At 71.1% G+C, this 41,044-nt stretch carries 40 protein-coding genes and 3 pseudogenes; 20 read left to right on the forward strand and 23 right to left on the reverse strand.

Annotated features, from left to right (window positions below; all coding sequences use genetic code 11):
- Positions 1-212: 212 nt before the first annotated feature.
- Positions 213-617: a DUF5997 family protein gene (locus tag ACFC1R_RS32210; protein WP_375944712.1), complete on the reverse strand. Its 405-nt coding sequence runs from the start codon at positions 615-617 to the stop codon at positions 213-215.
- 58 nt (positions 618-675) lie between these two features.
- On the opposite strand from ACFC1R_RS32210, the gene ACFC1R_RS32215 reads away from it, so the two are divergent.
- The 4 genes from ACFC1R_RS32215 to pth all read left to right on the forward strand — a co-directional run bounded on the left by ACFC1R_RS32215 (position 676) and on the right by pth (position 3,831).
- On the forward strand, positions 676-1,461 hold the full coding sequence (locus ACFC1R_RS32215; RefSeq protein WP_375944714.1) for a LysR substrate-binding domain-containing protein: 786 nt from the start codon (positions 676-678) through the stop codon (positions 1,459-1,461).
- Positions 1,462-2,231: 770 nt separating this feature from the next.
- A complete protein-coding gene (locus tag ACFC1R_RS32220) occupies positions 2,232-2,678 on the forward strand; it encodes a type II toxin-antitoxin system PemK/MazF family toxin (RefSeq protein ID WP_375944716.1) in 447 nt (148 codons plus the stop codon).
- Between the two features lie 51 nt (positions 2,679-2,729).
- The gene (locus ACFC1R_RS32225) at positions 2,730-3,005 is read left to right on the forward strand and encodes a DUF664 domain-containing protein (protein WP_375944786.1); all 276 of its coding nucleotides are present in this window, start codon (positions 2,730-2,732) and stop codon (positions 3,003-3,005) included.
- Positions 3,006-3,246: 241 nt separating this feature from the next.
- Positions 3,247-3,831, forward strand: a complete 585-nt coding sequence (pth, locus tag ACFC1R_RS32230; protein ID WP_375944718.1) for an aminoacyl-tRNA hydrolase — start codon at positions 3,247-3,249, stop codon at positions 3,829-3,831.
- Positions 3,832-4,039: 208 nt separating this feature from the next.
- Here pth and ACFC1R_RS32235 read toward each other — a convergent pair whose 3' ends face one another.
- The 8 genes and pseudogenes from ACFC1R_RS32235 to ACFC1R_RS32270 all read right to left on the reverse strand — a co-directional run bounded on the left by ACFC1R_RS32235 (position 4,040) and on the right by ACFC1R_RS32270 (position 10,336).
- Entirely contained in the window at positions 4,040-4,567 is a 528-nt protein-coding gene (locus ACFC1R_RS32235) for a peptidylprolyl isomerase (RefSeq protein ID WP_375944720.1), read from the reverse strand.
- A 539-nt stretch (positions 4,568-5,106) separates the two neighbouring features.
- Positions 5,107-5,712: a disulfide bond formation protein DsbA gene (locus ACFC1R_RS32240; protein WP_375944722.1), complete on the reverse strand. Its 606-nt coding sequence runs from the start codon at positions 5,710-5,712 to the stop codon at positions 5,107-5,109.
- Between the two features lie 145 nt (positions 5,713-5,857).
- Complete coding sequence (locus tag ACFC1R_RS32245) at positions 5,858-6,220, reverse strand: NUDIX hydrolase (RefSeq protein ID WP_375944724.1); 363 nt, start codon at positions 6,218-6,220, stop codon at positions 5,858-5,860.
- Between the two features lie 77 nt (positions 6,221-6,297).
- Positions 6,298-7,542 (reverse strand): GNAT family N-acetyltransferase, encoded by a 1,245-nt coding sequence (locus ACFC1R_RS32250; RefSeq protein ID WP_375944726.1) that lies wholly within the window; start codon positions 7,540-7,542, stop codon positions 6,298-6,300.
- Between the two features lie 302 nt (positions 7,543-7,844).
- A pseudogene (locus ACFC1R_RS32255) lies at positions 7,845-7,970 on the reverse strand (transposase domain-containing protein); the annotation flags it as partial.
- Between the two features lie 143 nt (positions 7,971-8,113).
- Complete coding sequence (locus ACFC1R_RS32260) at positions 8,114-9,118, reverse strand: phosphotransferase family protein (protein WP_375944728.1); 1,005 nt, start codon at positions 9,116-9,118, stop codon at positions 8,114-8,116.
- 187 nt (positions 9,119-9,305) lie between these two features.
- Positions 9,306-9,524: pseudogene (locus ACFC1R_RS32265) on the reverse strand (transposase); the annotation flags it as partial.
- Positions 9,525-9,586: 62 nt separating this feature from the next.
- Positions 9,587-10,336: a DUF998 domain-containing protein gene (locus tag ACFC1R_RS32270; protein ID WP_375944730.1), complete on the reverse strand. Its 750-nt coding sequence runs from the start codon at positions 10,334-10,336 to the stop codon at positions 9,587-9,589.
- Positions 10,337-10,884: 548 nt separating this feature from the next.
- Between ACFC1R_RS32270 and ACFC1R_RS32275 the strand changes: the two genes are divergently transcribed.
- The 4 genes from ACFC1R_RS32275 (at position 10,885) to ACFC1R_RS32290 (ending at position 13,217) form a co-directional block, all read left to right on the forward strand.
- Positions 10,885-11,232, forward strand: a complete 348-nt coding sequence (locus ACFC1R_RS32275; RefSeq protein ID WP_375944732.1) for a YidH family protein — start codon at positions 10,885-10,887, stop codon at positions 11,230-11,232.
- 141 nt (positions 11,233-11,373) lie between these two features.
- Positions 11,374-11,994, forward strand: coding sequence for a DinB family protein (locus ACFC1R_RS32280; RefSeq protein WP_375944734.1), 621 nt, complete (start codon positions 11,374-11,376; stop codon positions 11,992-11,994).
- A gap of 63 nt (positions 11,995-12,057) precedes the next feature.
- Positions 12,058-12,354 carry a hypothetical protein gene (locus ACFC1R_RS32285; RefSeq protein WP_375944736.1) on the forward strand — a complete coding sequence of 99 codons (297 nt, stop codon included), beginning with the start codon at positions 12,058-12,060 and terminating at the stop codon, positions 12,352-12,354.
- 119 nt (positions 12,355-12,473) lie between these two features.
- Complete coding sequence (locus ACFC1R_RS32290; RefSeq protein ID WP_375944738.1) at positions 12,474-13,217, forward strand: MBL fold metallo-hydrolase; 744 nt, start codon at positions 12,474-12,476, stop codon at positions 13,215-13,217.
- Positions 13,218-13,467: 250 nt separating this feature from the next.
- Here ACFC1R_RS32290 and ACFC1R_RS32295 read toward each other — a convergent pair whose 3' ends face one another.
- Positions 13,468-14,184, reverse strand: coding sequence for a hypothetical protein (locus tag ACFC1R_RS32295; RefSeq protein WP_375944740.1), 717 nt, complete (start codon positions 14,182-14,184; stop codon positions 13,468-13,470).
- A 270-nt stretch (positions 14,185-14,454) separates the two neighbouring features.
- On the reverse strand, positions 14,455-15,486 hold the full coding sequence (locus ACFC1R_RS32300; RefSeq protein WP_375944742.1) for a polysaccharide deacetylase family protein: 1,032 nt from the start codon (positions 15,484-15,486) through the stop codon (positions 14,455-14,457).
- Between the two features lie 488 nt (positions 15,487-15,974).
- Between ACFC1R_RS32300 and ACFC1R_RS32305 the strand changes: the two genes are divergently transcribed.
- The 3 genes from ACFC1R_RS32305 to ACFC1R_RS32315 all read left to right on the forward strand — a co-directional run bounded on the left by ACFC1R_RS32305 (position 15,975) and on the right by ACFC1R_RS32315 (position 19,206).
- Positions 15,975-17,489, forward strand: coding sequence for a putative glycoside hydrolase (locus ACFC1R_RS32305; protein ID WP_375944744.1), 1,515 nt, complete (start codon positions 15,975-15,977; stop codon positions 17,487-17,489).
- A 202-nt stretch (positions 17,490-17,691) separates the two neighbouring features.
- Positions 17,692-18,048, forward strand: coding sequence for a YciI family protein (locus ACFC1R_RS32310; RefSeq protein ID WP_375944746.1), 357 nt, complete (start codon positions 17,692-17,694; stop codon positions 18,046-18,048).
- 480 nt (positions 18,049-18,528) lie between these two features.
- Positions 18,529-19,206 (forward strand): GAP family protein, encoded by a 678-nt coding sequence (locus ACFC1R_RS32315; RefSeq protein ID WP_375944748.1) that lies wholly within the window; start codon positions 18,529-18,531, stop codon positions 19,204-19,206.
- Between the two features lie 86 nt (positions 19,207-19,292).
- Here the strand turns inward: ACFC1R_RS32315 and ACFC1R_RS32320 are convergent, their stop codons facing one another.
- From ACFC1R_RS32320 to ACFC1R_RS32330, 3 genes are all read right to left on the reverse strand, one after another.
- A complete protein-coding gene (locus ACFC1R_RS32320) occupies positions 19,293-19,613 on the reverse strand; it encodes a hypothetical protein (protein ID WP_375944750.1) in 321 nt (106 codons plus the stop codon).
- A gap of 864 nt (positions 19,614-20,477) precedes the next feature.
- The gene (locus tag ACFC1R_RS32325) at positions 20,478-20,939 is read right to left on the reverse strand and encodes an NUDIX domain-containing protein (RefSeq protein ID WP_375944788.1); all 462 of its coding nucleotides are present in this window, start codon (positions 20,937-20,939) and stop codon (positions 20,478-20,480) included.
- A gap of 146 nt (positions 20,940-21,085) precedes the next feature.
- On the reverse strand, positions 21,086-21,304 hold the full coding sequence (locus ACFC1R_RS32330; protein WP_375944751.1) for a hypothetical protein: 219 nt from the start codon (positions 21,302-21,304) through the stop codon (positions 21,086-21,088).
- Between the two features lie 389 nt (positions 21,305-21,693).
- Between ACFC1R_RS32330 and ACFC1R_RS32335 the strand changes: the two genes are divergently transcribed.
- Both ACFC1R_RS32335 and ACFC1R_RS32340 read left to right on the forward strand, forming a co-directional pair.
- Positions 21,694-22,521, forward strand: a complete 828-nt coding sequence (locus ACFC1R_RS32335) for a Scr1 family TA system antitoxin-like transcriptional regulator (protein ID WP_375944753.1) — start codon at positions 21,694-21,696, stop codon at positions 22,519-22,521.
- Positions 22,518-22,712: a DUF397 domain-containing protein gene (locus ACFC1R_RS32340; protein WP_375944755.1), complete on the forward strand. Its 195-nt coding sequence runs from the start codon at positions 22,518-22,520 to the stop codon at positions 22,710-22,712. The genes ACFC1R_RS32335 and ACFC1R_RS32340 overlap by 4 nt, the downstream gene beginning before the upstream one ends.
- 530 nt (positions 22,713-23,242) lie before the next feature.
- On the opposite strand, the gene tgmC is transcribed toward ACFC1R_RS32340, so the two are convergent.
- The 5 genes from tgmC to ACFC1R_RS32365 all read right to left on the reverse strand — a co-directional run bounded on the left by tgmC (position 23,243) and on the right by ACFC1R_RS32365 (position 26,247).
- Complete coding sequence (tgmC, locus tag ACFC1R_RS32345; protein WP_375944757.1) at positions 23,243-24,382, reverse strand: ATP-grasp peptide maturase system methyltransferase; 1,140 nt, start codon at positions 24,380-24,382, stop codon at positions 23,243-23,245.
- Positions 24,375-25,343 (reverse strand): ATP-grasp ribosomal peptide maturase, encoded by a 969-nt coding sequence (gene tgmB, locus ACFC1R_RS32350; RefSeq protein ID WP_375944759.1) that lies wholly within the window; start codon positions 25,341-25,343, stop codon positions 24,375-24,377. The genes tgmC and tgmB overlap by 8 nt, the downstream gene beginning before the upstream one ends.
- Before the next feature lies 1 nt (position 25,344).
- Positions 25,345-25,629, reverse strand: coding sequence for a putative ATP-grasp-modified RiPP (tgmA, locus tag ACFC1R_RS32355; RefSeq protein ID WP_375944761.1), 285 nt, complete (start codon positions 25,627-25,629; stop codon positions 25,345-25,347).
- A 208-nt stretch (positions 25,630-25,837) separates the two neighbouring features.
- Complete coding sequence (locus tag ACFC1R_RS32360) at positions 25,838-26,056, reverse strand: hypothetical protein (RefSeq protein ID WP_375944763.1); 219 nt, start codon at positions 26,054-26,056, stop codon at positions 25,838-25,840.
- A 2-nt stretch (positions 26,057-26,058) separates the two neighbouring features.
- Positions 26,059-26,247, reverse strand: a complete 189-nt coding sequence (locus tag ACFC1R_RS32365; RefSeq protein ID WP_375944765.1) for a hypothetical protein — start codon at positions 26,245-26,247, stop codon at positions 26,059-26,061.
- 624 nt (positions 26,248-26,871) lie between these two features.
- On the opposite strand from ACFC1R_RS32365, the gene ACFC1R_RS32370 reads away from it, so the two are divergent.
- Positions 26,872-27,711, forward strand: coding sequence for a Scr1 family TA system antitoxin-like transcriptional regulator (locus ACFC1R_RS32370; RefSeq protein ID WP_375944767.1), 840 nt, complete (start codon positions 26,872-26,874; stop codon positions 27,709-27,711).
- Positions 27,701-27,907, forward strand: coding sequence for a DUF397 domain-containing protein (locus tag ACFC1R_RS32375; RefSeq protein ID WP_375944769.1), 207 nt, complete (start codon positions 27,701-27,703; stop codon positions 27,905-27,907). The genes ACFC1R_RS32370 and ACFC1R_RS32375 overlap by 11 nt, the downstream gene beginning before the upstream one ends.
- Before the next feature lie 299 nt (positions 27,908-28,206).
- On the opposite strand, the gene ACFC1R_RS32380 is transcribed toward ACFC1R_RS32375, so the two are convergent.
- Entirely contained in the window at positions 28,207-28,965 is a 759-nt protein-coding gene (locus ACFC1R_RS32380) for a YoaK family protein (RefSeq protein WP_375944770.1), read from the reverse strand.
- 347 nt (positions 28,966-29,312) lie between these two features.
- Here ACFC1R_RS32380 and ACFC1R_RS32385 point away from each other — a divergent pair, with 347 nt between their 5' ends.
- A complete protein-coding gene (locus tag ACFC1R_RS32385) occupies positions 29,313-30,584 on the forward strand; it encodes a serine hydrolase domain-containing protein (protein ID WP_375944772.1) in 1,272 nt (423 codons plus the stop codon).
- Positions 30,585-30,777: 193 nt separating this feature from the next.
- On the opposite strand, the gene ACFC1R_RS32390 is transcribed toward ACFC1R_RS32385, so the two are convergent.
- Complete coding sequence (locus ACFC1R_RS32390) at positions 30,778-31,962, reverse strand: MFS transporter (protein ID WP_375944774.1); 1,185 nt, start codon at positions 31,960-31,962, stop codon at positions 30,778-30,780.
- A gap of 48 nt (positions 31,963-32,010) precedes the next feature.
- On the opposite strand from ACFC1R_RS32390, the gene ACFC1R_RS32395 reads away from it, so the two are divergent.
- Together ACFC1R_RS32395 and ACFC1R_RS32400 are read left to right on the forward strand one after the other, a co-directional pair.
- Positions 32,011-33,423 carry a PLP-dependent aminotransferase family protein gene (locus ACFC1R_RS32395; RefSeq protein ID WP_375944776.1) on the forward strand — a complete coding sequence of 471 codons (1,413 nt, stop codon included), beginning with the start codon at positions 32,011-32,013 and terminating at the stop codon, positions 33,421-33,423.
- A 432-nt stretch (positions 33,424-33,855) separates the two neighbouring features.
- Positions 33,856-34,905: a PP2C family protein-serine/threonine phosphatase gene (locus ACFC1R_RS32400; protein ID WP_375944778.1), complete on the forward strand. Its 1,050-nt coding sequence runs from the start codon at positions 33,856-33,858 to the stop codon at positions 34,903-34,905.
- Positions 34,906-35,352: 447 nt separating this feature from the next.
- Here ACFC1R_RS32400 and ACFC1R_RS32405 read toward each other — a convergent pair whose 3' ends face one another.
- Together ACFC1R_RS32405 and ACFC1R_RS32410 are read right to left on the reverse strand one after the other, a co-directional pair.
- The gene (locus ACFC1R_RS32405) at positions 35,353-35,484 is read right to left on the reverse strand and encodes a hypothetical protein (RefSeq protein WP_375944780.1); all 132 of its coding nucleotides are present in this window, start codon (positions 35,482-35,484) and stop codon (positions 35,353-35,355) included.
- 635 nt (positions 35,485-36,119) lie between these two features.
- Positions 36,120-38,069 carry a glycoside hydrolase family 5 protein gene (locus ACFC1R_RS32410; protein WP_375944782.1) on the reverse strand — a complete coding sequence of 650 codons (1,950 nt, stop codon included), beginning with the start codon at positions 38,067-38,069 and terminating at the stop codon, positions 36,120-36,122.
- Positions 38,070-38,313: 244 nt separating this feature from the next.
- Between ACFC1R_RS32410 and ACFC1R_RS32415 the strand changes: the two genes are divergently transcribed.
- Positions 38,314-38,634 (forward strand): hypothetical protein, encoded by a 321-nt coding sequence (locus ACFC1R_RS32415; protein WP_375944784.1) that lies wholly within the window; start codon positions 38,314-38,316, stop codon positions 38,632-38,634.
- A 979-nt stretch (positions 38,635-39,613) separates the two neighbouring features.
- Positions 39,614-41,044 (forward strand): annotated as a pseudogene (locus tag ACFC1R_RS32420) (histidine kinase); the annotation flags it as partial.

Below are 41,044 nucleotides of genomic sequence, written 5' to 3' on the forward strand. Positions count from 1 at the left end.
AGCACAGCCACAGGTGCTGTGGCTGAGCGTTCCCGTTCGGCCCGGCCGCCACCGCCGGCGTGGTGGGCCCCGGGAGGGCTGCTACGCCACGGACAGGGCGCCCCGGGCCGTCTCCGTCGACGGAATCGGCATCGCCGAGGGACGACCGGGGAAGGCCGGGACACGGCCGGGCGAGGCCGAGAGACGGCCCGGGGACAACCGGGGGAGAGAGGTCAGGACTGCGAGCGCTGGGCCTGCTCGGCGCGCTCGGCGTTCCGCTCCTTGATGCGGACCGTCTCCTTGCGGACCTCGGCCTGGGTGGCGCGCTCCCGCTCCAGCCACTCCGGGCGCTCCCGCTTGAGCTCGTCGATCTGCTCCGTGGTGAGGGCTTCCGTGACGCCGCCACGCGCGAGACCCGCGATGGAGACGCCCAGCTTCGCGGCGACCACCGGCCGGGGGTGCGGGCCGTTGCGTCGCAGTTCCTGCAGCCACTCGGGCGGATCGGCCTGGAGCGCGTTCAGCTCGCTGCGCGAGACGACACCCTCCTGGAACTCGGCGGGGGTGGCTTGAAGGTACACACCCAGCTTCTTTGCCGCGGTTGCGGGCTTCATCGTCTGGGTGCTCTGGTGCGACGTCATGGTGTCAAGGGTATCGAGTGTGTGCGCTACCTCTGACCACGACCGGTAACCTGGCCGGGTGACAGGCTCGGAAGTACCCATTTCGTTCCGGCTCGCCTATGTTCCGGGGGTGACGCCCACCAAGTGGGTGCGGATCTGGAACGAGCGGCTGCCCGAAACCCCGCTGGCCCTCATCCCGGTGTCCGCCGCCGAAGCACCCGACGTGCTGCGGGCCGGCGGCGCCGACGCGGGCTTCGTCCGGCTGCCGATCGACCGGACCGACCTCAGCGCGATCCCCCTCTACACCGAGACGACGGTGGTCGTGGTTCCCAAGGACCACGTCGTGGCGGCGGTCGACGAGGTGTCCGCCGAGGATCTGGACGACGAACTCGTGCTGCATCCGCTCGACGACACCCTCGACTGGGAGCGCCCGCCCGGACGTCCCGCGAACGAGCGTCCCGCCACCACGGCGGACGCCATCGAACTCGTGGCGGCCGGAGTCGGCGTGCTCGTCGTACCGCAGTCGCTCGCCCGCCTGCACCACCGCAGGGACCTCACGTACCGGCCGATCTCGGACACCCCCGAGTCGCGCGTCGCGCTGTCCTGGCCGGAGGACGAAACCACCGAACTGGTGGAGGAGTTCATCGGGATCGTCCGGGGCCGGACGGTCAACAGCTCGCGCGGACTCGCCCCGGCCCCGGCTCCGGCCCAGCCGGAGGCCAAGCGTCCCGAGACCGGCGGTGCACGGCGAAAGCCCGCACCCGGCAAGCAGGCCGCAACCGGCAAGCCGACCGGCAGAAGCGCACGCAGCGGTGCCGGCAGCCCCAAGGGCGGCAAGCGCGGCAAACCCCGCCGCCGGTCGTAGCCCCGGCGGCGCGCGTCCGCGGCCCCCGCGCCGCGTTTCGCCCCGCTCCGGCCTGGTGCTTCGGTTGACGGACCCCGCCAACCGAAGCACCGGGGTCACCGCCACGAGACGGCCTGGGTGCATGCCTGCCCGTGCTCCCGTCCATCGGCAGGCGGTCTCACCGACCCTTCCGCGGCCCGCTCCGCAGCCCCGTTCGCGGCCCCTTCTGCGGGACCGGAACGCGAACCTGTTCGCGCCCCGCGCTCGGCGACGGCCCGAGTCGGTGACGCCCTGCTCTTCCCAGCACACTGCGGCGAACTGCGGGTCCACAGGTGCGCAAGCCGATCGGATCCATCGGGGCCGTGGGCGGGTGCGCTGCTATTCGACCGCCGTGGTCAGGACCAGGGCCGCCTCCCGGACGTCGGGGTGGGGGTGACGGCGGAGGGCGCGGAGGTGGGTACGCCACTCCTGCGCCCAGCCGGTGCGGGAGCCCAGCGCACGACCACCTGCCTCCTGCGCCCGCCTGCGCCCGCGCCGACTGCCGACTGCTTCCGGTCGGTGCGGGCACCGTGCTCCGGATCCCCGGCAGGGCCGGGCGTGAGCCGCACCCCCGCCTCGCCGTCCCGTTGCCGGCACGGCCGGCTCACCAATCGTCAGGACGGTCTGTCGCAGGTCCGTCCCGTCGGGGCGGAGCCGGGTGAAGTCGACGCCGAAGGAAGCCTCGTACAGCTCCGAGGGCAACCGCACCTCCCGGGTGGACCGTCCGGGTACCACTCTGATGAGATGCACTCATGACCGCGACCGACCAGAACGAGAACCCGGGCCGCTTCGGCCCCAGCGCAACGGTGGAGATCGATCCTCACCGGATCGGACCGGTGCGCACCGAGTACGCGCCCGACCACGACGGCGACCCGGACCCGGGCGAGATCGTCTGGACCTGGGTGCCGTACGAGGAGAACGACGGGCGCGGCAAGGACCGGCCGGTGCTGGTGGTTGCCCGTGAGGCGGGCGGCACCCTGCTCACGGTGATGCTCTCCAGCAAGGGCCACGACGGCGACCGCGACTGGGTGCCCCTCGGCTCCGGTCCCTGGGACCGCTCGGGCCGCGACTCCTGGGTCTCCACCGAACGCATCCTGCGGGTGCATCCGCACGGCATGCGCCGCGAGGCCTGCGCCCTCGACCGGGCCGGCTTCAACCTCGTCATCGACCACCTCCGGCTGCGCTACCACTGGAGTTGAGCCACCCGCCTCCTCGGCCCCGGACAGGTGCGGGTGCTGCGCCTGCTGTTCGTGGCCGAGACCCGGGCCTGTGACGCGGTGGCGACCGGTCACGACCTCGACGAGACGTTCGTGTCCTCCCGCGGCCTGCCCCTCACTCTGCGCTGGGTCTACGTGATGCCGATCCAGGAGTACGCCCGCCACAACGGCCACGCCGACTTCCTGCGGGAACGGACCGACGGGGCAACGGGCGACCGAGTCCGCGGTCCCGACCGGGCTGTCCCTGCAGCTCCAGCAGTTCCGGCAGTTCCGTCCTCGCGTCGACCGGGCCCTTTGGCTCCGCCATGAAGGAGGGAGCCCCGAACGATGTTTGCACGCACCGAGGTTGACGAGGCATCGACCGCCGCCTCACGGCAGCGGCTCCTCCCTGCGGGGCACCCGGCCGACCGATCGGTGACCATCCGGAGCAGCCCGCATGGACGCGGCGTGGACGAAGCCCCAGGTCCGACCGGTGATCGGCCAGCGGGTACCGTTCCAGGCCGGTTGGCTCGAAACCGGTTTCGGGCCGGGGCCTGGAGGTTCTGAACGGATGAAGTCTGATGAGCGCTGGCTGATCGCGGGCCTGGGAAACCCGGGACCGTGGTTCCGCAGGACGCGGCACAACGCCGGATTCCTCGCCGTCGACCGGCTCGCCGAGCGCCATGGCGCGAAGTTCAGGCTCCACGGCGCGCGCTGCCGTGTCGCGGAGATCGACATCGACGGGCGCCGGGTGCTCCTGGCCAAGCCCCAGTGGTTCATCAACCTGTCGGGCAACCCCGTCGCCACCGTCCTGCGCAGCCACGGCATCCCCACCGAACGGCTCCTCGTGGTGCAGGACGACCTGGACTTCCCGTTCGGCACGGTCCGGCTGAAGCGCGGAGGCGGACCGGGCGGACACAACGGACCGCGCTCCGTGAACAAGGCACTGGGAACCCACGACTACATCCGCCTCCGCTTCGGAATCGGACGCCCGCCCAAAGGCCAGACCATCGGCAGCTTCGTCATGAAGGAGTTCTCGCAAGCGGAGCAGGCTGATCTGCCGGCACTGCTGGACCGCTGCGCGGACGCCGTCGAGGCACTCGTCGCCCGTGGCCTGAGCAAGGCACAGGACGCACTGCACAGCACCGACGCATGAGCCGACGTCCTGTCCTGCAACCGGCTGTCCTGCAACCGGCAGCGACTCCGCGCCCTCCCAACGATCCACGGGAGGGCGCGGAGTCGACACGTCGGCCGGCCCGGCCGACCCACCCGCCAGTAACCGGTGCCACGCGTCAGCGCGTCAGCGCGTCAACTCGTCAGAACGTCAACGCGTCAGAACGTCAGAACGTCAACACGCCCGCGCGTCAGCGCGTCTCGATGACGACCGACTCGATGACCACATCGTCCACCGGACGGTCGGTACGCGGGTTGGTCCGGGTCCCCCCGATCGTGTCGACGACCTTCTTGCCGGCCTCGCTCACCACCTGACCGAAGATGGTGTGCTTGCCGGTCAGCCAGGCGGTCGGTGCCAGCGTGATGAAGAACTGCGAACCGTTGGTGCCCGGACCGGCGTTGGCCATGGCCAGCAGGTAGGGCTTGGTGAAGGCGAGGTCGGGGTGGAACTCGTCGGCGAACTCGTACCCAGGGCCGCCGGTGCCGTCCCCCTGCGGATCACCGCCCTGGATCATGAAGCCCTCGATCACCCGGTGGAACACCGTGCCGTCGTAGAGCGGATCCGTCGACTTCTTGCCGGTCACCGGATTGACCCACTCACGCTCGCCCTTGGCGAGCTCAACGAAGTTCCTGACCGTCTTGGGCGCATGGTCCGGCAGCAGCCGGAGCTCGATGTCACCCAGGCTGGTCTTCAGTGTGGCGTAGAGCTGCTCGGCCATGGTTCACCTTCCGTCAGTCGTCGAGCGGACAAGGCACGTTACATCGCCGTAGCCCCACAGCGCACACGCGCAATCACCGAACGTCACCACGGGCTCCCGCCTGACGTCGCGGTAGGGCCGGAGATCCTGTGTTCGGCCGTGCCGGCACCGACGACGGTCGACGCCGCCCAGACGCCACGTCCACGGCCCAGCCCCAGCCCCCCAAAACCCCGCGCCCCGAACCGAGCCCCAGCCCCTCCCCGTACTCAAGGACCGCGCCTGCACGAGGGATGACGGGCCACAAGCACGTGCTGCACACGGCGGCCTGCGGTCGGAGACCGTGCCGGGGCTCGAACCTCCACCGCAGCCCTCTGCTTCCACTCGGCCACCGGACCGGCGGGGACGGAGCCGCCCGCACGCAGCCGCGCCCGGCCGGGCAAGGGAGCCGGGGAGCCCGCGCAGCACCCGCCCCCCGGCCCGTGTCGCAGTCACCCCGGCCGCCATCGCGACGCCGGACCTCCTTCGATCCCGAGCGGTCGGCGGGCCGGCGGATCGGCGCCTCAGCTGAAGTCGAGATCGCCGGTCCGGGTCCGCTTCAGCTCGAAGAAGTCGGGGAACCCGGCGAGCGCCCGGACGCCGTCGAAGATGCGGGCGGCCTCCTCGCCGCGCGGGATCGAGGTCAGCACCGGACCGAAGAACGCCACCCCGTCGACATGGATCGTGGGCGTGCCCACCTCCTCGCCGACCGGGTCCATGCCCTCGTGATGGCTCTTGCGCAGCGCGTCGTCGTAGTCGGTGCTCGTGGCCGCGTCCGCCAGTTCCAGCGGCAGGCCGGCCTCGGCCAGCGCCTCCCTGATGAGATCGTCGTCGACGGGCCGGTCCTGGTTGTGCAGGCGGGTACCGAGCGAGGTGTAGAGATCGCGCAGCACGTGCTCGCCGTGCTGCTGCGCCGCAGCGATGCACACGCGGACCGGACCCCATCCGATGTCGAACAGTCGCTGGTACCGCTCGGGCAGGCCCTCGCGGCCTTCGTTGAGCACCGACAGGCTCATCACCTTGAAGCTGAGGTTCAGGTCGCGCTGCTGCTCGACCTCCAGGATCCACCGGGAGGTGATCCACGCGAACGGGCAGATCGGATCGAAGTAGAAGTCAACAGTGTTCGTCACACCGATGAGACTACGACCCAAATGGCCCCAGCATCAGGGCCATTGACCGAGTGGAATATTGGGCCACTTCACACGGGCGGGCTTCGGCACCCACCGGGTCCGGCCGGCCGTGCACAGGCGCGCGTGCGCATCGCCCGACCGGCCGTCAGGGAACGCCTGTTGGAGCTGCGGAGCCCGGTCCGCTCTCGACGTCGGCGTAGTCGATGAATCCCGCGTACCCGTGCTCGCCCGGGACCAGGCCGGTCGCCTCCCGGAGCTCCCGCAACGCCGCCTGGTACGGGGCCTCCCCAGGTCCGGTCCCGCCTCCGGGCAGTTCCCACGGCAGTCCCGACGGTGTACCGGTCGCGCGTCGGACCAGCAGGACCCGGCCGATCCGGTCGAGCGCCAGCGCGCCGGCCGACCGCTTCCACGTGTCACGCGAAAGCCCCCGGGACGGCTGTCCTGGAGGCTTCGCAGGCCGACTCGGTGAGCGGCTGGCACCGACCGGCGGCTCGGGCGGACCGGCCACATGACAGTCCGGCGTCGGCGCCCCCGGGTCCGGGGTACGAATCCGGTCGAGGCGTGGGTGGAGTGGCCAGCGTGGGGTCAGAACCAGTGCAGGCAGTGCGGGGGGCGCTCGGCGTGGAAGAGGATGTCGGCGCGGGTGGCCGCGTCCGGGCGGTGGGCGCGGATGTGTCCGGCACGTACGAGGGTGCTCGGGGTGGTGCCGCCGAGGTAGATCGAGCCGAGGTCGCGCACGTCCAGGGAGAGGTCGGGGTCACGCTCGGTGGGGACGCAGTCGGCCTTGCCGTCCCGGACGGTCAGCAGGTACCGGTGGTGCTCGCCGAGGAACGGGTCGTCGACGTCGAGGACGAGTTCGCCGTCGGTGAACCAGCCGCGCGCGGTCAGTGCCTGCGGTACGTCGAGCAGCCGCACCCAGAGCCAGTCGGAGTCGCTGCTCACCTGGGCCGCACGGAAATCCGCCAGCTGCCAGCGCAGCGGGTGCCCGGGCGGGAAGTGCTTGAACGCAACTTGAGTGACGAGGTCGTGGCCGAGCAGGAACCGGATCAGGGCAGTGGAGACGGTGTCGTCGACGGCGATGGTCTCGTCGACCGTCAATGTGCCGTCGTCAAGTGAGTAGCTGGCGTAGCCGTCCGGGACACCGTCGGCGTCGCGGTGGACGGCGATGTAGCGCGGTGCCCGGGCGATCGGGGGTTGCCCTGCACCGAGGGCCCACCAGCGGGGCGGTCGGGACAGTGCGCCGGGCTGTGCGCGGCGGTACCGGTCGTAGACCTCTTCGAGGATCTCGCTGGATTCGGCGCGCCGCATCACCTCGACCGAGCCGTTGTCCGAGTCAGTACCCGAATCGGCGGCCCGGACGTCTGCCGGTCCGTGCGCCCGCCGGGCGGCGAGGGCGGCTTGGTGGCGTGCCACGGTCAGCCGTCCCGTGTAGGTCGCAGGTCCGTAGCCGAACCTGCCGTAGATCGGGGCCTCGGTGGCAAGCAGGACGGATATGAACTCCCCGCGTGCCCGAAGCTCGGTGAGCTGGTGTCGCATCATCGCGGTGAGGACGCCCTGGCGTCGGTGCGAGGGCAGGACGCCGACGGCGCTGATGCCGGCGGCCGGGGCGAGGATCTCGCCGGGCAGGGTGAGTTCGAAGGAGTATGCAGCGGCGGTCCCGACCGGCCGCCCGTCCGCCGTCACGGCGAGCAGGCCGCGGTCCATCTCGAACGCCGACCACCAGAGGCCACCGCCATCCTCGTTCGGGGTTTCCGGGTAGAGCCCGAACGCGGAATGGAGTGTGTTGACGAAGACGTCGAGGTCCTGGTCGGTCGTGGGACGGATTTCCATTGTTGCTGCTGCCTCCCCTGGGATTCGGGCACCACGGCTGGTGGTGTCCGGCCCACAGTGCAGCGTTGACCCGTGGCCGGGTCAAGCGAATTACGGCTGGTAGGGGGTGTTGGTGGGTCTGCGCAGTCGCCACCGGCCGGCAGACCCGGGCGAACAGGGCTCGCAACGGCTCCGGGCCCAGCCGCAGCCGCGCCCGGCCGATCGCGGCCGTCGTCGGGACCCGTCAGGAGTCCTGCCAGCGGCGCTCTCTCCAGCCCGTGCGTGAGCAGGCGCGCGACCTCTTCGTAGCCCTGGCCCGAGAACAGGCGCATGGCGAGGACGAAGTACACGACCCCCCTGGCCGGCAGAAGCCGGTGACGCTGCTCGACCCGGCCGCACTCCGCCACCACCTCATCCACCAGCTCCGGCGGAAACGCACGAGTCAACACCCCGACGCGATCCGGTCCGAGAACCGCTCACCAACCGACGACTTCACCTGACCAGGCCTTGGCACGACCCGTCCAACGACCAAAGTCCACCAAAGTCAGCGGTATTGGGGCTGGATGATCGATTCCAAGGGGTTCAAAGGGGTTCAGCAGTCATCTGCGGGCAGGAAGGCAAGCGCCTGGTGGAGGTTGTACTCGGCGATCCCCATCATGGCGTCGCGGTCCGGGAAGTCGCCGTCGAGGAGCCGAAGCGGTCCGGCGACGAGCGAGAGGCGCATCGCCAACGTGTAGAAGTCCAGGCGCTGCTGGTCGAGGCCGCCACTGTTCAGCCACCGGTAGTGCTCGCCGAAACGGATGCGCAGGAACGCGTGCTCCCACTCGACGTCGAAGAACATCAGGCCCTCGATGTCGATGAGGACCGGATCCCCGTGTTGGTCCACCAGAACGTGGTCCGGCCCGAGTTCCCCGTGGATGAGCCCGTACTCCGTGCGCGGGCGCACTGCGGCAGCCAGTCGGCGAACCACGTCTTCCAAGCGGTCGCCGGCACGTGCCATTCTCGCGTCACGCGAGGAGGCTTCGGCGAGGTCTTCGAGTGCGCGGTCGAGAACGACCTGCTCACACGAGCGGCCCCGGGAGATGCCGCCGTTGTCGATCAGGGCGACCTTGCCGAAGTCCGGCCCCGTGTGCCGCCGCATCACGCCGAGTGCCTCGGCAAGCCGTGCCAGGGCCGGTTCCGCGCTGTGCGGGTCCTGGTGGAGCAGGGTCTCCAGGTTCTCGCCGGGCACGTCCTCGACCACGGCGATGTCCGCCGGGTAGTGGCTCCTGCTCCGGTCAGCCAGATGGATCCGGGGCGTGCGGATCCCGAGGGCGTCCAGGTGCCTGTTGGCGGCCTCGAACAGATCGATGCCGGAGGCGGGCGAGAACGGGTCCGTATGGTCCTCGGCGCCCTGCACGCTGGGCCAGTAGTTCTCGGCGTCGTCCCAGATGTAGACGATCACGGTGGAGTCATCGTCGAAGGTGAGGCGGTATACGCCCTTCTTGCTGCCGCCTCGGAGCCGTGACACCCCGACGAGGTGACGTTCGGCTCCCAGAGCCGCACGCGCCACTCCTGCCAGATGATCACGTGTGACAACCTTGCGTGCCACGTCCACAACCTGCCTCCCCCACGTGTCGACTGCGCAGCCTCTCAGCCCGAGGAAGGCGAGGAACTGCCCCTCTGGCGCACCACCGCAAGTCGATCGATTTCAAGCGGTGCCTGTGCGCGCAGGAGGAGGGAGTCCAACGTCGATGTGCGAAACCCGACTTGGACTCCCTCGTCACCGCACTCTACGTCAAGTCCGATGACGACAGCCCGAAGCACGGCGGCAGATGGCGCCACGCGCACCCGGCTGTCAGCACGTGGACGATCGCGGCGAACACCGCCTCGTCGTCCAGGTTCGCCGTCCCGCCGCCCTGCGGCCGCACCCGAGCCGTCGGCAGCAACGGCTCCACCAAATCCCACAAGCCATCAGGAACGAGCCAACCCCACTCACCGCTCCCCGTGCCCGATCCAACGATCCGACCACCGCATGGGACACGCTGTTGTCGTCAGATCGGCACCAGAAAGCCGACAGGTTCGCTCAGCCGACCCCGGCGCTCACACCGGTGTCCGACTCCCTACCGGACAGATCCGACCGACCGACCCACGGTCGCCACCTGCGCAGTGCTGCGGCCAGCAGAACGAACCACAGGCCCACCAGGACGAGGTGCAGCCGTTGCGGCACCCCCTGCCAGCCGGGGTGGCCGAGCAGTGGGCCGACCGTGGCCACGGCGCTCACCAGGGCACACGGCAGCAGTCTCGGCCCCCAGCGGCCGACCAGTTGGAGGCCCTGCCGCCCGGTGCGACCCGCCACGCTGAGCAGCGTCATCGAGGCGAAGAGGGCGAAGTGGACCAGCGCGCTGGTCACGGTGTGCCAGGGGTGCACGGCCTGGCAGCCGTGGGACACCGAGGGGGCGCAACTCATCGGGAGAGCGACGTCGGCTGCGGAGAAGACGCCGAAGGCGGCCAGGAAGCCCCAGCCGGTCCGGGCCCAGTGGCTGCCCGTCCGGTCGTGCGCGAGCAGCCCGGCGGCCGTCACCAGGACGGCGCAGGTGATCTCGACCGTGCTGAACAGCACCCGGAAGGGCTGGTCGGCCGCGTAGAGCTCGCTGACGTAGGAGTGGCGTGGGTCCAGCCCTGTGGGCAGGGCGAACTCCAGGAGCCAGTCGTTGTAGAGCACCGCCGCCAGGAGCAGCAGCCCGGCCGCCCACCGGCCGCGCCGGTAGCGCCGGTCTGCTGGAAACCGGCACGGGCCGCCGTCCCCCGGGGCCGGCATCACAGACCAGCGCATCACAGACCAGCGTTCCAGAGACCACCGCATCGCAGGCAGCGGTCCGGACAAGGGACCGGGCGAGGCACCGGGCAGGGGCATGCCGCAACCCGCAGCGCCGACCGCACCGCCGGCCCGCGCCTGGCGAGCGCCGGCACGGCAGCCGCACCGGGCCCTCGGTGGACCGACAGGTTGCGGACCGGAGTGGGTTTTGCACGAGGCACCTGGTGTGGGCCCGGCAACACGGCAGGTGTCGTCACATCCGGTCAACGAGCCGGGATCGCCGAGGACACGCACCGAATCGGATCACCACCTGCCGGCCCGCACCGATTCGGATCATCACCTGCCGGCCCGCACCGGTTCGGGCCCAACTCGGCCCGGCCCGGCTCCGTCCGCACCGGTCGTGGTGCCACGGCGCACCGCCCTTCCGACACTGGGCTGCCGGGAGCGCCGCCGTCACCCGGCCCGTACCGTCCCGGCGACGGCGGTTCCCACACCTCCTCAGGAACCGTTCCCCCGAGGTGAGTGCACGTGCGGGCCGCCGGAACCGAACGCCTCGGGAGGGACACATGAGCCGGGAGACTCCCCGAGGTGCGGCCCCGAACACCGGCAGTCGCGCCCGCGACCACCTGGCCAACGAGCGTACCTACCTGGCGTGGCTGCGGACCGGTATCAGCATGGCGGCACTGGGCGTTGCGGTGGCGAAGTTCTCCCCGGACCGGGGCCTCCACGCCCTGGTCTCCGGGGCGATCCTGATCTGCGCCGGCCTGCTGGTCAGTGCGTACGGCACGGCCAGGTACCGCTCCGTCGGACGGCAACTGGACGGCGGCGTCTACGCCCCGGCACGGTTCGGCACGGTCACGGCCACCACACTGATCAGTCTCCTCGCGCTGATCGCCGTCGCGATCCTGGCTTGAATCGCCTCGTCCCTTCCCGCGCGTGCTCCGAAAATCGCGTGCACCGAAAATGAGGTGCGCTCAAGAGCCGGCCGCGAGAGAGTTGCGGACCGATGGAGCAGTCCCCCCTCAACGCCGATCGGCCGAGTACTGGAGCGTCCGGTGACGACACCGCCCCGCCTGGTCCCGCTACTTCAGCAGTTCGACTTCGCGCGCAAGCGCCTCACCGACCGCCTCACCGGCCCCGTCATGGACAGTGGCAACGGGACGGACGTCGAGGTCGGGCCCATGACCGACCAGGAGTACCGCTGGGAGCCGGTGCCCGGCTGCTGGTCGGTCCGGCAGCGATCGAAGGGGCCGGGCCCGCGCGCCACCCTCCTGACCGGCGCGGGCGACTGGGGCCGTGACGCCACAGCCGCCCCGCACCCCTCGCCCCCGCCCTTCACCTCGATCGCGTGGCGCCTGACCCACCTCAGCGAAATGCTGACCCTGCGCGCCGACCACACGGTAGGCAGCCACACGCTGACCCGTGACGACTACCGGATCAGCGGGGACGCCGCCGGCGCCGTCGCAGCCTTCGACGCCGGCGCCGAGGCGTGGCGGGAGGCACTGCTCGGCGCCGACGACACCGCGCTCGACACCGTCGGACACAGCACCTACCCGCACGGCAGCGATCCGGACGACCTGTTCGTCGAAACCGTCTGGTGGGTCAATCAGGAACTGCTGCACCACGGAGCCGAGATCGCCCTGCTGCGCGACCTGTACCGCGCGCAGCCGCACTGAGCCACCGACAGCCGAGGCCGGGCGCACTTTCCCAGGTCACGCGCACCGTGACAGGATCCGGCAGTGACAATTCCCCGCAGACGCTCCGCCCACCCCGGGGTGCTCTTCCCGGCGTACGCCGTCCTGCTGATCTCCCTCGCCGTCTGGGCGACCCTCCAGCCGTGGGCCGACCCCCTCGACAGCTCGCAGGCGCTCCCCACGGTGGCCCTGACGGTCGCCGCCCCCGCCGCCGTCATCCCGCTGGTCGCCACCGGCGTCGGCAGCGTACTGGGCGACGGGTCCTTCAACGCCCTGGTCGTTCTCGTCGCGCTCGTGGAGGCTGCCGCCCTTCGCCGGGCGGTCACCGGTTCGTGGCGCTGACGCCTGCCGCCCCGGCCTCCGTAGCCGGCCCTCCCGGTCGCTCCTCCTGATCACGGCCGTGACGCCCGGCACCGGCCGTCGCCCGAACCGCCGTACCAGGCCCGTGAGAGCATGGCCCGGTGCGCAGACTGAGTGTGCTGGGAACATGCGGGGCCTGGCCGGAGGCCGGGCGCGGCGCCAGCGGTTTCCTCCTGGAGTACGACGGGTTCCGGCTGGTCCTGGACCTGGGTTACGCGACGCTCCCCCGGTTGCTGGAGCACTGCGCCGGCCAGGACCTCGACGCCGTCGTCATCACCCACGAACATCCCGACCACTGTGCCGATCTCAGTGCGCTGTGCCGCGCCCTCCACTTCGGGGCGGACCGCGGCGGCCTCCTGCCGCTGTACTGCACCCCGGGAGTGGTCGGCCGGGTCCAGGCGATGGAGCCGACCGAGGATCTGCACGGGGTGTTCGACGTGCACCCGCTGCCTGGAAGCTACCGGATCGGCCCCTTCCGGCTCGACAGTCTCCTGCTGCCCCATCACGTCCCGCACGCCGGTCTACGGTTGACCGCCCCCGGGCTGACCCTGGCCTACAGCGGCGACGCCGGCCCGGACCCGGCGCTCGCCCGGCTGGCCGCGGGAGCCGATCTGTTCATCGCCGGAGCAACCCTCCAGGGCACCGGCACCCCACCTGACGGCACCGACCCTTACCTGCTGAGCTCCGCGGACGCCGGGGCCTGGGCAGACCGCGCCGGGGCGCGGCACCTGCTGCTCACGCACTTCTGGCCCGGCAGCGATCGGGAGCGCTCGATCGCCGAGGCGCGCGGCACCTTCACCGGCGAGGTCACCGCCGCGGACGAAGGGCTGACCCTCCCCCTGTGACCGAAGGCGCTTCCGGCCCGCACGGCCCGGGATGTCCGCACGGTCCGGGCTGTCCGCGACCGGGTCCGTCCGGGTCCGTCGTGTCCTGCCAAGCCATCAGATCCACCGGCCGCACCGGCCACAGAACGGTTCACCAGGTGCCGGCCGACCACTTCGGGGCGCAGCAGCGGGACGGCCTCACCGCCGCTGCGCCCCGGCGGGGCCAGACGACCTTCTGGTCGGATGAGCCTTCGGTCAGGCGAGGCTCCGGTCAGGCCAGCTTCCGGTCGTTCCCCACGTGCCTCGCCTTCGGCACCCCGGCGAACGCCTGGGCACCGCCCACCGGCGTCCGGCGCACCAGCGGCTCCAGTTCCTCGACGCGGGCCTGCGCCTCGGTGACCGGCTCCACATCAGTCCAGTAGAAGTCGAGCATCGTCCGCAGTGGTACCCGTTCGTTCGCAGGTCCGACCGGGACAGTGAGCCGGTCCAGCAGACGCCAGAGCTCGTAGTCGCACTGCTCCGCCATGGTTCCGCTGCGCGCGTGCGCCGCCTGGTGCTTCTGCACCGCGATCGACAGGACCCGCAGCGACTCCCTGGCGTGGTTGGTCAACGCCATGCTGTTCGCCCGGTTGACGTCCTTCTGGATCTTGCCTGCGTCCGCGAGGCGCCCCTGTAGCGCCTTGTGCAGGCTCACCAGTCGACCGCGGTCGCGCTCGTACTCCGTCTTCGTCTCGAACCAGTCCGCCTTGCCCGCGGCGCCACGGCTGTAGCAGTCCTGCTGGAACTCCTCGCGCTCCTGCCGCTTGCGGCTCATCGTCGCGTTCAACTGCTTGTAGACCGTGGTGAGCATGGTCCGGGTCCGCTCGATCAACTCCGGGCTGTGCAGCAGTTCCCACACCTTCGGGTCGCCGACGGTGTAGTGCACGTGCCGCGTGATCAGACGGCGGAACCCTGCGTCGTCCAGGGTTGCGATCTCGTCCAAGTCCATCAACTGGCCTCCAAGCCGGTGGTGGGTGTTTGTCCGATGATGCGTCAGGACGTTGATGTTCGAGAGCGATTCGCGGAACAGGTAGGGGTGGGAAGGCGCACACTGCCCACCGGGCGCGCCCCCGTCCGCACCGCGAGCCGCCCGTCAGCTCCCCCGCGGGCGGGTCGCCGACGGACCACGGACCGCCTCCGTGATCACCTCAACGACCGTGCCGAACAGGCCGGTTCGATCCGTGCGGACGGTCGGGCCGCCCGCGCGGGCGGCCGGTGCTCAGTAGGGGCGGGCCCGCGAACGCAGGGACTCCGCGAGGTGTGCCGCCTGGGCCTCGGGAAAGGTGACATGGTCCGGGTCACCGGCGGAGGTGTAGCGGCCGGCGGGGTTCTTCGCCAGCCTGTCGAGCCATACGGTGGACCCGAACTCGGCCTCCGAACCGGTGGCCGCCTCGGAGCGGATGCGGGGGATCGCAGTCGGGTCGAAGGAGGCGTCGAACGGCGAAGGGGCGGGGTTGGACCCCACCAGGTAGACCCCGCGGTGCTGGTAGGCCACTCCGTTCACGCTGCCGTGCACGGCGAGTGAGCCCGGTTTGGGCATCACCCCGTAGGGCAGGGCCAGGGACTGCACGGGCGTACCCGGGACCGCCTTGGTGATCTCCGCCTGCTCGCTCGCGATCGCCTCCTGCACGCCGGCCGCGTCGAGGGTGGCCAGATTGGAGTGGTGGAGCGTGTGGTTTCCGACCTCGAAGCCGTGTTTCACCAGCCAGCCGAGGGCCTTGTCGGAGCCGCTGGTGGAGAACGGCGAGCTGTTGACGAAGAAGGTGGCCCTGGCGGGGAACGACGGGTGGGCCTTCGACACGTCCAGCAGGATCCCCAGTGCGCTGTCCGGCGTGGGATCGCCCTTCGGGTCCAGGTGGACCTGGCTGTTGGTGGAGTCGTCGAAGGTCAGCACGACGGCGTGGGCACCCGCCGGGATGTCGATCCGGCCGCTGGTGAGCTGCGCTGCGGTGATGGGTACGTAGTTCTCGCGGGCGAGGCGCTCCAGCTCGGCGCGGAAGTCCGCCGGGGTGCGGTCGTACACGCTCGCGGGGTGGTCGCTGAGTTGGTGGTACATCAGGACCGGAATGCTGCCGAGCTCGTTGGCCTGGACGGACGCGGGTGCCGGCGGCGCGGGCGACACGGGCGGCGCGCTGCCGGCCGCCGCCGGTGCGGCGGGTACGGGCGCGGAACTGCCGGGGGTCCGCTCGGAGCACGCGGTCGCGGCCAGGAGGAGCACCGTGGCGGACAGCAGCGCGGCGGAACGACGCATGGGACCTCCAGGACGTGATGGCTGCCCTCAGCGTCACCGCGACGGGGCTGGACGCGCACCCCGGCGGTCCGAACGGCCCAGCGTTCCGAACAGCCCGGCGGTCCGAACAGCCCAGCGGTCCGAACAGCCCGGCGGTCCGAACAGCCCAGCGTTCCGCCGATCGGGGCACGGCGGGCCGCGCGGGCGCGGATGGCACGCGGCCGACGGACCGGGGGCCGCCCAGGCCGGGTGAAATCCCGTCAATCAGCACGAGTCCGCGTTGCGGAGTCAAACACCTTGAGAGACATATAGGGACATATTCGGAGGAATCCCTCCATCAGATGACAGGCGGTACACCCATGTGCCCTTCGTTCGCCAGCGGGACCGTACCGAGGAGCCGCTTCCTCCGGCGGATCCGCAGGTTCCAGCCACGGGGGAAGCCCCCCGTCCTCCGGTCCCGAAAGAGCCGGCTGGCGCTGACCGCAGGCATAGCCGTGGCCTGCGCGGCCTTGGGCGCATTCGCGCTGGGCACCCCCTCCACCGACATCCACCTGCAAGGAATCCGCGACGACGAGTGGCTGAACGCGGCCACCGCCAGGTCGCTCGACCTGGTCGTCACCGCCGACGACGACTCCGCCCTGGACACCCTCCAGGCCACGCTCGACGGCAAACCCGTCCCCGCGCACCGCACGGGCCGTGAGCTCCACGTGCAGCCGACCGCCCTGACCGACGGCGAACACCACCTCTCCCTTCGGACCCAGGGCCCGCTGCCGTTCACCACCACGACCGTCTCCCGGACCTTCACCGTCGCCACCACCTCGCCCGCCCTCCAGCTGGACAAGGTCACGACCACCCGGCCCCACACGCCGGTCACCGTCCACGGCACCGCGAAGGACGCCACCCGGGTCGAGGTCGACGGCCGCACGGCCAAGGTGGGCTCCGACGGCACGTTCTCGGTGACCGTCGCCGATCCGCCGTCCCTGATCAAGGTCACCGCCGCCGACCGTGCCGGCAACACCACCACCGGCGAAGTCCGCGCCGCGCGGGTCCACCCGCTGCTCCGCGCGGCCCACCTCACCGCCATCGGGTGGACGTCGGACCCGCTGCGCAACGGCATCCTCGACCTGATCCGGCAGAAGAAGCTCAACGCGGTGGAACTGGACATCAAGGACGAGAACGGGGAGATCGGCTACGCCTCCCAGGTGCCACTGGCCAAGGAGATCGGCGCCGTCAAGGGCTACTACGACGCCCGCGCGGTCATCGACCAGTTGCACAAGGCCGGGGCCCAGGTGGTCGGACGCATCGTCGCCTTCCGCGACCCGATCCTCGCCACCGCCTCCTGGCAGGGCGGCCACCCCGAGCGCGTGATCCAGACCCCCGGCGGCGACGCCTACGACGGCGGCAACTACGGCCAGCTCTCCTTCACCAACTTCGCCGACCAAGCCGTCCGCGGCTACAACCAGGACCTCGCCGCCGAGGCGGCCGGGCTGGGATTCGACGACATCCTGTACGACTACGTGCGCCGCCCCGACGGACCCCTGTCGACCATGGCGTTTCCCTCCCTGGGCAGCACGACCCCGGAACAGAGCATCGCGGACTTCGTGGCCGAGACCCGGAGCAGGATCAGTGACAGGGGAACCTTCCTGGGCGTGTCCGTCTTCGGAATAGCGGCCACCCGCCCGAACGAGATCGCCCAGGACATCGGCGCCCTGGCCAAGCAGGCGGACTACATAGCCCCCATGGTCTACCCGTCGCACTGGGGACCGGGCGAGTACAACGTGTCCGATCCCAACTCCCACCCGTACGAGATCGTCCAGCGTTCCCTGGCCGACTTCGCCCGCAAGACCGACGGCACCCAGGCCCAGGTGATCCCGTGGCTGCAGGACTTCTCCCTCGGCGTCCACTACGGGCCCAAGGAGGTCACGGACCAGATCGAGGCCGCAGCCCACGACAGCATGCCGTCGTTCCTGCTGTGGAACGCGGGCGCCCGCTACCAGGGCGAGGCGCTCTCCCTGATCCCCTGACCGACCGCCCCGGAGCTCCAGCTCTCCAGCCCTCCAGCCCTCCAGCCCCGGCAACTCCCCCGTGACGCGACGGATCCGGCGGCCGCTCCGGAAAGTCCTCGGAAGAATCTCGGGGGAGCTGTCGAGACTGCCGTCCGCCGTTCGACGCAAGGGTGAGAGGCGGGGAAGACCCCCGCTCTCCCGATCAAGGAGTCGAATCACCATGCCGCGTTTCCTGACGATGATCCGCATCGACGAGCAGCACACTCCTGCCCAGGCCCCCAACCCCGAGTTCGAGCAGCGCATGGGCGCCCTGTTCGAGGAGATCACCAAGGCCGGGGTCATGCTGGACACCGCCGGCCTCACCCCGAGCTCCGACGGAACCCGGGTGACCTGGTCCGGCGGCAGGCTGAGCTACACCGACGGCCCGTTCACCGAGGGCAAGGAGGTCGTCGGCGGCTACGCCATCCTTCAGGCGAAGGACAAGGCCGAGGCCCTGGAGTGGACCAAGCGCTTCCTGGAGGTCCACGACGAGCACATGACCGTCACCGCCGAACTCCGCCAGATCGCCGAGGGCTGATCCCACCGGGTGCTCCTCCCGCCCGCAGCCATCCCGGGTGGTGGCTGCGGGCGGCGACCGTGGGCCGGGCGGACCGGGCGGACCGGGCACCTGGCCCGGGGCGAGGCCCTGCGGCTGCTCTGGCGCTGTGGCGCTGTGGCCCGTCCAGACATGGCAGGTTCGGGGCCCGGTGGCCCTCTCCACCGCCGCCCGGCCGATCAGGCCCCGCCGGTCCGAGAGGTGTCCGGCTCGCGCGCGGCGTCGGCGGTCGTCGCCACCACCGATCGTCGAATGGCTGCCTCCAGGGCGCAGCCGAGCTCCCGGCATGCCTACGGTGAGGAAGGCAACGCCCGCCCTCCGCAGGCCGGGAGCGTCTGCCGCCCGTTCCATCCGCCCGTTCCACCGCTGGTGTCGCCGAGACATCGAAGGCGTCCGAGCCGGCGAGTGAGTTCGGCCGGGTTCCGACAGTCCGGCTGCCCCGATTTCCGACCGGAGGACACCATGGGGAAGGTGCTCGGTGACGTGCTGGGCCTCGCGGCCGGTGTCGCGATCAGTCCGCTCCCGATCATCGCGATCATCCTGGTCCTGGCCACGCCGCGAGGACGTCTCAACGGACTGCTGTTCACGGCCGGCTGGATCGTGGGCCTCTCGGCCCTGGGCGCGGTGATGCTGGCGATCGCCAAGCCCTCGAACGCCTCCACCCACGGCCATCCGGCCACCTGGGTGGGGATCCTCAAACTCGTCCTGGGGGCACTGCTCGTCCTGTTCGCCGCCCGGCAGTGGCGTCGGCGCCCCACGGACCCCTCGCAGGCGCAGCTGCCGAAGTGGATGGCCGCGATCGACCGCCTCACCCCGGTGAAGGTCTTCGGGCTCGCGCTGGTGCTGTCGGCGGCCAATGTCAAGAACGCCCCGCTCACCCTGGCCGCCGGTGCCGCGATCGGCTCGGCCGGGATCCCCCTCGCCCAGCAGATCGCCTCGCTGGCGGTGTTCGTGGTCATCGGCTCACTCGGGTTGCTGGCGCCGCTGGTGGTGTACCTGTTCATGGGCGACCGTGCGGCGAAGACCCTCGGCAACTGGAAGGACTGGGCCGCACGGAACAACGTCGCCGTCATGGCGGCCCTGTTCTTCGTCCTCGGGCTGAAGCTGGTCGGCGACGGCATCTCCGTCCTGACCTCCTGACAGCTGTCGAAGGACGTCGTTCCGGGGCCCGGCCGGCGTGCCGGGAAGCCGTCGTGCCGGGGCTCGACTCAAGGGCCGCTCTGCTGTCAGGAGTTGTCGAAGGGCTCGTCGCTCCAGCGGAACCGGGCACGGCCGTCCTCGATGTGCAGGAGGAACTCCGCAACCGGACCTGACGGGGCCACCAACGACAGGACCTCGGCGATCCGGTCGTACGAGTCTTCGAACCTCTCGTAGTCCTCCGCTTCCAGCAGCGCGAGCGACTCGTCGAACCACGGCTCCACCTCGGCGAAGGCCGGCCCCGGGGTGAACCGCCCGCTCAGCCAGGGGAAGTCGGCCTCTTCGACCACGATCTCGCCCACCACTTCGTCCGCGCGGACGAGCCGCCAGACCCTGCCCTCGACGCCCATCCGCCGCCTCCCCAAGCTGCCCGCCGCCTCCTGCACACCGACAGCTTCCCAGACGCCTACGACAGACGGCCTCCGGGAACCGGCGGTGACCGGCTCCGGGCCGCTGCCGCGGGTCAGCCCGCCCGGCCCGGTCCCGCGTCCACCTCCGCCGGCGCCGGGGACCGCAGGTGGGGATGACGGGAGTACGCCAGCGCCACCAGGGCGATGCAGCCAGCGACCGAAAGCTGGGCTGACTCACACTTGACCACACTAACTCTGACCAGCACAGAGCCCCGCCCCGTCGGCAAGTGACCAGCAGGACGGGGCTTTAGGGGTGTGAGGGCTAGGCATGGACCGCTTCTGGTGGCGATGCCCCCACGCCCCGGGGCTGAGGCTACTGCGAGTCCCCTGCACGCCCCCAATGGGTGGGGGCAACCCCTCTACCGCTACGACCTCGGCGGGTCATTCGGCGGCAGGGGCGGGGGCGGGGTGGACGGCCCGGGCGGAGGGGCCGGTGGGGTACGGAGTCCCCGGGCGCTGCGGGTTGTCCATATCCGCTGCCTTCTCTCTGACATCGCCAGGGCCCAGCACGGGCGGCCTGACGCCCTTCTGCGGTCCTCGGCCATCCCGGGGTCCACGGGCGCGCCGTGGGACCGGTGAGCCCGCGCCGGCCGGTGGTGTGTGGCTCATGCGGTGTCCTTCTCATGTTCGCCGTGTGCAGGCATGCCGGGGACTACTCCGTGGTGCAGAGATCCACGATCGCCTGCCGGTCTTCGCGGTGCATCTGCCGTGCGGCGCGGGTTGATTCCGTCCACACTGCCGCGTAGTCCTTGCGCTGGAAGGGGTCCGCGTGGCGGGCAAGGTGTACGGGAAGTTCCTTCACCGTCAGCCGACCGGCTCGCCCATGACCAGCAGGGGCAGCCCCTTGCCAGCTTGAAGGGCTGTCCACGCCTGCCTGATGCGCGCCAGCGGATGTGGCGCCACGTGCAGGTGCAGCTCAGCCATTGCCACGAACTGGTGTCCGCTGATTCGCGACTGCGGGTTACTGGTGTCGATCCGGGCAACCTGACGGTCGGTCAGCACGCCACCGGAAAAGACGACATTGAAGCCCTCAGGGTACGTGTCCTCGTAGACGAAGTCCCCCGCCAGCATCTCCCACACGTCGATCACCAGACCGGTATCCATCATGAAACACCTGGCTGCAGCCTCGTTCGGCGCCTCACCCGCGCGGGCGCTGCCGCCGGGCAGGCTCAGGCCGGTCCGGGTACTACGGTCCACCAGTAGCACCTCCTGCGCCTTGTTCAGGGCAAGGACCAGACCAGCGGACCGGCGGCATGGACATGAGATCGGTCGAGTGACTCAACTCTGCTCCTAGGCAGTTGGATTGGCGGGTGGTCCCGCCCGTCGACAACGGGGGCGCCCACGGACGGGACCCTGCACCCGTGCGGCCGTCGTCAGCTTCCCCGGACGACCGCTCGGGAGTCTTCTCCTGGTCAGGTTCCGGCGTGACGGATCCGGTAGACGGTTCGCTGCACGGCCATCTGCACCCGCAACGCCTCGGCGGTGTCGGCCGGACGGATCTCTGCCTGAGTGAGGTTGTGGCGGACCCCTCCGCCGATCAGGGCGACGACGTACCGACCGTCCCGCCCCTCACCGATCACGATGCCGGGCGTCTGGGATGACCGCTCAACTACGGTGCTCGGACCGGTCATGCCACTTCTCCCGCTTCACTACCCAGGACAGGGCGCCCCGGCCATGGCGGCGGTACGCGCGGCGTGCTGGGCACCATGACGGTCACCAACTCCGGCTTGCCAGTGGTCAGCCGTTCGATCTCGCCGGGGTAGGTCGTCCACTCCTGCCCACCACCCCGGGGGCGCAAATAGACCTCACCTCCCACGGAGCCCATGTAGGTGCCTTCCGCGCCCCCGTGGACGAGATCTCGGACCACCTCCCCCACTTGGGGCCGATACACCGACCTGGGGACCGTTCTGCACCTCGTCACCGCCCGCTCCTCTCCGTAGTGCTTTCACTACCAGGGCGACTCACTGTCCCGTACAGTCGGGGCGTCTTCAACGTGTCAGATCGGAAGGAAGACTAGATCTTGAACCGCCTGGAGTTAGACCCCCACGCATCTCCAAGTGCTGCCTTCGGAGCCCACCTTCGCAGCTCACGCGAGGAACGCGGGTGGACTCAGGACCAACTGGGCGAACAAATGGAGTACTCAGGGACGCACGTTTCAGCCGTAGAAACTTCTCGTAAATCCGCAACTCTTCGTTTTGCGCGAAGAGCTGACGCTGTGCTTGGGACCGGAACCCTGTTCGCAGACATGTGCCGGGATGTGCGGAGTACGTCACTTCTCGAAGGGTTCCCCGACTACGTCGCTCAAGAAGCAAGGGCGGTGGAGCTCCGACTGTTCGAGCTAGGCATCGTCCACGGGCTGCTGCAAACGCCGGGGTACGCGGCGGCGATCACGACCGGCGCCGTCCGTCGGGGCAGCATCACTCAGGCCCAGGCGACCGAGCGCTTGAACTTCCTTGCTTCCCGTCAGATGCTCCTCTCCCGGCAACCCCCTCCGCTCTTGCATGCCGTCCTTGATGAGAGCTGCATCCGGCGGACGATCGGCGGGACCGAGATCATGGGCGCGCAACTTGATTCCCTCATGTCTCTTGCTGAGCTGCCGCACGTGGTCCTTCAGATCGCCCCGTACGAGATAGGCGAGGCCCGCGCCTTTGATCTGCCGATCAACGTCCTCACGCTCCCGGATCGGTCTGTGGCTGCCTACTCGGAGTCAGCTCAGCGGGGGCACTTCGAGCGCGATGCCGACGCGGTGCGGCCACTGCTGACCGCCTACCATCAGCTACAGGTAGAAGCGCTATCGCAGGCCGCATCCGTGGCGCTGATCGGCAAGGCACGAAAGGAACTCCGGTGACCGAACCTGACTGGTTCAAGTCCTCTTACAGCAGCAATGGCGGCAACTGCATCGAGGTCGCTGCCAACCTTCCCGGCGTCGTCCCCGTCCGTGACTCGAAGGACCCCGAGGGCCCACAGCTCTGCTTCTCGCAGGAGGCTTGGGCGGCGTTCGCAGCTGCCACGGCTCGTGGAGACTTCGGCGAGGTCTGACAGCCAGCTGTACCGCTTCCAAGAGACCCCGTCAGCACCGCTTGGCGGGGTCTCAGCCTTTCACCGCCCGCATCTCCGCACGGACCCGCGCGGCGCCCCGCGGGGCGGCCCTCACAGCCCAGTCGACGTCAGGGTTCGTCGCGGTACTGGCGCAGGCCGGGCACAGCCCCGGAACGCCCACGGGCGCCCGGCAGTCGTCGCACTCGAATCACCCCTGGAGAGGTTCACGGGCCGGCAGGACGAGCGGCATCCTGCGCTCCGGACGGCTGCGGACGAGCGCGACCGCGGAGTGGACGACGTCAGGCAGACCGGTCGTCAGGGCGACCCGGAGGGTTTCCTCCGACGCTCCGCGGAGCAGCCGCCGGGGACCGCAGGTGGGGATGACGGGAGTACGCCAGCGCCACCAGGGCGATGCAGCCCGCGACCGCGAGTCGACCTGACTCGCACTTGACCGACACCGGCTCTGACCAGCACAGAGCCCCGCCCCGCCGGTCTCTCGTCGACGGGGCGGGGCGACACGGGCCACCGGATCAGATGGGCAGGTTCCAGCCGGGCCCGGCTTCCGCTCCGATCCAGACCCGCTGTCCTGCTTCGGTGATCGTGATGCCAAAGCCTTCCTGGTGCGGGGAACCCGCCGCCTGCCACGCCTCCACCGCGCACTCCACCTGGTCCCAGAGGCGCAGCGGGCCGCGTTGGACCACGGTCCATCCGCCGTCGGGGTGCGGCATGGTCCGGGCCTGCGAACCGGTGGCCACGTCCGAGAGGATCTGCTGGCCGGCTGCCCCGATCTGCTCGGCGGACGGCGCGGCGAGCTGGGCCACCCATCCACCGGTCCAGTCGTTGATCAGCGCCGGGTCGATCCGCGTCGGGCGTTCCTCGCCGGGCATGGGCCAGAGGCTCTGACGGGGCGGCCGGTCGTGCGGGCGGGCTACCATGAAACTCGTGTACCCGGGCAGGAACCGCCCGGTGGCACGTCCGGGCTCGGTCACGGTCAGCAGCGCCAGACCGAACCGGAAACTCCAACCGGTCAGCGTGACCAGGATCTTGCCACCCGGGTTCACCTGGTACAACCACGGCATGGGCACGTGGCGGACCGAACACGTGGCGATCAGTCGATCGTAGGGTGCGCCGTCCCCGTGGCCCATGAGGCCATCACCGACAACCAGCGTCGGACTGAATCCGGCCCTGCTGACAGCGCGCTTGGCTCGCTCCGCAATGCCCGGGTCAACCTCGATGCTGACGACGTTCTCGGAGCCGAGACGCTGCGCCCCCAGAGCCGTCGAGTACCCGGTGCCGGTACCGATTTCAAGGACGCGGTGACCGTCCTCGACGTCGAGCCGGTGCCACATCCTGAGGACGAGGGACGGCAGAGTGGACGAGGACGAGGGCGAGCCGACGACAGGCCCCTTGGCATCGCTGGGCAGCAGCTCGCCGCCCAGCTGGGTGATCAGCGTCTCGTTGCTGTAGACCGTCTCCAGCCAGCCGTCACCGCCCTCGCTGACCGCTTCGTAGGCCGTGGGGAACGAGCCGGGAACCTCACGGAAGTACGCGCTGACGAACGCCTCGCGCGGCACGGCCTCTGCGGCAGCTCGCCACGCTGGGTCAGTCAGGGTGCCGTCGTCAACGAGCTGTCGGACCAGGGCCGCCCGCAGGGCGATGGCGTCACTCACAGGAAGTTCCTTTCTGGAGTTCATCAGCGATTGCACGGGCGATGGGCATGGTGATCCCGGGAGGGAACCAGGCCCATTGGCCGCTGGGGTTGCACTCAAGGAAGTGCCAGGCACCTGCTGCGTCAACGGCGAAGTCGAACGCGCCGAAGACGAGTCCCATCTCCGTGAGGTAGCCGGCCACGGAGGCGGCCACTTCGTCCGGGACGCTGATCGGCTCGTAGCTGAGCAGGTCCTGCCTTCTGCGCCAGTCGAGTTCCGGGCTTGTGATCCGGGCGGCGAACAGCTTCGTACCCACAGCCGTCAGCCGTACGTCGAACGACTTCTCGACCTTCGCCTGAAACAGGTGAGGGCAGGCGGACACGGCGTCGGTGATGTCAGCCGGATCGACGTCCCGAACCCAGACCTGCTGCGCCTTGTCGTCCGCGTTGCGGTACGGGGTGTTCCACAGCGGCTTGTACACGGCGGGCCGCTCGGTGCAGAACTGCCGGGCCTCGGCGGGGTCCATGGTGATGACAGTCTCGGGCACAAGGAACCCGGCCCGCAGCGCGGCAGCGAGCTGCGCGGGCTTGTACTCACCGTTCCTGATCTGCCACGGGTGATTGACGTAGTGGGCTCCGGGGAGCGAGGCGAAGATGCCGCCGACTCCCCAAAACATCTGTGAGCCAGCGAACTTGGCGTCTTGGCCGTCCAACTCAGCCGGTCCGCTGTAGGCCGTGGGCCGGCGCCACCAGACCGATCGGACGTGCTCCAGGTCAAGCGCGCGGCTCGGTGTCACAAGTGCGCCTCGCTGACCACCGGTTCCGAACCTGGCGGTCAGCGAGGCGCCGTTGTAGAGATCGGCACCGGGGTCTACGCGCACTACCGGGACCCGACGCTCAGCGAGGATGCGAAGAACCACGTCCGCCGTGACGTCGAACGAGTTGGTCAGGACCAGTACGGCCCCGGGTCGATCGTCGCTCATGTCAGCCGGTGCCCTGGTCCTGGTCGTTCGCGGGCATGCTGTCCATGTCGCTGGGCTGCGCCTGGCCACCGCTCTGCCCGTCACCGCCACCGCCACCGGTGGTGGTCGGGGTACTGGTGTTAGTGCTCGTTCCGTGCGCCCCCATCTCGATCTCGCGCCCCTGGTCGTCGTAGTACACGGCGACCTGCGTTCCGGGGTCGATGACCGCCGTGATCGCGGGCACGGGACCGGACTCAACGAACGGCCCCATTCGGGTGGTACCCCACGGAGGTGCAGCAGTGCTCATTACCGCTTCCTTCCTGTAGTCGGGCCAAAGTTACGGCCTGTCCCGACCAGCCGTCAGCAGAGCGCGACCGGTCGGGACAGCGGCCGGTCCCAGGGGGGCCCTAATCCCTGTACCGGCCCGCCACGGCGGGTACGACCCGAGAAGGGCCCGCCGTAGCACCCGCCCGGTCCCATGCGTCAAGACCGGTACGGGAGTTCAGTGGTCATCGTCAGGCCGCGAAGGCGTAGCCCTCGACGTGGTAGACGGGCGCGGACGAGTCGGCGAGACGGGCGAGCGCCGCGCGGATCCGGCGGGCTTCGTTCGGTACGCAGAGGTCGTCCAGCTCGGCGGCCTCCAGCCAGCGCACTTCCCTGACGACTCCGCCCGTGGCGCTGATCGCCAGGATGATGGCGGCGAACCGCAGGGCCAGGCACGGCCTCTCGTTCACGTTCACTGCTCCGCCGGCCGATCCCGGTCCGCCGGGCTCCCCTGGCGCAGGAGATCGCCGCTCCCCAGGTACTGCGGGCCCGCCTGTTCCTCGTCGTCCCAGTCGCCGACGGGCTGACTGCACGAAGTCAGCGGCCATCCATGCCCCTTGAGCCACTCATAGGGATCCACGGGCTCCAACTCGGCACTCACGCCTGCACCTTCCTCCTGGTCTTCCTGAGGCAGCCAACCCGCTGGAGGAACTCCCCCTCCGGGTGCGCAGCCGCATACTCCGGCGGGAGCGTCCAGCCGAAGGACCCACAGCCGGGGCAACGCCACTGACGAACACCACTCCCGTCCGCCGCGCTCAACTCGACCTGACTGCCGTAATCTTGTCTGCCGCACGGCAGCGAACCTTCCTCAGTCATCTGCCCGCGGCACCCGACTCCGTCAGCTGCGCTTCAACTCCGCGCCTTATGACCTCCGCGAGTTGCTCAACCACATCGGGCCGAGCCCTGCCGAGTTCTACCAGGACGGGGCCGGAGCCCCGGGCGGTCTGCCAGTCGACGGCAACGGACGGAAGCACAATCCCCGCAAGTGCCAGAGCATCCGCCAGGTTGTCAACCGCCACGGCCGCGTCCCGCCGTGGACCCTCGGTCATCTGCGTGACCAGTGACGTCCTCGAAGGCGGGCGGACGGCGACAGGCATGGGAGTACTCCGATCAGACGGGGAGGCGTTCTCGCTCCTCACGTTCCGTGGTTACAGCGTGGCGCTACGGCGCTACGATCGGAAGCGAATCTCGACTTGACATCAGAGCAGCGCAAGTTGGAGCAACTGTGGTCAACATCAAGGATCTTGATCCGACATCATCGGAGTGGGCACCCTTTGGGGTGCAACTTCGCAGGTCGCGCGAGGCTGCCAAGCTCACGCAAGCTCAGCTCGCCAAGCTGGTTGGATGTAACCCCTCGTACGTCTCGTACGTTGAACTTGCTACACGCCCGCCTAGCGCAAAGTTCGCCCGTCTGGCCGACAAGCACTTGGAGACGGGCGGAACCTTGAATCTGATGTGGTGGCAGCACAAGAACACGGCTCTCCTGGAAGGGTTTCCGGAGTTCGCCGGCTACGAGGCTCAGGCTGCAGAGATCCGACTCTTCGCCATCGGCGTCGTCCCCGGGCTGTTGCAGGCCACGGAGTACGCCACCGCATGGGAGTCCGGGAACGTTCGACGAGGCAGCGCCAACCAGAAGGAGGCTGACGAACGCGTCAGCTTTTTGATAGCTCGACAGCAGAGCCTTGAGCGCACTCCCCCGCCTCTCGTCCACGCGGTCCTGGATGAGAGTTGCCTACGGCGACCGATCGGAGGCCCGGATGTGATGGTGGCGCAACTCCAACATCTTGAACACCTGGCCAAGCAGCCAAGCGTGGTCATTCAGTTGGCGCCGTACTCCTTGGGCGAAGACCGGCCGTACAGCTACCCCGTGACGCTGCTCACGATGCCGGACCGCAAGGTGCTCGGGTACACCGAGACCGAGCAACGCGGGTACCTGGACAGGGCCGCGGAGTCGGTCGCTCCGCTCGTCAGGGACTACGATCGGCTTCAGATTGAAGCGCTGAACCAGGCCGCATCCGTGGCGATGATCCGCCGCGTACGGGAGGAATTGGAAGATGGACGTTGACCTGACCAACGCTGCCTGGCGGAAGAGTACATACAGCGGCGGACAGAACGGCTGTGTGGAGGTCGCCGACGGCTACGAGGGTGCCATGCCTGTTCGCGATTCCAAAGACCCCGACGGCCCGGCCCTGGTCTTCTCCCCCGGCGCCTGGAAGGCGTTCGTCACAGCCGTCATTGACGGAGACTTCGGCGACGCCTGACAGCCAGCTGTACCGCTTCCAAGAGACCCCGTCAGCACCGCTTGGCGGGGTCTCAGCCTTTCACCGCCCGCATCTCCGCACGGACCCGCGCGGCACCCCGCGGGGCGGCCCTCACAGCCCAGTCGACGTCAGGGTTCGTCGCGGTACCGGCGCAGGCCGGGCACAACCTCGGAACGCCCACGGGCGCCCGGCAGTCGTCGCACTCGAATCACCCCTGGAGAGGTTCACGGGCCGGCAGGACGAGCGGCATCCTGCGCTCCGGACGGCTGCGGACGAGCGCGACCGCGGAGTGGACGACGTCAGGCAGACCGGTCGTCAGGGCGACCCGGAGGGTTTCCTCCGACGCTCCGCGGAGCAGCCGCCGGGGAACGCAGGTGGGGATGACGGGAGTACGCCAGCGCCACCAGGGCGATGCAGCCCGCAACCGCGAGCAGTACCGCCCCGAGGCCGTACGGCAGCGCCGCCGCCCCGACCACTCCCCCGACGAACATCCCCAGGACGGTCGCCAGCCGCTGCGCCTTCGTCAGGCCCGGTGCCGCGGCGGCCCCGTGGAGAAAGGCGATATCCGTGATCATCTTGACGAGGGTGGTCTGGGCGAGCGTGGTCGGCATGTCCGGGATGCGGGCCTCGAAGACGACCCGGCTCCGCCACCCCATGGCGGCGGTGAGGAGGACGAAGACAACGGTGGCGTGCCACCCCTGCGGGACGGCCGCGCCCGCGGTGGCGATGGTGTACAGCCCGGCCGCACAGATCGTCGCGGACTCCAGCAGCAGCGCCGCCATGAACCACCGCCGCCCACGCGCCAGCCGGTGACCGACCAGGACCTGCGCCCCCGCCGCCCCCAGCAGGAAGCCCGCCAGCGCCACCGCGGGCCGGGCCACGGGCAGTCCCTGCGCCCCGGCGATGCCGAAGGCGAGCAGTAGCAGATTGCCCGTGGCCAGCGCCGCGAAGGCGTGTCCGAGCCCGAGGAAGCTGAGCGCGTCGATCACACCGCTCGTCACCGTCAGGACGGTGAGGACCACGGTGATCCGGATCTCGACCCGCGAGGGCGTGGGCACTCCCCGATTCGACCACGAGGAGCGGACGAACGTCCCACAGGCGCCACCCCTCGGCGCGCCCGCCCCGCGCCGCGCCCTCCGGGCTCCGGACCCGGGCCGCTGCGGAGCGCACCGGGCTCCGGGCGGTCCCGGAGCAGGTCCGCCGAGGTCCCGGCCGGGCGACCGGCGTGAACCCGGCACCCGGCCGGGACACCCTGATCCCCGGCCCGGGGCGTCCCTGATCACACGTCAGGGTCGGCCAGGGGTCGAAGCCGGGGTGGTTCCTGATGTGCCGTCCGCCGACCGGCCGACACCATGTCCGAGGGCGTTCGACCGGCCGCCCGATGTGATTCACCCGGAGTTGACCGATGAACGCCTTCCCGCGACGCCTGACCCCGTTGGCCCTGGCCGCCGCCGCCCTGGCGGCCACCACCGCCGCACCGGCCGTGGCCGCGGGCGCCCCCGCGAGCAGCACCCGCCCCGGGCCGGCCGCCACCGCGCGGAGCGCAGCGCCGATCGGCGCCTCCGGGCTCAACACCGCGGCCCTCGACGCGGCGATCGGCCTGCAGCCCGGCGACAGGGCGGGCGGCCAGCTGGCCCGGGTCAGCACCCCGGGCCAGGTCTGGCGGGGCAGTTCCCCGGATGCCTTCACCGGCCGGGCGATCTCACCGGACGCGCACTTCCACGTCGGCAGCATCTCCAAGACCTTCGAGGCCACGGTGGTCCTGCAACTGTCCGCCGAGGGGAAGATCGACCTCGACCAGACCGTCCAGCACTATCTCCCCGGCCTCCTGCCCGAGAGCTACCAGCCCATCACCGTAAGGCAGTTGCTCAACCACACCAGCGGCCTGCCGGACATGCAGGCGGGCATCCCCAACCCCACCGCCGACCAGCTGATCAGCGAACGCCTCGACTACTTCACCCTCGACGACGTCATCCGGTCCAGCCTGCACCCGGCGGACGGCTCGGCCCCGGCCCTGCACTTCACCCCGGGCACCGAACAGGAGTACAGCTCACTCGGCTACCGCGTCGCCGCCAAGATCATCGAGCAGGTGACCGGACACTCCTTCGGCCACGAGGTGACCACCCGGGTGCTCCAACCGCTCCACCTGGACCACACCTCCGTCCCCGAGGGCGACACCTGGATGCCCCGGCCGACCCTGCACGGCTACGTCACCGACTCCACCGGCCGACCCGTGGACGTCAGCGAACAGGGCGACGACACCACCGCCGTCATCTCCACCGCCCCCGACCTCGACCGCTTCATCGGCGCCCTGTTCAGCGGCCGGCTGCTCGCCCCCGAGCAGCTGAACGAGATGTTCGCGCTCCCCCGCGACAGCGCGGGCAACCCCCTCCACTACAAGGACGGCAGCGACTGCGACACCGGCCCCGCCAAGGGCACGGCCTGCTACGGCGCCGGTCTGAAGAACGTCTCACTGCCCGACGGCACCGTCCTGTGGGGCAAGACCGGGCACGATCTCGGCTATGCCAGCGGCGTCTTCGCCACCCGCGACCTGACGCTGCGCACCGTCTACGCCGTCGGCACCTCCACCGCCGACAACGGCGGCTCCCCCGCCGTCGCCAACCGCCTGATCGCCGCGCTGCTCACCCCGCCCCGGGCCGCGACCACCGCCCGCTGAGGACGCCGAGTACGGGGGCACCGCCCGGACGGCGGACAGGCCGTCACCCCAGGGCGGGAGTCCGGCTTCCGGGCCGGTCCGGCCGGCGCCACCGGACGGCAGCCACCTGGCGCCGGCCACCGTCCGGGCGGCCGGCGAGCGGAGACGGCGAGCGGAGACGGCGATCTCCGCTTCCGTCGGGACGGCCGGACGGTCACGGCGTGGCGTGGCCGTGCCGGCGGTCGCGCCGGGCGGGGACGATCGCGGTGAGCATCGCCACAGCGGTGAGGGCGAAGGCCAATGGGTAGCCGGTCCGGCCGGCGAGTGCCCCGAAGCCGACGGCACCGACGCCCATGCCCGCGTCGTAGGCGAAGTTCCACAGGGCGCTGACGGTGCCGTAACCGGAGGACGGCACCCGCGCGTACATCAGGGACAGGGTGGCGTTCTGGGCCGCCCCGAAGCCGGTGCCGAACAGGGCCACGCCCGCCACCACCGCTGTCGGACTGCCGGTCAGCGCCACCAGGAGCACTCCCGCGGCCGCGACGAGCAGTCCGGGAAGGACCAGCCCGGACGGCCCGTGCCGGTCGCCGTACCGGCCGGCGGCCCAGCGCGCCGCGGTGGCCGCCGCGGGCTGGACGAACAGGGCCGACGCAACGACTCCGACGGAGGTCGAGGGGACGGCGAGCGGGAGGAAGGTGACGATGATCCCGGCTGCCAACGCGGTGGCCCCGAACACGGCGGCGGGCCGGGCGAGATCGGGCGTACGGAGCCCGGCGACCACGCCGACCGGCCGCCCGGACACCGGCTCCCGATCGGGCAGTCCCGGCACCGCGACGATCGCGGCCAGCGCGGCCACCGCCGCAACCACGGCGACCGGCGCGTACCCGACGTGCGCGACCAGCCACACGCCCAGCGGCAGCGCCACCAGCGACGGCACCCCGGACACGACACCGACCAGCGCCAGTCCCTCCCCACGGCGCTCGGCCGGGATCAGCGCGGCCGTCAGGGCTCCACCGGCGACGATCGTGAGCGCGAAGCCCAGGCCGCGTACCAGGCAGACTGCCACGATCCACACCGTGCCGCCGGAGGCGGTCAGTACCAGTGCGGGTGCGCCGAGCAGGACCAACCCCGCCACCAGCGTGCGGCGGTAGCCGAACCGCGTGACGAACCGGGGCGTGGCCAGCTCGCCGACGACCGTGGCCAGCATCAGCGCTCCGGTGGCCGGTCCGGCCGCGTTGCCGCCGCCCGACGCCCTGGCGTAGAGGGGAACGACCGACAGCAGGAGGTAGAAGCTGGCCGAGGCGCCGATGACGGACACGAAGCGCAGCAGCAGCGGCCGGGTCACCAGTGGCGGCCGCCCACCGGCCGCGGGGGCCTGGGAGTTCGTCGTTGTGGTCATGTGATGGACGCTAAGGTGCCGAGTGGATCGCCGGTAAGCTCCATTTCCATGCCTCTGGAGTGGTCCGGTCTGTCACCGGAGCTGTTGCTGGTCATCGACCGGACCGGCGCCGAGCCGCTCCGGTCGCAGCTGGAGCGCCAGATCCGCACGGCGATCCGGACCGGGCGGCTGCAGGTCGGCGAGCGGCTTCCGTCGTCCCGCGAACTCGCCCGCCGGCTCGGGCTCTCACGGGGGCTGGTGCAGGACTGCTACGCCCAACTCCACGCCGAGGGATACCTCGTGGCACGCGTCGGCTCCGCCACCCGGGTGGCGGCCGGTGCCTGCGCACCGCCGACCCCCGCTCCCGGCCCTCCTCCGGCGGCGAGTCCGCGCATGGTGGCCGACTTCCGCTGGGGCGTCCCCGACCTGAACGGCTTCCCGCTCGCCGACTGGCTGTGGGCGACGCGCGAGGCCGCCCGGACCATGCCGACGTCGGCACTCGACTACGGTGACCCGCGCGGCAGTTCCGTCCTGCGCGAGGTCGTGGCCGGCTACCTGCGGCGGGTCCGCGCCGCCGCAGCGGATCCGGCGCGGATCGTGATCTGCTCCGGCTACGCCCAGGGCCTCGGCCTGGCCCTGCGCGCACTGGCCCGCACCGGGGTGCACACGGTGGCGTACGAGGATCCCGGCTCGCCCGCCACGACCTCCTCGACGGCAGCCTGGGCGGGCCTGTCGGCGATCCCCGTACCGCTCGACGAACAGGGCCTCGACGTCAAGGCGCTCGATGCGACCGACGCCCGTGCGGTCGTCGTCACACCCGCGCACCAGTGGCCGACCGGCGTGGCACTGTCCCCCGAGCGGCGGCTGGCGCTGATCGAATGGGCGGTGCGCCGGGACGCGTACGTCATCGAGGACGACTACGACGCCGAGTTCCGCTACGACCGGGAGCCGGTGGGCGCGCTCCAGGGGCTCGCGGCGGACCGCGTGATCGCCATCGGCACCGTCAGCAAGTCCCTCGCACCTGCGCTGCGCATCGGGTGGCTGCTCTGCCCGCCCGCACTCGCCGGGCAGATCATCGAGAACAAGCGGCTGAGCGACCGGAGTTCACCCACCCTGGACCAGCTCGCCCTCGCGAGGATGATCGAGTCCGGCCGCTTCGACCGGCACCTGCGCCGGGCCCGGGCCACCTACGCGGCCCGGCGCACCGCCCTGGTGGCCGCACTCGCCGAACACGCTCCCGACGTCGGGGTGACCGGCCTCGCGGCCGGCTTCCACGCCGTCGCGCAGCTCGGCGCATCGGCCGACGAACAGGCCGTCGTCACCGCTGCCCGGGCCCGCTCGGTCGGCCTCTACGGAATGAGCACGTGCCGCTCGGCGCACTCGGCCGCACCGGCGCAGCTGGTCCTGGGGTTCGGCAACGTCGGCGAGCACGCCGTCACCGCGGGCATCGCCGCGGTCGGCGACCTGCTCAGGGCCCGGTGAGCCCCCGGACACGCGACGGCAACCGACCGCTGCCGCGCTCGGCGGACGCGCTCGACGGACGTGATCGGCTTCCCCGCCCGGTACGACGGCGTGGACGCCTGAGAACCCCGGTGTCCGGCCCCGGGGCCGCTGTCCCCCACGGCCGCCCACCGTCCCGGCCCCCCGGGAGCCGCACACCCCGTCCCACCCGGCGCCGGTCCCCTTTCCCGTACAGGGGCCACGGTCACTGACCGCCACGCCCCGGTGGTCGGCCCGCCGAGGGCCCCGCGGCGACTCCGGCCGCTCGGCCGCTCGGTCACGCGGGGTCCGACGGCGGTCACTCCGGCGTACGGCCGGGTGTGGGGAGGGGGCGGACGGTGCAGAGTGGGAGGCGTGGGAACACGGCGAACTCTGGGCGATCTGCGGAAGTCGTGGCGCACGGGGCACCTCCTCGTGCTGCTCCCTCTTGCGTTCATCGTGCTGATCTCCGTGGTCGACATCTCCTCGCCGCCCTACATCCACCTCGGCCCCCTGCTGGTGGTGGCTCCCGCGATCACGGCGTCCTTCGCGGGTTCCCGGCTCACCGCCCTGATCGGCGCCGTGGCGGTCGCCGCGCAGGTCGTGATCGGGGTGTTCCACGGCGGCCTGGGGACGTCCAACCACGAGGCGCAGATCGCAGCCCTGACGGTGGTCTCCGCCGTGATCGTCTTCTACTGCCGGGTACGGGAACGGAGCCGCCTGGAGCTCGCCCAGGTCAGGTCGGTCGCGGAGGCCGTGCAGCAGGTCCTGCTGCGCCCGCTCCCGGACCGCCTGGGTCCGCTGCAGGTGGCGGCGCTGTACCTGGCCGCCGAGGACGAGGCGCGCGTCGGCGGCGACCTCTACGCGGCCGCCCGCATCACCACCGGGACCCGTCTGATCATCGGGGACGTCCGGGGCAAGGGCCTGCCCGCCATCGGCGATGCCGCGCTGCTGCTCGGTGCCTTCCGCGAGCTGGCCCACCACCACACCGGCCTGCCCGCCCTCGCCGCAGGTCTGGAGGCCAGCTTCTGCCGCCACCTGTCGGAACTCGCGGGCGCCGACGGCCACGTGCGGGAGCGGTTCGCCACCGCCCTGGTACTCGACGTGCCGGACGCGGAACCCGTCGTCCGGATCACCAACTGCGGGCACCCCCCGCCCCTGCTGCTGCGCGGCGACCGGGTCTCCACGCTGCACGCCTCCCGCCCCTCGCCGCCGCTGGGCATGTGCGAGATGCCGGACCTCACCTACGAGACGGACACCTTCGCCTTCGAGCCCGGCGACGTGCTCCTGCTCTACACCGACGGCATCACCGAGGCCAGGAATCGTGACCGGGTCTTCTACCCGCTCGCGGAGCGGCTCGGCACCTGGCCGGGGTCCAGTCCCGAGGTCCTGCTGAAGAACGCCCACCGCGACCTGCAGACCTACGTCGGCGGCCCCTTGAGAGACGACGGCGTCCTGATCGCCATCGAACGCACACCGGCCTGACCCGGGCCTGCCACGGCTCGGCGGACGCCCGGAGGAAGCGGACGCCCGGAGGAATCGGGAGGGCCGACGCGGCGCGGGCCAGCACCCCGGGGACCGACGAGCCGCCCGCAGGGAGGTACGCGGCACCGGACGACGGAACGTCCGGGGCCCGGGGTGGCGACGTGCACGGTCGCAGCCGGCCAGGACGGTGCCGGCCAGCCGACGGCGCAGCACCTGCGTCCCGCTCGTCTCCGACCTGTGCAGCCCTGCTCCGCCCGTCGCACCCTCCCGGCCGAGGGCCGCTGACGCCGCCGAAACGGCCCCGGACCGGGGCTTCAGCACGGCCGGGTGGTGGGCGGGTCTGCCGCAGGCCGTACCCACGCCTCGTCGTCCCGCCGTCGCCGGGCGGCCTCAGGCCGCCGTGGCCGACTTCGCGGACCGCAGCCGGGAGGGGTGTGGCGGGCCGGATCAGCGCGGCCGCCAGTCGAATTCGTAGTCGTCGTACGAGCCGAAGACCACCAGGCGGTTCTCCCGGTCGTCGATGTCGTCGAGGAGGTCCTCGCAGACCTCGCTCTCGTGCTGTGCGCTCTCGCTGGTCATAGCGCGGAATCTACTGCCGCCGCGGCCGCCGGGCATCGCGACTGCGCAACCGGAGCAGGCCGTTTCCACCCTGCTGCCGCTCGCACCGCGCCGCCCGGCCGAACAGGCGTCCAGCTGATGGACCGTCTGCCGGAGCTGACGGCACGTCAGCCGCAGCCCCGGCCGATTCACTCCTGGGGGTAGCGACCTGGCGGGGACCGGCTGGCCCCGGGCGTCCGGCCTGCCTGCCCATGGCCACGGACCGGCCACCGATCGTCCACTGCCGGGACGCCGGTCGGCCGGGCCTGCCGGGCCGACCGGGCCTGCCGAAGACGAGCCGGCGCGGGGTGGCATACGGGCCGGGCGAAGCGCAGACTGGAGGTGGAGCTGATCAGCGTATTTCCACACTGGCGAGGCTCGGCCGAGCCAGTCACCGCACCTTATCGGTGCCACAGAAGTACGCTCCGCATTGGCGGAGCGCCCCCAGCCGCTGACAGCGGCGGATCTACGGATCCGAACACATTGCTCCGCGACGGCGGAGAACCGAGAGGCCCGGCTGCTACCGGGCCTCCTTCACGTGGTCGGACAGCGCGTTCGCGCTCTCGCGCGGGTCACCGGCAGGGGAGCCTCACCGAGGCCACCGGGTGACGGGGACGTCACCGCAGCGGGCGGCACAGGAGGGCGTCCGGCCGGCCGGCCTGGAGCCGGGCCCAGGTCATCGCGACACCGGCGACGTACTCGTCGGCGGCGCACTGGCCCTTGTAGGAACCGGGCGCCCAGTCGCTGGCCGCCGAGTCGGCGCCGGTGGAGGCCGGCGGCCGGTTGTCGCCCCGGTCGAACCAGACGGCCCGCCCGCTGGTGGGCAGGTGCTGCGCGACGGGGGCGCACAGCAGCGCGGCCATGGCGTTGCCGCGGACGCTGTAACCGACGGCCAGGCTGTCGTGCGGGCACTGCAGCTTGCTGTAGCCGGACGCCCAGTCACCGTCGGTGACGTACCGCTCGTCGCTGACCGCCTCCCAGGCCGTGCCCGTGCCGACCGGCTCCGCCGCGTCGGTGCAGAGGCCTCGGCTGCTGCCGCGGCCCAGCCCGACGAGCCGCTGTCCGTCGGGGCAGTTGCCCTTCCGGTTGCCGGGGCTCCAGTCCGGCTGGGCGAGCATCCGGCGGGAGGCGACGTTGTCCGCGTGGTCGAGGTCGAGCATGTTCCAGTGGGCGGACTGCGGCACCTGCCCCGTGTACGAAGGTGCGGTGACCAGGCGGTTGAAGTCCGTGGCGCGCCAGTCGCCCGGGTCCTCGATGCTCAGTTGGCGGCCCGCGCCGTCGTAGGCGAGCAGCGCCCAGCTGTCCTGCGGTACTCCCCCGGTCTGCCAGCCCACCAGTGGCCAGATGGCGAAGTCGGTGTCGTTCGCGATCAGGATGTCGGTGAAGTTGTCCAGCCACGCCTGCTCTCTGGTGTCGCTCGCGCCTCGCCCGGCCGCGCCGAACTCGCTGATCCACACCGGTGCGGTGAAGTGCTGGCCGGTCTGCGTGACGAAGAGCGCCTGCTGGTCGACGACCGAGCGCAGCTGCTCCGGGGTGAAGTCCTCGTACCGTGGGTCGCTGGTGGCGCCGAGCCCGCTCGCGCCGCTGTTGGCCGGGCCGGTGTAGGCGTAGAAGTGGGCGGAGTAGACGAGCTTGCCCGAGTCGATGAGGGTGTTGGAGAGGGTGGCGACGGGGGTGAGCGTGGGCCTGCCGTGTGGCAGGCCGGCGAGCGGGATGCCCTGCCAGTTGATGCCCTCGACGATGACGAGCAGGTCCGGGTCGGCCGCCAGGATCCGGTTTCCGGCCTCCTCGGAGGCCTGGTACCAGTCGTGGCTGTCGCCCATGCCCCAGTTGGGGTCGTCGGTGAGGTCACGGCGGATCTCGTTCCGCAGGTCCGCGCCGACCACTCGCTTGTTGTCCTTGTACCGGTTCGCCATGAACAGCCAGTCGGCCTCCCACCGGGCCGTGGTCTGACCGCTGTTCCACCGTTCGTTGCCGTCGAGGCTGCAGCACCACCGGTAGCTCGTCGTGTGGTTGTTCAGGACGACCGCGAACCCGTCGGCCGTCAGGGCCGCGACGACGGCGTCGTACACCTGCAACGGGGTGTCGCCGCGCAACTGCGGGTTGGCGGCGACGGCGGCGTCGGGAACCTTCGTGGTGTCCTGGATCATGGCGTCCGCGAACGGCAGGCGGATGCTGTTGAGCCCCAGCGAGTGGAACCCGGCGAGGATCCGGGACATCGGCGCCCGGTCGAGTCCCAGCGGTATGTCGAAGGACGGCTCGCCGGACTGGTTGTTCGCCGGGTCGCCGGTGGCCCCGCTGCCCGTCCAGGTCCCCTGGGCGCCTTCCCAGTTGCCCGCCTGCAGCTTGAACCGGTTGCCTCCGGCGTCGACGACGTAACGGCCCCGGGTGCTCAGCGGACCCGTCCAGGAGGCTGCGAGCTCAGGGCCGGTCAGCGCCTTCGGCGCCGCAGCGGCCGTCACCGGGGGTGTTCGGCCCGGCTCGGCCGCGACGGCGCCGGGGGCCGGGGCCAGGAGTGCGGACATGGCCGCGGACGCCGCCAGGGCCCGGGACACGAGCTTTCTCATTGTTGTCCTGAGGGGTGTGTGAGGGAACCCCCGGCTAGGGCGACCGGCCGGTGGGATGCCGCATTCTCACACGTGGACACGTACCTGACAAGGTGTCACTTCCGCCGATCCGCCGGGGAGCCGGGCGGGCAGCCGGGCGGCAGGACAGCCGGGCGGCGGCGACCCCAGCCGGACATTGTCCCACCCTGGTATCAAAGCGGCGCCACTCCGTGACCTGCGGCCGCAGGGGTGGTTGGGTCGAGGTGTGAACGATCCCGAACAACTCTGCCGCCCGTCCGCCGCTCGCGCCGACCGGGCCCTCGTCCACCCGCTGCTGACCGCGCTCACCCAGGCCGGTATCCCCATCCGCGGCGGCGACCTGGACCAACTGCAGAACGCCGCCCAGCTCGGCCCCGAATTCGTCCACGCCTTCACCCGCTGGATCCGCGACGCCCAGGCTGCCGCCACCGCCGCGGCGGTCCCGGCGGCTCCGCCGCGCGCGGTCCGCGCCGTCGCCCCGGCACCGGTGGCCGAGCTGCCCTTCGCCGCACGGCCCCACCTCGGCCGGGAACGCCGGGCCTCCTGACCCCCGGGCGGATCGGTGCGCCGCGCGGCCGCCGACTGCGCCGCCCGCCGCGCCGGAGCAGGTTCTCGGCGCCGTCAATGGAGCAGGACAGGCCTGGTCGGCGCAGGAGCCGAAGACATCCGCCCCGGATCCGCCGGGCCGGCGTCGGGAAGCGGCCCGCCCAACCGCCCTCGGACAACGCGCTGGCGCCGCCCCGCGCGTGCAGGGTGTCGCAGGCAGACAGCACAGGCAGGCAGCAAGGGGACAGCCAGGCCTCGGGCTCGTCGTCGAGCAGGTGGCACACCCGTTCGGCGCAACCGACGGAGGCGCTCGGCCCTCCGGTGCCGACGGGGATCTGCGCACCGGCTCCGTGGCCGCAGCACCCTGCACCCGGCCACGGCGTGGCGGCCGCCCGCCGGGCACCGGACGCCCCGTGCTCCGAAGAACGCCGACACCGGACGCCCCGCGTTCCGAAGAACGTCGGCACCGGCCCCGGAACGGCTGCCGGGGAGCCCTCGGACACCCCCACGAGCGGGAGAGCCGACCGCCCGGGACCGGACGGCCGGTCGTGATCCGCGGGCTCCGATCTGCCGCGTACGGGCCTCCGCGGCCGTAGGCTGAACGCATTGAACGATCGTCCGTGGACGAACGCCGAGAAGCCCGACGGACCGCCTCCGGGTCGGTCGCCAAATCCCGCTGCCCGGCGGACCTCGGACGAGCCGGACGACGTCGGCGGGACCGTGCCGGAGGAGCTCTCACCGATCGTCCACGGAGGGCAGAGCCCGTGGTGTGGTTGCGCGAGATCCACAGCGTGGTGTGTGTCGCTCGCGGCAGGGCCGGGTTAGACATGGGTATGGCCCGACTCCTGGGCCGCTCCTCCTGGCTGCCCTGGCGTCGATCAGGCAACCGCGGTGAGCGGCAACAGCCGCAGTCCGTTCCGCAGGAACCGCCGAAACGGCGCCTGCGGTCGGTGGCGAGCATCCGCAGTGTCGCCGGTCAGATGATCCTCCTCCAGGTGTTGATCGTGCTGCTGCTGGTGGTGGCGGCGGTGGCCACCCTGCTGGTCCAGTCCCGGAGCGACCGGTTCCAGGCGGCCCGGGACCGGTCGCTCGCCGCCGCGGAGGCGTTCGCACACGGCCCCGGCCTGGTGGCCACGATCGAGGGCCCCAATCCCAGTGCGGTGCTCCAGCCGCTGACCGAGGCCGCGCGGATGGAGGGCGGGGTCGACTTCATCGTCGTGATGAACCGGGACGGCATCCGCTACACGCACCCCGAGCCGCAGCTGATCGGGAAGCGCTTCGTCGGCACCATCGGCCCGTCTCTGCAGGGCCACACCACCATCGAGAGCGTGCACGGCCCGCTCGGCCAGGAGCTCCAGGTCGTCGTCCCGGTGACGGACGACCACGGTGCGGTCGTGGGCCTGGTGTCGGCCGGGCTCAAGGTCAGCCGGGTGAGCAGCGCGATCAACCGTCAGCTCCCGTTCATCCTGGGTGCCGGTGCGGCCGCGCTGGCGCTGGCGACGGCGGGTACCGCGCTGGTCGGCAGACGACTGCGACGGCAGACCCACGGGTTGGGCCCGGCCGAGATGACCCGGATGTACGAACACCACGACGCGGTGCTGCACGCGGTCCGCGAGGGCGTGGTCATCATGGGCGGCGAGGGCCGGGTGCTGCTCGCCAACGACGAGGCGCGCCGCCTGCTCGGGCTCTCCTCGGAGCCGGAGGGACGTCTGGTCTCCGAGCTCGGCCTGGAGCCCCGGACGGCCGATCTGCTGCTCTCCCGCCGTGCGGTCAGCGACGAGGTGGTCCCGCTCGGCGACCGGCTGCTGGCGGTGAACATCCGCCCCACCGACCTGCAGGGCGGCCCGGCCGGCAGCGTGGCCACGCTGCGCGACTCGACCGAGCTGCGCGCGCTGGCCGGGAAGGCCGAGGTCGCCCAGGGCCGGCTGCGGCTGCTGTACGACGCGAGCGTGTCCATCGGCACCACCCTCGACGTCCAGCGGACCGCCGAGGAACTCACCGAGGTGACCACCCCGCGGTTCTGCGACTACGCCACCGTCGACCTCGCCGAACCGGTCCTGCGCGGCGACGAGCCGCGGTCCCTGGTGGTCGGCGCGGCCGCGGAGCTGCGGCGGGTGGCGCTCAGCGGCATTCCCGGCAGCTCCCCCCTGTACGCGGCCGGTGAACTGGTGACGTTCGCGGGCCCCACCCCGATGGCCGTCGGCTTCGTCAGCGGGAACTCCGTGCTCGTCCCCGTGCTGGGGGACGCCGCCGGCTGGCAGACGCAGGACGCCGAGCGGACGCAGGAGATGCTGGACTACGGGTTCCACTCCCTGGTCACCGTTCCGTTGCGGGCCCGCGGCGTGCTCATGGGCATCGCGAACTTCTGGCGCACCCACGAAAGCGAACCCTTCGACCAGGACGACCTCACC

This window comes from Kitasatospora sp. NPDC056138, assembly GCF_042264695.1.
Classification (GTDB): domain Bacteria; phylum Actinomycetota; class Actinomycetes; order Streptomycetales; family Streptomycetaceae; genus Kitasatospora.

Coding starts and splice junctions, on each gene's coding strand:
- ACFC1R_RS32270 (WP_375944730.1), bottom strand. CDS start 10,336: ATGCGCTGGTCTGTGATGCCGGCCCCGGGGGACGGCGGCCCGTGCCGG.
- tgmB (WP_375944759.1), bottom strand. CDS start 25,343: ATGAGCGACGATCGACCCGGGGCCGTACTGGTCCTGACCAACTCGTTC.
- ACFC1R_RS32320 (WP_375944750.1), bottom strand. CDS start 19,613: ATGGGCGTCGAGGGCAGGGTCTGGCGGCTCGTCCGCGCGGACGAAGTG.
- ACFC1R_RS32210 (WP_375944712.1), bottom strand. CDS start 617: ATGACGTCGCACCAGAGCACCCAGACGATGAAGCCCGCAACCGCGGCA.
- ACFC1R_RS32295 (WP_375944740.1), bottom strand. CDS start 14,184: ATGGACTTGGACGAGATCGCAACCCTGGACGACGCAGGGTTCCGCCGT.
- ACFC1R_RS32250 (WP_375944726.1), bottom strand. CDS start 7,542: ATGGAAATCCGTCCCACGACCGACCAGGACCTCGACGTCTTCGTCAAC.
- ACFC1R_RS32310 (WP_375944746.1), top strand. CDS start 17,692: ATGCCGCGTTTCCTGACGATGATCCGCATCGACGAGCAGCACACTCCT.
- ACFC1R_RS32235 (WP_375944720.1), bottom strand. CDS start 4,567: ATGGCCGAGCAGCTCTACGCCACACTGAAGACCAGCCTGGGTGACATC.
- tgmA (WP_375944761.1), bottom strand. CDS start 25,629: ATGAGCACTGCTGCACCTCCGTGGGGTACCACCCGAATGGGGCCGTTC.
- ACFC1R_RS32330 (WP_375944751.1), bottom strand. CDS start 21,304: ATGACCGGTCCGAGCACCGTAGTTGAGCGGTCATCCCAGACGCCCGGC.
- pth (WP_375944718.1), top strand. CDS start 3,247: ATGAAGTCTGATGAGCGCTGGCTGATCGCGGGCCTGGGAAACCCGGGA.
- ACFC1R_RS32375 (WP_375944769.1), top strand. CDS start 27,701: ATGGACGTTGACCTGACCAACGCTGCCTGGCGGAAGAGTACATACAGC.
- ACFC1R_RS32385 (WP_375944772.1), top strand. CDS start 29,313: ATGAACGCCTTCCCGCGACGCCTGACCCCGTTGGCCCTGGCCGCCGCC.
- ACFC1R_RS32315 (WP_375944748.1), top strand. CDS start 18,529: ATGGGGAAGGTGCTCGGTGACGTGCTGGGCCTCGCGGCCGGTGTCGCG.
- ACFC1R_RS32410 (WP_375944782.1), bottom strand. CDS start 38,069: ATGAGAAAGCTCGTGTCCCGGGCCCTGGCGGCGTCCGCGGCCATGTCC.
- ACFC1R_RS32405 (WP_375944780.1), bottom strand. CDS start 35,484: ATGACCAGCGAGAGCGCACAGCACGAGAGCGAGGTCTGCGAGGACCTC.
- ACFC1R_RS32220 (WP_375944716.1), top strand. CDS start 2,232: ATGACCGCGACCGACCAGAACGAGAACCCGGGCCGCTTCGGCCCCAGC.
- ACFC1R_RS32300 (WP_375944742.1), bottom strand. CDS start 15,486: ATGCGTCGTTCCGCCGCGCTGCTGTCCGCCACGGTGCTCCTCCTGGCC.
- ACFC1R_RS32390 (WP_375944774.1), bottom strand. CDS start 31,962: ATGACCACAACGACGAACTCCCAGGCCCCCGCGGCCGGTGGGCGGCCG.
- ACFC1R_RS32395 (WP_375944776.1), top strand. CDS start 32,011: ATGCCTCTGGAGTGGTCCGGTCTGTCACCGGAGCTGTTGCTGGTCATC.
- ACFC1R_RS32275 (WP_375944732.1), top strand. CDS start 10,885: ATGAGCCGGGAGACTCCCCGAGGTGCGGCCCCGAACACCGGCAGTCGC.